The following is a 57,671-nucleotide window of genomic DNA, read 5'->3' as shown; positions in this document are numbered from 1 at the left end:
GGTGTATTGATTATAACAGCAGCGCTGAAAACCAGCCGAAAATTGACATTATTAGCATGTCACTTGGCAGTTCACCCGTAGGCAATATAGAGGATGATTTAATGGTAAAGGCGGTCGAGACAGCTTGGAATTCTGGTATAGTTGTTTGCGCTGCAGCAGGAAATTCAGGTCCGGATGCAGGCACCATCTCCAGTCCAGGGATTAGTGAAAAAGTAATAACAGTCGGTGCAATGGATGACCGAAATACTCCAGCTCGTGAAGATGACACAATCGCCAGCTTTTCTAGCAGGGGACCAACCCCAAATGGGGGAGCTAAACCTGATGTTGTCGCACCTGGTGTGAATATCATTTCATTGCGTTCCCCCAATTCCTATTTAGATAAGCTGCAAAAGTCAGCGCGCTTGGGCGCTGAATATTTCTCATTATCCGGTACATCAATGGCAACGCCAATTTGCGCAGGTGTGGCCGCATTAATCCTTGAAAGCAACAGGGAGCTATCGCCTGATCAGGTAAAATACAGGCTAATGGCAGGGGCAGATGCCTGGGGTGAACAGCCAGGGGGAGAGCCAGATTATACGTACGGAGCCGGATATATTAGTGCCAAGAATTCGATTTTTGAAATAGACGATCAATAATATTTCATGGCGATTCTCCCAAAGGGGAATCGCTTTATTTATCTATTAGTAAGGTACATCATAAATGGAAAGAAATATTCTGAAGGATAAAGGAATGGCAAATCGCGAAAATTAGTGTTATACATTGCTGCCAGTTTGGATAGGTACATCGCAAGGAAGAATCCCTTGATTGGATCTTTAAAGTTGAAGGGGAAGGTGACAATGGTTATTCGGCCTTTTATGAAACAGTTGCAAAACAACCAATTTGCGGAGCTGCGTTACGTGGTCAAAAAATATTGAAAACAGGCTGCTATGGAAGACAGCCTGTTTTTCACATGTTAGGAAGCTTTGGCATTTAGCTCTTCAGCTCTAGAGGGTTCCTGTTTTCCGCCATTGCTTAAGAGCATTCCAATTGCTGTCCCTGCCAGAGCGGGGATCACCCATTCCATACCTGCTGATGAGAAAGGAAGAATCATTCTTACGTTTTGAAGAACACCAAGATTAATGCCGGATGCACTTAAACCTCCCATAGCTGCAAAAATTCCTGTGAATAGCATCGCACTTCCATAAACTTTGCGAGGACTTTTAAAGCAGCGGTTAAAGAAGCACAACGTCATAAGCACAATGGTTAGCGGGTAAGCAGTTACAAGGAATGGGACTGATACTTTCAGAATTTGGTTTAAACCCAGATTTGAAAGTGTAAATCCAATGAGTGTTACAGCTATGACTACTGTTTTATAGCTTGCTTTTGGCATTAGATTAGAGAAATACTGCCCGCATGCTGCAGTTAACCCAACAACCGTAGTGAAGCAGGCAAGAGTAAAAATGAAGCCAATAAAGGCAGTGCCGGCTTTTCCGAATAACAGGGTAGAGGCAGAGGAAAGAATAGCTGTTCCGTTTTCATATATGCCGTGGGAAGCCATGTTTCCACCCAACAAACCAAGGGAAACATATACTAATGCCAATAAGCTACCTGCCACAAGGGCAGCTTTTAAAGTATGGCGGGATAATTGTTTTTCATCGTGTACACCCTTTTTCTGAATGGCTGTAAGAATGACAATTCCAAATGCAAGTGCAGCTAGAGCATCCATCGTGTTATAGCCTTCAAGGAAGCCTTTGAAAAATGCGCCGCTTTCATAGCCGGCTGATGGAGCAAGCTTAGCTGTGTCTAAGTTTAATAGTCCAGATGTACAAAGGGCAACGACTGATAGAAGCAAAACAGGAGTGATCCAGCGTCCCATAAATTTCTCCATTTTGGCAGGGTTTAAGCTGACGGCGTATACCAGCAAAAAGAAAACCGCCGTATACAAAAACAGAACCAGGGTGGAATTCCAGGAATCTTTTGCGAAGGGCATTACGCCCATTTCAAAAGCAACACCTGCATTTCGCGGAATGGCAAGGAATGGCCCGATTGATAGATAGATAACAACCATAAATACTTTGCTGAAAAGAGGATGGACACGACTGGCAATCGTATCAACACCGCCTTTAGCTAATGAAATAGCCAGTAGAACAGCAAATGGCAACCCTACTGCTGTAAGGATAAAACCGGCCATGGCCAGCCAATGGGAGGTACCTGATAGCGCTCCAAGAAACGGTGGGAAAATCAGATTTCCAGCACCGAAAAACATTGAAAATAACATAAGTCCGATAAATAAGCTGTCAAATTTTTTCATAGTTCGTATACTCTCCTTTGTAAATAAAAATAAAAAAGACCCGTCCCTATGAAAGGGACGAGTCTGTACTCGCGATACCACCCTAATTCTGCAGTTTTAAAAAATACTGCAGCACTCAGTCACGTACAATCATACGCGTTCCATTGTAACGGCGGAAAACCCGTCAAAGCTTACTTGATTTCAGCTTTGCATCTCGGAGATGATCTTCGGATAGGAACTGAACGCCAGCTTTCACCAAATGCCAGCTCTCTTGGGAACAGTTTTCCTGTCTTACTCTTCTCGTCAGCGATTTATTATTTGAAAATAATTTATCAGACAAATTTATTGTAGTCAATATTTTTTGGCAATTTAAATTAGTTTTTAAGAAAATACAATAAAGCATCCCAGCAGTAAAGGGTGTTTACAACTATTTAATACCATCCCATACGCCATCCTCTATCTGATTGATAAGGAGAAATTTCTGTTTGTTCAGGATATAGTAATCAATAATGTTTAAAATATCTTTAACTAACGATTATTAGGGGAGTAACATGATCAGAATACAAGCAGTCAATAAGAAAAATGAATTCATAAAAGACATTGCCCTCGAGAATCTGCATACAGATTCAGCAAACATCAAATGGTATTGGGTAGACTTTGACCAGCCCTCAGATGAAGAAACAGCTGAGCTTGAGAAGACATTTCAATTCCATCCCCTGGCTATTGAAGATTGCGTAGTCAAACTGCAGCGGCCCAAATTGGATTACTATGAAGACTATAGCTTTTTTGTGACCCATAGTCTAAATCAGATAAATGAAGAAAAACAGGAAATTAACTTTTTTATAGGACCGAATTACATTGTTTCTTATCATCATGAAAGTTCTGAAGAGATAGACGAGGTATGGGATTGTTTTGCCCTAAGCAAAAAAATCAATAAATGGGATCCTTTTTTAGCAATGTACCATATTATGGATAAGATTGTTGATAATTATTTTCCCATCGTTTATCAGCTTGAAGATCGATTAAACCTGATTGAAGATAATCCAAACGATGAGTCCATGGAAGAGTTATTGGAGAAATTATTTGATATCAGGCATCATTTACTGCAGATTAGGTATACCGTGATTCCAATGAGGGATCTTATATACCGTGTTATTAACTCTCATCGGCTTATGGGTGTAAAAGATAGGTATGAGTACTTCGCAGATATTCATGATCATTTGTTAAAGCTTACAGAGATGATTGATGGAAACCGGGAATTGACAAATGATATACGTGATAGCTATTTGTCCATCAACTCCCACCAAACAAACCGTGTAATGAAGGTGCTGACAGTTATTACAACCATTTTTATGCCGCTGACGTTTATTGCCGGCATTTATGGGATGAACTTCGAAAACATGCCGGAGCTGTCTTGGAAATATGGCTACTATGAAACACTGTTCTTAATGTTTATCATTGCTGCAGGCATGTTTTGGTGGTTCAAAAAGAAAGGCTGGTTTCGTTAAGTATGGGGTCCTGAAATTGAAAAGCTGTGTCGAATTGATCGACACAGCTTTTTGTTTAGAAGAATTTTTTCTTCCAAAAAATGAGTGCGGTAAAACTGGATAATAGGAAAACTAATACGAGTATCATAATGAAAGCATAAGGATGGTTCTGATAAGGCAAGTTTACATTCATTCCGTAAAAGCTGGCAACCATAGTAGGCAAAGCCAGGATAATGGTTACGGACGTGAGAAATTTCATTACCATGTTTAAATTGTTAGAAATGACTGAGGCGAAGGCATCCATCATTCCGCTTAAAATTGAACTATAAGTTTCGGCCATTTCGATTGCCTGCTGATTTTCGATCATAACATCTTCCAGCAGATCCTTATCCTCTTCATACATTTTCACGTAATTCATGCGCAGTATTTTTTGAAGTACAACTTTGTTCGACTTCAATGAAGTCGTAAAATAAACAAGGCTCTTTTCCAATGCAAGAAAAGCATATAATTCCTTATTTTTTAAGGACTGGTGGAGTTCGCGCTCAATTTCATTCGTTTTTCTATTAATTTGCTTAAGATAGCGAAGGTAGTAAGTAGAAATAATGTATAAAATCTGGAGAGCAAACCGGGTCTTCTTATTTGTAAAAAACCCCTTAACCTTGTTTTTCTTGAAGACTTCCAAAATCGGTGTTTCCTTTGAGGACACCGTTACAAAGCAATGATCTGTCATAATTATGCCAATCGGAATTGTTTCATAAATGGGAAATCCTGCATCATCATGCGTCATATAAGGAAAGTCGATGATAATAAAAACATTCTCATCTTCTTTTTCAATTCGTGACCATTCATCGTCATCCAATGCATTCTTAATAAAGTCAACCGGAACGTTCAGCTTGCCGGAAACGAGCTCAACCTCTTCATGGGAAGGCTTGACCATGTTTATCCAGCATCCTTTTGATATTTCATCAGCTGCTATTACTTTGCAGTCCTGATCTGTTTTAAAAATTTCAATCATAAAAAAACCTCCTCGTTATAAAGAGGAAGCAAAAATACCTCTAGCATTGTTGATATTTAAGCAATAGTACTTCCCGCTCAACAAACAGATATGTCCCGCTTCCTCCTGCAAATTCTCAGGGTCGGGTTCTAAGGAACCGTAGCTACTCAAAAATATCAACTCCTTTACGTGGTATACCTTTATCATATATTTAGAGGGCAGGGGTTTCAACCTATTTTTTCTGCCTCTTGCTAATGCAGAAAATTCCTAATTGACAGTCGGAAAAGGAAATTAATATGTAAAAATCGAATATAAGTAGAGAAATAAAGAAGGGAGAATCAAGATAATGGGGTGGTTGGCGATTATGATTATTGCGTATCTGCCAATTTGTTATAAAATCCATAAACACATGGTTTATTGGTTAAAGAAGTTAAAAACTAAAGGGAGAAAAGAGAGGACAATTTTGAAAACATGGAGATACTTGAGGTTAAGTCAATTGAAAGATATCTAACTGGTTTAACAGAACTTTTAGTAAAGGTAGTAGACGAAGGGGCCTCAATCGGGTTCTTGCCGCCGCTGGGAAAGTCGGGGGCTGCTGCCTATTGGTCAGGGGTAAAACAATCGGATGAAGCAATCTTATTTGCAGCCCTTATTGATGATAAAGTTGTGGGAACAGTACAGCTGCATTTATGTACAAAACCGAATGGAAGCCATCGTGCAGAGATTGCAAAACTGATGACAGATCGTACCATCCGCCGAAAGGGCCTTGGGCGATTGCTGATGAAGACGGCTGAGGAAAGAGCACAGAAGGAGAACAGAAGGCTGCTTGTACTTGATACAAGAGAAGGTGACCCATCAAACCACCTATATCAATCGATGGGCTATACTGCTGCCGGCAAAATTCCTAATTTTGCCCAATCTTCAAATGGCCAATTGGATGCAACGATTTTTTACTATAAAAATATTTAAGGAGGGGTATCTTGTCAGAAAAAAATCTAATAATGATGCAATGGATCATCTAAATAAGGTAGAGGGGTACCCAACGGATATGGAGTTAAAGAAGCTGCCGAAGCCTCTAAGGTATTTTGGATATTGTTTTATCAGCTTCTTTGCTGCAGCAATCCTATTTATTATGATTATGAACCTTTTGGATTAAGGACTAGGAGGAAAACAGTGACCAACGAGATGATTGATCTGCAAATACTTCGCCCTGAACATATTCAGGCGCTATTGTCATTTGAACTTCCGGAGGAGCAGGAACAGTTCACGGCTTTGCCAAAAGATGTTATGGAATCGGGAGAGGGACAATTTCCCGTTGTTATAGTAAAGAACAATGATCCTGTCGGTTTTTTCATTCTGCATGCTACTAAGAGAGTAAAGGAATATAGTGACAATCCTCATGCTATGCTGCTGACTGCATTGTCCATCAATTATTCACAGCAGGGAAAAGGATATGCCGGGAAAGGCATGGCACAGCTGCACTCTTTTTTAAAAAGGCAATTTCCAAGCTGCTGCGAGGTTGTTTTGGCCGTAAACAGGCGGAATCTTGCAGCCCAGAAGCTATATGAAAAAGCCGGCTTTCAGGATACAGGCAGAAGGAAAATGGGGAAAATCGGTGAACAATACATATACAGTCTTTCTATTAATTCATAAAAAAACAGCGTCCCTCAGAAAGCGAGGGTTGCTGCTTTTATTTAAACCACCTGTGTATGATATACAAAAAGAAGATAGTCGTACTTGTTAAGATGATAACCATAAGATGTGCATCTGCCATTCGGTTTGCCTGTACGGCATCATAAATCGCGATAGAGAGTGTCTGTGTTTTCCCAGGAATATTGCCTGCTACCATTAAGGTTGCGCCGAACTCTCCCATCGCCCTTGCAAATCCGAGGACCAGACCGGCAAGAACGCCTTTATATGAAAGCGGAATAATGATATGAAGCAGCAGCTTTAACTGGCTGGCTCCATCCAGTTCTGCAGCGCCAATAATATCTTTATTGATTGATTCAAAAGCTGCCTGTATGGGACTAATCAGCAGGGGAAGAGAAGCAATCATTGCTGCAATCACAGCTGCTTTCCACGTGAAAATGATTGGCCCTCCGGCAACTGCTTCCATCCACTTTCCGAGGAAGGAATTTCTGCCAAGCAGCAAAATTAAATAATAGCCCAAAACAGTTGGCGGTATGACAAGTGGAATTGTCACAATGATAGATAAAAATTTCGTCAGTTTATTTTTCTTAAAAGCAAACCACCATGAAAAGAAAATCCCGATTATAAAGGCTATTATGGTGGCAAATATGGCAACTCTTAACGACAAGGTTAAAGGTGCAATTATCGATTCCATTATGGCAAATCAAATCCATACTTTGTTAGGATTTCCTGGCCCTGTTTGCTTAAGATAAACTCGGAGAATCTATTGCTTTCTTCTTTTTTGTCCGATTGGACAGGGATTCCCAGTGTTTGCCTAATTGGCGAATGAGCTTTTGGGTTAATGAGCTCAAATGGCAAATCGGTTTTCTGAAGCAGAGCATATGCGATAATTCCTGCATCCGCATTGCCTGATTCAACATATTGAAAAGCTTGCCTGATATTTTCCGCATAGACGATTTTTGGCTCTATTTCTTCCCAGATTCCTGCAGATTCTAATGCCTCTTTAGCGGCTTTTCCGTATGGGGCATGCTCAGGGTTGGCAATTGTGATGGACGTTACGTCAGGATTTAAGAGGTCGTCCATATTCATTTTTGAACCAGAACCAAGAATGGCAATTCTTCCTGATGCGTAATATTTTTTTGAATCTGTTACCACTGCATTGTTATCAATGAGCTTATCAATATAGGATTCCTGGGCAGCTGCAAACAAATCGAATGGGGCCCCCTCCTGGATTTGCTGTGTTAGGAGGCCAGTGGAGCCAAAAGTAAATTCAACTTCAATACCTGTTTCCTTCGTAAATTCATCGCCTATTTCTGTTAAGGCATGATATAAATCAGAAGCAGCCGCTACATATATCATTTCCTTTTCACTTTTTTCTTGGCTGCAGCCGCTAAGCATTATTAGTAGTGCTAATAACAAAAATATTAAATGTCTATTCATCCAACCCGAACCTTCCATATGTATGTAAAACATCAATAATAAGGACATTATAACACCAATAATCATCATTTCGGGAATGATGTTGTTGAAAAACGGTGACATCCCAGGACCGTAATAAGGGATTCAGACACGGACGGGACTGGTCTGAATTTAGATGGATGATGGGTTAATCTGCCCTTTTATTTTCCTCAAGCAATTCGATTATTCTGTCCAGTTTCTTTTCTATTGACTTAGTTTCACTTTTGTTCCGGAGAGCGATGGACCGGATAAAAAAGTATACCGAGAAGATCAGGCCCAATAAAACGAGGAGCATCATCAGCTGAAAAAACAGATCCCCAATATTCATAAAATCACCTTTTTTGGTTCATTATAGCATAATTTCTTTTCTTTCCCGGAATCTTTAATCTATCACTTGTTATCCTTGATATGTTAAAAATTTCTATATTAATGATTGCAGGGTCTTTAAAATTTTAGAAGGAATACGACAAGTTATCTCGAATTTCAGTTTTAATACTTACAAAAATTGGAGGTATACAGTGGGGCATTCATTTGATCTCTTTCTGGACAAGTATTTGAATGTTTGGAGAAATTGTTCTTTGGCGGAAATGAAGCAAGTAATAGCAAGAGACTACATGGCTAGGGAAGTTTCGAACGGTGTGGTTTCCGATTTTGGTTATCAGGAATCGATTACAGGCTGGGAAAAGGGTTTTGAATTTATTAAAGACAATCAGGCCCAATGGGATATTAGCAAGATTTCCACCGTGCAGCTGAGAGAAGGAGAAATGCTGGCCATCATTTCAGCAACCATTATTACTAATGGGATAAGCCTGGATACAGCCAATTTGTTTTTTCAAACTTTCAAGGAAGATACCCTCGGGGAATGGAAGCTGGCCAGGAGCTATATTGAAGCTGGCATACCTTTAGAAAATATAAGTACCTTGACACTAAAATAACGAAAAAAACCCTGGCATAAACCAAGGCTTTACGATTGATAAGGGTCATTATTATAATCAGCATATGATTCTATTGCATGTTCAAGGGCATTATAGGCTTGTCCAAAAGCGGCAGAAGAGGAAATGTCACCTGCGATTTGAAGAGCAGGGCGTGCATTCTTCGCCTGTTCCAGGGCTCGAATGGCATTTTCAATCATTGTGCCTTTATCTCCCTATGTTTCTCTGGCTTCCTGAAGCATCCTGATGCTGCTCTCCAGATCATGGGAGCCAGGGTTACTATAAGCTTTTTCAAGTTCCTGCTTTACTTGCTGCAAAATTTCATTCATTTGTAATCCTCTTTTCTATAAAAATTTCAATCAAATGATATTTTCACCAGGGATATTGAAAACATACAAAAAAAATATAGGCTACATATCAGCTTCGTCAGGATAATAAGGAAGCAGACTTTAAGGGGTATATGCTAGAGACACAGGTATATTCTCCAGAATAAATAACGTGGGAATATGCTTTTTTGTTGAGGAGTACCGGAAGAAACAAAGAAGGCTCTCTAAAAAGCAAGTAATACGTAAGGCAGCAGCCAAAATCTGCTGCCTTTTTTTATGATCCTTTTATAATCGCATCCCGATCCAAAAATCCAGGCGGCTGTTCCAACCAGCCGCGTTCTATCAGCAGGTTTGCACCGTCTTCTGCATACGCGGTTGCCCGATAAATGAAGGAGCTATAGAGTCCGCCCAGGTCGTGGCGAATGCTCATGGAGAGCGCAATCCCATACGCTGATATGCCCAGCAAGGACAAAGAGCTTACAAGAAACAGCATAAGCTGTTCCGAGTAGGGAGCTTCTGTCGAGTCTGATACATTTGAATCCCATGTCATTGAAGCAGGGACATTGCTATCCTGAAATACATCATGTGTCTGGTTTAAAATTTTCGAGCATAAATCGGCACCACGCATAAAGTAGCTTTTCAATTCCTTATCTTTGGCCACCTGAGCAAAACCGAGCAGTGTTGACTTGCCAATTTCATTATGGAGGGATGTTATATATAAGTGGCTGACTTCCATCCCCAATAGAGGCCTTCTTTTACCAAACCATCCTGTAAGAAAGTTTTGTTTCTCAACAAAGTCCACTTGTTTTGGGTAATTCATGTAAGGCGGCCGGATATAGACCCCTTTTGATTTCATGAGATCTGTTACTTTCTTATTCAGGCCGATGCCGTCACCAATAAAAGACTCAAACATCTGCCTGATATCATTGCGTGATGAAATAGCAATGGCAGAAGCATGAGAAGACAAGCCGAATTTACTCATATGATGGATATATTCCAAATAAAAAATATCAGAGAAGAGGCGGGGAGCATTTAAATTTACATGTTCGTCGACAGGAAACGCTTTAGGCACTGAGATCCCCTCCTGCTGATAAAGCTCCTCCAGGACCCGCAGATGGCTGGATGCAACCTTAATGGTTTCCTGAAGAAGGGGACGTACTTCTTCGTCTTCTGCCGTTTCAAGAAAATGGCTTAACACACATACAACCAGGCTATCATTAATGTAAGTGCTCCAAAGATTGGAGATTTCTGCGGAGGTTAAACGGGTTTGCTTATCTTCATTAGACAAAGTCCTTCTCTCCTTACCGTCTGTAAATTGCTTATATACTATTATGGGAGAAGAGGGACATATCTATGTAAAAAAACGGTGCCGATAAAAAAACGTCATGCTTCTTTTATAAGCCCGTAGATCTTTAGCATGTCATCTTTGTTAAAAATTTTTGGCACTGGATATAGAGGGTTGGCTTCTTTAAGTGCATGATCAGCCATGATCGGAATATCACTGTCTTTGATTCCGCTTACCTTTGTGGGTATATCCATTTTACTGTTAAGTGTTTTAATGCTGTTAATAAATTTTACAGCTTTTTGATCTATTGTCTCTGAACCTTCAGCAATTCCGGCTGCATCAGCCAATTCGGCTAAAGGCTTATGAACCGTTTTTTCATAGTGTTCGAGTACATGGGGAAGAATAATGGCATTTGCTAAACCATGCGGCACTAAATAGAATCCTCCAAGCGTATGGGCGATAGCGTGGACATTCCCTACGTATGCGCGCGTAAAAGCTGCACCGGCAAGAAAAGCAGCTTTTTGCATATTTTCCCGAGCTGCCAGATTGGATCCATTGCTATAGGCCTCATAAAGATTTCCGTAAATAAGCCGAACTGCCTCTATGCTGTATTTCCTTGTTTCTATCGTATTGCTTTTTCCAATATAGGCTTCTACTGCATGTGTTAATGCATCCAAGCCTGTAGCCGCCGTAATGGTAGCCGGCAATTTGATTGTCAGGAGAGGGTCCAGTACGGCATAATGCGGCATTAAGTTCAGATCAATGATCGCATATTTTTCGTGGGACTGACTATCAGTGATAACTGCAGCTATAGTCGCCTCACTTCCAGTGCCTGATGTAGTTGGCACCGCAAAGAGAGGCGGGATTTCTTTTCTTATTTTAAATTGTCCTTTCATTTGTGTGATGCTCTTTTCCGGCCTTGCCACACGGGCGCCAACCCCTTTTGCACAATCCATTGGCGATCCGCCCCCAAAAGCAATAATCCCCTGACATTCACTATTTTGATATAATTCAAGTGCTTCCTCGATATTCTCAATAGTCGGATTTGGTACCGTTTTATCATAAATGAAAAATTCAATTTGAGATGTCTTCAGCGCTTCAAGAAGGCCATTTATCAGACCCAGGGATCGGATATCACTGTCAGTGACAATCAAGATCTTATTAATTCCTATAGATTTAATAACCTCTGGAAGTTTCTCCACGCTATTTGCGCCCTCTATTAGTTCCGGTTCACGCCAGGTCAAAATAGGGGATAAAAATTTTAAGGTTCTTTGATATGCCCTGCAATAGGCTTTGTACATTTCCTCACCCCCAAAAATTTTTAGAATATTAAATTTCTGCAATTTATATATACCTTTATGTTTAGAGGGGTGTCAATATGTGGAATGGGATAAATAAGTTTATAAAAGAGATAAAGTTTGACAAGGCATTTAAACTATTTTATATTTATCTCGAAATAGAGATAAACAATTTCAAGGTATTGAGGAAGGTGATAAAATGGAAAGGCTTTGTCCCAACCAAACATTCCTGATCCTAATGCAAACTTCCAAGTCCATTCAGGAACGTGTCAGGGAATATATCACCAGCTACAGCCTAAGCATGACAGAGTTTTCTGTATTAGAGGCTCTTTATCAGAAAGATATGCAAACAATCCATGAGATTAGCAAAAGAATTTTAATTACCAGTGGTTCTATGACTTATATAATTGATAAACTCGTTGAGAAAGGACTTGCAAAAAGAACATCATGTCCAAAAGACCGACGGGCAATCCATATTGCCTTAACAGATAAAGGCGATAAATTACTGGAAGAAATCATGCCGAAGCATCAGAAATGGGTGGATTCTTTTTTTAAAGAATTAAATCCAGTTGAGATGGAAAACCTTAAGAACCTGTTGGAAAAAATCAAAAATAAAACTGAGAAATAGATTTTGATTTTATCTCTCGAAATGAACATATTTGAATCAGAATGAGTTTTAATGAATTTAGTTAGGAGAAATTAAAGGGAATGAGGTGGCTCAATTGGGCCGAAAACAAAAGGGACCTATCATATATCTGCAGCTGCAGGTGTTTTGGGGCTGAATAGAATCATGCAAAGCATCCCATCTAGAATTGGAAAGTAGGTACATCATTGCATTTTTTCCTTTGGAGGGTGCTTTTAAGCGATTAATAGGAGGTCCTATACCATTCCTTAAAGAAAAGAATGGATGCTGCCGAAAAGCATGAGAAAATGCGCGACCGCTCGTACGGGAGATACTCCCTTTTGAACCATGAGAACCCGATTGATAAAGGAGACGACATGATGAAACATATTATTCAAAAAGGGAAGGACCCATCTAAACCAACATTATTATTGCTGCACGGAACAGGAGGCACTGAAAATGATTTGCTTCCGCTTGCAAGCCATATTGATCCAGATGCCTCTGTACTAAGTGTGCGAGGAAATGTTCTGGAAAATGGCATGCCGCGATTTTTCAGAAGGCTGGCTGAAGGTGTTTTCGATGAAGAGGACCTGGTTTTCCGCACGAAGGAATTAAATGAGTTTTTAGATGAAGCAGCAGATAAATATGAGTTTGACCGTAAAAATATTGTGGCCATTGGCTACTCCAATGGGGCCAATATCGCAGGCAGCTTGTTATTCCACTATCAAAACTCGTTAAGAGCAGCTATTCTGCATCATCCGATGGTTCCAAGACGCGGCGTTAACCTGCCTGATTTAAAAGGAAAATCAGTGTTTATCGCAGCTGGAACCAATGATCCAATCTGCCCGGCAGAGGAGTCCAATGAGCTTAAGTCATTATTGGAGAATGCAGGTGCTAAGGTAGAACTGCACTGGGAAAATTTCGGTCACCAATTAACCATGGGCGAGGTCCAAGCGGCAGCCCGCTGGTATAAACAAGTTCAATAGGTACTTCTTCAAAAAGACAGGTCCTTGAACTAGGCAGTGGCGGGAAATAGTAGCAGGCACAATCGTATCGCAAGAGAAAAGCCATTGGGCTTGTTGCTTTACGCAGGCAAGCTTGAAAAGCCAGTTTTTGTTTGCGGCCATTTTGCAATGAACACAGAGGAAAAAATCCGTATTGGGTTTCATAGGGAATACTTTTGAAATAAGACGTTTGGGGAAGCGCAATCTTTATGGTTGCTCTTTTTTTTTGCGGCCGTATAAAATTTCATGGAATTTGGAAAAATTTATGCAGGAATGGTGGATTTTTATCTGATTGAGAGACAAAATAACGCATTACTGTAAAAAGATTTTTATAAGCTGTGTTTATCCTGCGGGAAAAAGCGTACCTGCAGGCGGAAAGCTGGTGCCTGCATCGGCTTTAATAAGCTTTTATAATCTGCCAATGCGTTTATCTACGTTATAGAAGGATTTATTCCTCTTATAATAATTTTTATCTGTGTTATAAAAAATTTTATCCATCATATAAAAATTTTTATCCCCTTTTTGGCATTTTTCAGTTTGCTTCCCCTTAGAAGAGCAGCTTAAAAGCGGAAAGCGGCATCCAAGGTACATTTTAAAAAAAGAAAGGCTCTGTTAAATTTGCCTGTTGATTTCAGCTCGAGGCACTCAAGCGTTCAGCAGGTGTTCCGACGCTCCTCGGTGCATTCGCACCTGCGGGGTCTCCCGCTGACATGCTTTTCCCGCAGGTCATTGAATAAGCTTCCCCGAATTAACACCTCTTCGTAAGGAAATGCGTTAGCATTTTCGAGGAGCTCGTACCTTCCGCTCCAATCAACAGGGTGCTAAAATCAACAATAAGCTTTAACACAGCCAAAAGAAAAATAAAGGATTCCAAACAATTTTAGAGAAGTATTAATCATCTTTATAACGGAGGGCTTTTCATGTACGAATTAAAAACAAAAGAGAATGATAGCAGTGTTATTGAATTTATAGAAAGAGTTGAAAGTCCGAAAAAGCGCAAGGATGCATATAAACTGCTGGATATTTTTACAGAAACTACTGGGTATCAGGCGAAAATGTGGGGGCCAAGCATTATAGGGTTTGGATCTTATCATTACAAATATGCGACGGGGCATGAAGGCGATGCTCCGCTTGTTGGCTTCTCTCCGAGAAAAGCGAAAATCAGCTTATATTTCGCGACAGGTGATCCGAAAAGAGATAAGCTGCTTGAGAAATTCGGAAAACATACGTCCGGGAAAGCTTGTGTGTACATAAACAAAGTCGCAGATATTGATGTGGATGTTTTAAAGGAATTAATTCTTCAATCAATTGCATTTCTAAGGGAGACGTATCCGGAGAAATAGTGCTGGAGGGCAAAAATAAGTGTACATTGATAATTTAGAGGAGTACCAAGACCCTGATTTATACGATTGGGAAAATGAAACAGTTTATGAGCTTCCCTTTTTAGCTAAATGGGCTGCCAGGAGTAAAGGACCGATTATTGATTTGGCGTGCGGTACAGGAAGAACAGCCATTCCGCTAGTCGAAAAAGGCTTTGAAATAATTGGTGTCGACATACATTCTGGGATGCTGGAACAAGCAAAAAAGAAAGCTTCTAAAAAAGGTTATCTTATTAAATGGGTCTTTCAGGATTGCAGGAATTTGTACCTGGACGTGCAAAGTTCAATGATTTATATGGTTGGCAACTCTTTTCAGCATTTTTTAACGAATGAAGATCAGAATAAGCTAATGAAATCCGTACATAGGCATCTGCGGGATGATGGTGTTTTTATTTTTAATTCGAGGTTTCCAAATGCAGAAGAACTATTGCAGCCGCCAGCAGAAGAATACTGGAGGTCATATATTAACTACAATACAAAACAAGAGGTTGATGTTTATACGGTAAGCAGCTTTGATCTCCTTAGCCAGATACAGCATTACGAAACGATTAGAAGATATAAAAATTCAGCCGGTAAATATCTTAATGAAAATAGGACAAACATCAGATTAAGATATAGTTTTCCAAAAGAGATGGAAAGGTTGTTAACTGAACAAGGGTTAAAAATCATAGAACTATACGGAGATTGGAATGAGACACCAATTTCGCAGGGCAGTTCAGAAATGATTTACGTATGCCAAAAATACTAATAGCTAAAGAAATTTGCAAATCAAAAATTCTTGGAGAAAAATGAAAAAACATGAAACCGCAGCTAAAGTAACAAGGTGAATAACAATCGACATCCTACAAAAACAATATAAGGCTCCTGGAACTTCTTATAAAACCCAAACCGGGTGTTTCCCGGATTGGGTTTTTTGCTTAAACCTCCAATTTTTATCTAAAGATAACTTGAAATCATTCTTTGAAATGAAAATAGAATGCACACTTTTTTCAGGAAATTCTTATAATATCTAATGGAAAATAAGAGAAGATTTAAAGATTTTTATAAACAGAATATCTTTTCATTGCATTTAGTTTGCCTTGAAGATAAAATGTTTACCAAATGAAACTTCTTGAGTTAGGCGCATATACTTTATAAATAAAGGATATATATTTTTTTAACATGAAAGTTGCCCTGGAGAAACTTTTTGGCAACAGTGAAAAAGGAGAGAAGAAGATGTCGCAGGAAGTACTTTTTGCGTTTAGTTTAACGTTGTTTGCAGGTTTAGCGACAGGTATTGGCAGTTTAATGGCTTTTTTCACTTCGAGAACAAATACCAAGTTCTTGTCCTTGGCACTTGGCTTTTCTGCAGGGGTCATGATATATGTATCTATGATTGAAATATTTGTTAAAGCAAAGGATGCACTTGTTGGAGCAATGGGTGAAGTGAGCGGGAACTGGGCAACAGTCGGAGGCTTCTTTGGGGGAATGATTCTCATTGCATTAATTGATAGATTTATTCCAAAGCAAGAAAATCCCCATGAAGTAAGAACGGTCGAAGAAATGAATGACCATGGCAAAGTGATTGAACACCAAGGCCTATTAAAAATGGGGACTTTTGCAGCCCTTGCCATTGGTATTCACAACTTCCCGGAAGGAATTGCAACTTTTACATCTGCACTGCAGGATCCAGCTCTGGGAATTGCCATCGCAGCAGCAATAGCCATCCATAATATTCCTGAGGGAATAGCGGTATCAGTCCCGATTTATTACGCAACAGGAAGCAAGAAAAAGGCTTTTAAGCTATCGTTTTTATCGGGCCTCTCCGAACCAATCGGGGCATTGGTTGCCTATCTGATCTTAATGCCTTATTTAAATGATATTATGTTCGGGGTTATATTTGCGGCAGTTGCCGGGATTATGGTATTCATCTCTCTTGATGAGTTGTTGCCGGCTGCCAAGAAATATGATGAAGCCCATACCTCCATTTACGGTCTTGTCGCCGGGATGGCGGTTATGGCACTTAGCCTGCTGCTTTTTATTTAATATGAAATTCAAAAAAGGCAGTCCCTCCATTATTAGGAGTGACTGCCTTTTTGGATTGTCAGCCCATTTAATGAGCTGGGCCTTTATCGAAATTGCTCCCGCTGACATCTGCAATATTCTCAATAGCCACTAAAGCGTTTGGATCTATGTCTTCTACAATGGATCGAAGTGCAGATAATTCAATCCGTGTCACAATGGTATAGATAATTTTCTTGGGCTCACCAGTAAAAACACCCTGGCCTTGGATATAGGTCATGCCGCGACCCAATTGTTTAATAAGTGCATCGGATATTTCCTCTGGCACATCCGAAATAATCGTAACTGATTTTAATTCTTCCATGCCTTCTACAACAATATCGATCATCTTATAAGCGATATAATAGGTAATAATAGAATACATGGCAGTTTCCAGGCTGAAAACAAGCAGAGCTGCCAGAATAAAAATAAATACATTGACGATCATAATAAACTGGCCAACAGATACTGGCCTTTTCTTGCTGACCAGGATGGCGATAATTTCAGTTCCATCCAATGAGCCGCCTGTTCTGATAACAAGTCCAACACCAGTACCCAAAATAACAGCTCCAATAATGGTCGCTAAAAATAGATCATCTGTTACCGGCTCGAAATGATGTAAATAGGCTGTACATACTGATAGAACAATGACCCCATATAAGGTATGTATCGTAAACTTTGTCCCTATTTTTCGATAGCCAATGTAAAGGAACGGCAAATTCAAAATAATTAAAAATATACTCATTGTCATCCCGGTTAACTCGGCAGCAATGATGGAAAGGCCAATCACTTCTTTATTGCCAAAAATATCAAGCCCTTCTTTTTGCAAAATCCTTTCATATTATAGCACTTTTCACGCAAAGTCTTTAAGAAAAAGCCGCTGAGAGAAAAATTGTATTAGACAGAGGGATAAGCAACCACTACGCAGAAGGTTAAAAGAAAAAATATTAAAAGCGGGGAAAGAAAAAATGACAGCTACCTATGTGAACTGGGGAAATTCCAGAATTAGGATGGATTGGCAGGCGGCAAAAGAGCTTCCGGAATATAAATTAATTACCAGTGTTCATGGCCTTTGTTTTTTGGAAGGAAAATTGTTAATAGTAAAGCTAAAACACCGGGGATGGGATTTGCCAGGCGGACATATGGAACCTGATGAATTTCCGGAAGCATGCTTTAAGCGGGAGGCTATGGAAGAAGGCTATGCAGAAGGAGAATGTGAACTTTTAGGGTATGTAATTGTAGGCCATAGCGAAAACCTGGAATGGAGTGAAAGCAGTCCGTATCCAAAACTGGGCTTTCAGGTATTCTATCGGATGGACATTAAGAAAATGCATAATTTTGAAGGGGAATTTGAATCTGAGGAAAGAATGCTGATTGATCCGAATAAGGTGCCGGAGTATTTCGAGGGGTGGCATGCAGTACTTGCGGAGGTGCTTAAGTATGCATTAAGGAATACGTAAGTTGTAGTAAAACAAAAAAAGAGCGTCAAAGCTCTTTTTAAATTTACAGTTAATTAGTTCCCTTAGGAACCATTTTTAGATTGGGCAAGTTTTTTTCGGTTTTTTGTTCCAGGCGGTTTTTCCATCCAGTGGTGCTTGATCATGATATCGGCCCCGGTTTTGGCATACTTGCCAATTTCAATCGATAGGCGTTCATAATTCATGGCCAAATCGCTTCGCTGGCTGGCTGCTGCAGCAGTTGCATAATTTCCAGTTCCAGCGGCGCTAATCAAACTCATATGAAACATCATTAACTTATCAGAAAAAGTCTGCGTCACCGAATTGCTAACACTTACATCAGGCAATCGAGGGGTAGGGATATCATTCTGCAGTAAAATATTCGTAAAAACCTTAATATGCTTATTGGCTATATCGGCTCCCCTTAACATATAATCCGATACTTCTTTCGTAGGGGAGGTCTGAGCAAAACTGAGACTTAAATTGACACCAATCGCATTGGTCATGACATTCATATATAGGTGGGAAATCTCTATAGCATTTAACGGCCTTTTATTTGCCAATGGATTTAAGCCGCTTAAATAACTCTTGTCATCAATATATTCCGCTACTTTGGGCGTCTCTATATATGGATGCCTTGCAAGCAGTCCTTTAGTAAGAGCTATCCGATTGGATTTATTATAAAGAATGGAGGTTTCATTTAGCCCTTTTGTGTAATAATCGCATATGTCTTCTCTTGAGCTCATGGACAAAAATCCGCTGTATGCAAGTAAGCCTGTTTTTGCCATGTGATTAATATATGTTAGACAGAATATATCCGAAAAAAGCCATGGGGCTGCCATATTTACATCCTTTTCAGAAAAACCGTCCGGGACGGGGAGCTGTTCCTGTTTGTAAATCTTTAACAATTTCTTCAGATGGCCGGCTGCCAGATCATGCGCAAATTGGACAGCACCTTTAATTTCCTTGTCACCAAGATGCTTAAGCATAAACCCCAAAATGCACTTTGCCATGCTATCATTCATATACGAAGTCCAGAGGGAAGCTATTTCAGCTGCCGTTAAATGTATCTTGTTCTGGTGCATTCCTAAGCCAGCCTCCTATAAAATGCGTAAGTATGTATGATACATATTTTTTCCTTTTAAAGGCTTATTATTCCTTCAAGAAATATTATTAGTAGTAAAAAGAGATGTTTAAAATATTTCACCCTCAAACCTGTGTAAACGTACATCATTTTTTCTGCCCCAAATAAGTAACCTGCTTTGGGAGCATTAATTATTCCAAATTATTACTTGGAATGATGGAGGACAAAACTATACTATTGCCGTATATTTAAATAATCGCGGCAAAGAGCAATATTCTCAGGGATGAGCTAATTTAAATTGCTGATTCGCTGGAGCCGTATTACTTATCGAAAGCGGGTTGATTGGGCTGAATCGGGTTATGGTTATTGGGATTTCGGCAGGTGCAGGCAAATCAACGTTTGCCCGGCATTTGGGAAAAGCTTTAGGAATAGAGGTTTATCATTTGGACAGTTTGTTTTGGAAACCTGGATGGATCGAGAGCGAACTTGAAGAGTTTTCATCAAAGCAGCTGGAAATTGTTAAAAAGAGGCAGTGGATTATAGAAGGCAATTACAGTAATACATTTGACATCAGAGCAGATCAGTGCGATACGGTAATCTATCTCGAACTCCCATTAGTTATTTGCCTGTACAGGGTTTTGAAAAGGTGGATTACCAACATCGGCAAGACCAGGCCTGATATGGGTGAAGGCTGCAAAGAAAAAATAGACTGGGCCTTTATTAAATTCATCCTTACCACGTACAGACCAAGAAAGAAGAAAATGGAAGACCGATTGCGGAAATTTGAAATAGCGGGGAAAAATGTGATTGTGCTGAATGGTAAAAAAGAAATTGATTTATACATAGAGAAGTTAAACATTGATGCCAATCGGGTTAGCTAATGGGTATCTTGATGACACCAGAATATACGTGATGAAGAAAGTTTCATTCAATCTTTAGCTGATAAAATATAAGTTTTTCAATGAAAGCAGGGATAAAATGAATCCTCCAAAGCATATTGTTTCAGCAGCTGCCATTGTTTTAAATGATAATAATGAAATCCTGCTGATCAAAGGGCCGCGCAGAGGGTGGGAGATGCCTGGCGGACAGGTAGAAGAAGGAGAATCTCTTAAAGATGCAGCAATCAGAGAAACGAAGGAAGAGTCAGGAATTGATATCGAGATAACGAAATTCTGCGGTATTTTTCAAAATGTCAGCAATTGCATATGTAATACTTTATTTCTGGGAAAACCAGTTGGAGGGAAATTAACAACCAGTCCGGAAAGCCTGGAAGCCGGGTTCTTTCCCATTGAAAAGGCATTGGAAATGGTAACGTGGAAGAACTTCCGGCAGAGAATTGAATATTGTTTGAATGATGAGTTTCAGCCTTTTTATGTGGATTTTAATAATTCTCCACATGATAGAGAATAATTCATTATCAATACTGTGAAAAAAGCAGTAAAAAAGCGGCAACTGCCGCTTTTTTACTTAGCGATGTTTTCGTAAAGTTTGTTGCTTTTCAAGGATAACCAACTGAGTTGATTGCAGAGGAGGGCATTTGACTCCTCAAAAATCATTCGCATTTTCTAACGACGAGGTGTTAATTCAAGGATGCTTCTCCAATGTCCTGCTCTGGAGAGAGGGAAGACCCCACAGGCGAAAGCGAGGTGGCTCTCATCCCTCCCCGTGAAAAGAAAATGCTCTTAGCGGAAATCATCGGGCAGAATTTATAAGTAAAAACAACATTTATGATAAAAAAACCATATTTAATTAGCAGACCGGCTGCTTTAGCCAAAAACTGCTTTTGTCATTAAAAATAGAACAGAGGGTGCTAACAGACAGCCCAAACCTGTATAAAATGTTGCAGTAACCGCTCCATATGGCACTAGTTTAGGGTCAGTTGCAGCCAATCCACCTGCTACTCCGCTTGTAGTTCCCATAAGACCTCCATAAACCATTGCAGAGCGAGGATTATTCAATCCGATATACTTCGCTACAAAAGGAGTGCCTATCATGGTCAGAATGGATTTTACCAATCCAGCCGCAATACTGAGAGTGATTACTTCAGAACTTGCCCCAATAGCTGTTCCTGTTACAGGGCCAACTATGTATGTTGCTGTACCCGCTCCAATTGTTGTTAAGCTGACTGCGTCTTTATATCCAAATGCCAAAGCAATACCTACACCTACAATGAATGAAAGCACTACTCCCAAAAAGAGAGACATAATTCCATTTAATCCTGCCTTTTTGATTTCACTGAAGTTGGCTCCAAACGCTGTGGCCACAATGGCAAAATCCCGAAGCATGCCTCCGCCCATCAGACCGATGCCAGCGAACACACCAATGTCTGACAGGCCTTTTTCCCCGCCGGTCGCCAATCCGCCAATATAAGCAAGCACTAAACCAAGGGCTATGGCAATTGCTGAGCCATGAATACGCCCTTTTGTTAGTTTATCGGAGAGGTAATAGGAGATAAACATAGTAATCCCTACAACAGTGAAGGCTACAATTAGACCATTATCCATTAGTGCATTACTTACTATTTCCAGCATGCTGATCCCCTCCAGTTATATTAGTTTCCAGGGTTTTGCTTGCCTTTCCGCCCTTGCTTAAAGCAGGTACTGCTGCCCAGCTGATCAAGACTGCTGCTGCTCCTGCTGTAATGGCAAGGGGTCCTCCGTCCAAAGCAGCTACAACATTTTGCTGTGCCGACATTGCAATAACTATAGGGATATACATGGCACTCCAGAATGATAATCCTTCCTGAGTCTGGGTTTTTAGTTTATCTTTCTTCTTTAGGTATTCAACTAGAAGAATTAACATTAGCATAGCAATGCCGACACCGCCGACATTTGCATCAATCCCAAGGAATTTTCCAAAAAGGTCTCCCAAAAATATACCCGATAGTAAACAGATAGATAGTAAAGCAACCCCATATATAACCATTTCATCTCTCCTTTTAATTTTTTGCTGTGAGCTTAGGGACAGGGATGCAAAGTGAGTCTTAGAAAATCTGTCTGGACTAGGCTGCAGGAAAAATTACACAGGAAAGCGCTTGCATTTTGTAAATCTACAGTCGACTGTATTCCTAGAAACCATAATAAAACGAATGAAAAGCATAAGTCAATTTATTTTTCAAATTTTCTTAAAATATTGAATTATTAAAAATGAAAGAGTATAATAAAATCGACAGTCGACCAAAACATTTTTTAATAGAGGAGACGGTGTCATGAAAACAGATAAAATTAATCAAAATGCTTTGTCAAATCATATAGCCGAACACATCACTGAACAAATTATTAAGGGGGAGCTGGTTCCAGGTGAAAAATTGATTGAACATATTTATGCCGAGGAGTATGGTACAAGCCGTGCACCAGTAAGGGAGGCCATTTACTTACTTTCAATTGAAGGGCTTGTCGAAAGGATTCCCCGAAAAGGAGCGGTAGTTAAAGATTATACAGAAAATGAAATTTATGATCTGCTGGAAATTAGAGTCATGCTGGAGTCCATGGCCATAGATAGAATCAATAGAAATGGGATCGACAAAAATGGGCTGGAAAAAATGTCATTACTCTTAGACACGATGAAGAATGTTACTGATATTCATCAATATACGCAGTTGAATCATTCATTCCATACCGCACTTGTAGAAATGAGCAAAAGCGAAACCATTAAGACAATGTATTCCCGGCTTGGATGGCCTTTATTGAGAATACAGAGCCTTTCATTCGCTAACCAGGGAAATATTGAAAAGTCAGTACGTGAGCATGAAATGTTAATCGGTCTTCTATACGAAGAAAAAATAGCAGAGGCAACAGAGCTGCTAACAAAACATAATCAGGATGTAATAGCCAGCATGAAGAGAAAGCTGGGTAAATAGGAGGAGAGGAGATGAAACTTGCATTCTTATTTCCTGGCCAAGGTTCACAAAAAATTAGGATGCTTCACCACCTGCCTGACCATCCAGCCGTAAGTGACGTTATGCAGGAAGCGAGTGAAGTAATTGGTGAAGGTGTTTATAATCTCGATACTGCTGAAGCATTGATGTCCACTGTATCAGTTCAATTGTGTTTGCTTATTGCGTCAGTTGCTGTATCAAAAGCACTCGTTTCAGAAGGGGTGAGGCCTGACTTTGTGGCAGGCCATTCAGTTGGTGCCTTTGGAGCTGCCGTTACTTGCGGGGCAATGGATTTTACCGATGCTTTGAGGCTTGTAAAGCTAAGGGGGGAACTGATGGAACAGGCTTTTCCTTCTGGTTATGGGATGGGGGTGATTTCAGGGTTAGATCCAAGGTCGGTAAGGAAAGCAGTTGAAACCATATTTACAGAAGTGACCCCAGTATATTCCTCCAATATTAATGCAGCCGACCAAATTACAATCTCCGGCTCCATTCCAGGCATCAATATGGTTCTTGATCAAGCAGCAAAAAGTGGTGCAAGGAGGGCTGAACTTCTTAACGTAAGTGTACCGTCACATTGTCCATTGCTAAATTCTGTAGGTGATATCTTATATGACAAGCTTAAACATATCAAAATCAGTACACCTGCAGTTCCTTATGCCTCAAATAGGAAAGCCCGGTTAATTAGGAATTCGGAACAAATCAAGGAGGATCTCGCGTTAAATGTTTCACATCCGGTCCGTTGGTATGAAATATGCTCTTTACTTTGTGAGTATGGAACAAGGCTCCTAATTGAAATGCCATCTGGAAGTGTTCTAACCAATTTAAATAAAAAAACGCTGCCTGGTGCCCGATCTGTTTCGGTGGAAGAAAATGGTTTCGAAAACTGTGTCTTCCTGGCAAAGAGGCTATGTTCGTAAAATGAAAATTTGAAATCAGAAGGGAGATTCTACAATGCAGGCTACTAAACAACGATCTTGGAATACCCGTCTTGAAGCCAAGCAAAAAAGAATAGAGAAAATGAAGGAAATCACCAGCAGCAGAATTATTCCCACACACCAAATCGTCGAGGCTTTGGAAACACTGATTATGCCAGGAGACCGGGTGGTTCTGGAAGGAAATAATCAAAAGCAGGCATCCTTCCTTTCAGCTGCTCTTGCCAAGGCGGATCCTAAAAAACTATTTGATCTGCACATGATTATGTCAAGCATTTCCCGGCCTGAACACTTGGATTTATTCGAGAATGGAATCGCTAACAAAGTGGATTTTTCTTATGCAGGCCCACAAAGTCTGCGAATGGCTCAAATGCTGGAAGATGGAAAGCTGACAATGGGTGAGATTCATACATATGTCGAGCTATATGGCAGGCTATTCATTGATTTGATTCCTTCGGTCGCTTTAGTGGCTGCAGATAAAGCTGATGCTGCAGGGAACTTATATACAGGACCAAATACTGAAGAAACTCCAACCCTTGTTGAGGCAGCGGGATTTAGCAGCGGCATTGTTATTGCCCAGGTGAATGAATTAGTTGACGACTTGCCTCGTGTTGACATCCCGGGCTCCTGGATTGATTTTGTGGTTGTTGCTGATAAGCCTTACCAACTGGAGCCGTTGTTCACCCGCGATCCGCGCCATATAACAGATATTCAAATTCTCCAGGCAATGATGATCATTCGTGGAATTTATGAAAAACACGGGGTGAAATCTCTGAACCATGGGATTGGCTACAATACTGCCGCAATTGAATTGCTACTCCCGACTTACGGTGAATCCTTGGGCCTGAAGGGGAAAATTTGCAAGCATTGGGCATTGAATCCCCATCCGACTCTTATTCCAGCAATTGAAAGCGGCTGGGTAGAGAGTATCCACTGTTTTGGCGGAGAAGTAGGAATGGAAAAATACGTAGCTGCCAGGCGTGATGTATTTTTTACCGGTCATGATGGAAGCTTGCGTTCAAACAGAACACTTTGCCAGCTTGCAGGTCAATATGCTGTAGATTTATTTGTGGGGTCTAGCCTGCAGATTGACGAAGCAGGCAATTCTTCAACCGTAACAAGAGGAAGGCTGGCAGGCTTTGGGGGAGCACCGAACATGGGGCATGATCCGGGAGGCAGGCGCCATTCCTCTCAAGCCTGGCTGGACATGATGACTGATACGGACCCGCTTGCACGCGGAAGAAAATTAGTAGTTCAGGTAGTCGAAACATTCCAAAACGGAAATAAACCAGTTTTTGTTGAATCGCTGGATGCTGTGGGAGCCAAAAAGGACATAGGGCTTGAGACAGCACCTGTCATGATTTATGGAAATGATGTTACACATATAGTGACCGAAGAAGGCATTGCCTATCTATATAAAACGGACAGCATGGAAGAACGAAGGCAGGCAATCTCAGCTATTGCCGGTGTAACGCCAATAGGCCTGAAGCATGATGTGAAGAAGACGGATAGGCTGAGAAGAGAAGGGATAATTGCTCTTCCGGAAGATCTCGGAATTAGAAGGACGGAAGCAAAAAGATCACTGCTGGCAGCCAAAAATGTTGAAGAACTCGTGGAATGGTCAGAAGGTTTATATGAACCGCCTGCCAAATTTAGAAGCTGGTAAAAGGGACGGAAGTGAATTCAATGATAGACTTGCACTCTTACAGCCTATGCCTTGGAAAGATGGCAGTACAATCACTTATAGAAGAGGCTGAGCTTACACCAAAACCAGGTCTTGTTGATAAGAAAAATTCAGGCTCTCATACAGATATGTCACTAAAAACAATGATTAAATCTGCTAAAGCACTAGAAGGCACATTTATTGAAATAGCGAAAAAAAGCTTTAACCGGTCTCCTTCACAGGAACTGCGGGAAGAGATTGCGGCCATTGGGCGGCAGGGAGAACGGGAAATGTTTATGGCCACTGGTGGGGTAAATACCCATAAAGGAGCTATATGGGCATTAGGGCTGCTGGTTTCAAGTGCTGCGATGTACTTAGGTAATTGCGAAATTGAAGATGTAGCTGTTCAAGCAGGAAGGCTGGCTCTCTTTCCTGATCGAAAACTGCCTCCGATTAAAACAAATGGCAGCAGTGTTAAAGCAAGGTTCGGAGTAGGCGGAGCCAAAGTGGAGGCGGAGCAAGGATTTCCTCATGTAAGGCTTATTGGCCTGCCAGTCCTTTATGATTCCAGAAAAAAATGCAAGAATGAGAATCTTTGCAGGCTTAACGTGTTAATTGCCCTTATGGCAGAGCTTAATGACACCTGTATTTTGCATAGAGGCGGGAAGGAAGCTTTGGAAGGCACAAAGGAGCGTGCAAAAGAAATTTTAAAAGCTGGAGGAGTTTCTACTATCAGAGGCTGGCAGTTATTAGAGCAATTGGACCAATCACTATGCCTTCGAAATGTATCTCCTGGGGGAAGCGCAGATCTGCTTGCTGCCACCATTTTTATGGATTATTTAGATCAACATATGAAAAGCAAATTTAAGAGAAACGAAGCTTTACCAATTTAATAGAAGGGGAGCTGTATGATGGAAAAATTAAACTTTCGTTTCCCTGCAACCAAAATGCTGGATTCAAAAGCTCATGTTGGAGTCGTAGGTTCAGGTGACCTGGAGATTTTAATGGAACCTTCGGACCAGGGATATGCAGATGTAACTGTCCGTACAGGCACCACTGGATTTCATCAGCTCTGGGAAACGGTATTAGAGCGGTTCTTTAGTAAAAATGATATTTCAGCAATTATTAGAATCAATGATTTTGGGGCAACTCCAGGGGTTGTATCATTAAGGCTTTCACAAGCTTTGGAGGTGGGCAGAGATGCTGGATACATTAAAAAGTAGCTTTGTTGAATGCGGCGGCAGGGAGCGTGCTCAAGTACTTCTTGACAAGGGTACCTTCAGGGAGCTTTTGGGGCCATTTGAAGGCCTTGAATCGCCGCACCTGGAAACGCAGGGCATTGTTCCACAAAGTGATGATGGAGTCATAATTGGCAAGGGAATGGTAAATGGACAGTCAACAGTAGTCATCTCCATTGAAGGCAGCTTTCAGGGAGGCGGAATAGGTGAGGTCTCAGGTGCAAAGATTGCCGGGGCTTTAGAGATGGCACTCGAAAATAATAAAATGGGCAATACGATTTACCCCATTTTGATATTAGATACTGGAGGTGTCAGGCTCCAGGAAGCCAACTATGGCCTTTTATCAATTGCCGAAATTGGTGCAGCCATTGTGGCGTTAAGGGAATATGTGCCCGTTATTGGGATAATTCCAGGTAAAATCGGAGCCTTTGGCGGGATGTCAATTAACGCAGGTTTATGCAGTACCTTAATCATAACACGTGAAGGCAGGCTTGGATTAAATGGACCGGAAGTAATTGAGCAGGAAGCCGGCATTCAGGAATTCGATTCAGCCGATCGACAGCGGATTTGGAATACAATTGGAGGAAGACAAAGGGTGGCTGCTGGCTTTGCGGACATAGAGGCTGAGGATAATATCAGCTCATTAAGAGAGGCCATATTTACTGTAATCAAGCAGGGAACAGTGGAAAAACCAAGAAGCTCACAGGTTGACAGATACCTTTCATTTATCGGATCTGTAAATACATCACAAGTCCTCTATCCACAGAAAGTACAGGACCTGTGGGCAGAATCCGATCCAGATAGTTTAAATCAATACAAGAAAGCTGCTGATCATACTGCTGTTAAAATGAAAAGCAGGGGACATAGATGGTTTAACCTTTTGACAGCGGGCAGCAAAAATATTGGGGGTGTTCCTTCGGTTTTATGTTCTGATTCAATAATTGGCAGCAAGCCTATTCGCTTCCTTGCTGTAGTGCCAGATGAATCAAGCCGTTTTCCAAGAGCTCGTTCAGGTGAATTTGGCCTTGAGCAAGGGTGGATGATTGCCAAGCATGTCCGGGATGCAATAGAAGAAGATAAGAATAAAGAAGAAAAACGTGCAATTGTAGCTATTGTTGATGTCCCTAGCCAGGCTTATGGGTATCGGGAGGAACTTTTAGGGATCCATCAGGCCTGTGCTGCGGCAGTTGATGCTTATGCAACAGCAAGGTTAGCAGGTCATCCGGTGATTTCATTTATTCCAGGAAAGGCTATCTCGGGAGCATTTTTAGCACATGGATTGCAAGCCAGCCGATTAATTGCCCTGGATGATGAAGGTGTCAATGTACATGTAATGTCAAAGCAGTCAGCTGCAAGAATTACTCAAAGAACCATTGAAGAACTTGAAGAAGCAGCGAAACAAGTCCCGTCAATGGCCTATGATATACGTTCCTTTGAAAAATTGGGAGCACTTCATGAATTGATTTCCAATGTAAATGCTGAAGAACCTGCTGAAGCAGCCCGTGACTTAATTTATAGAAGCATAAATACAGCTATAGAAGACATTCAAAGCAGCCCGCGTGACTTGAGCAACAGGCTTAACTCGGTTAATGCTATAAAAGGCGGCAGATCAGCTTCAATTTTAGTCAGAAAGAAGCTGGCGGAGCAATGGTGATCGAACCTCATGATTTATTGAAGATTGATCCAAAAAATCTCATAAGTTATTCTCCAATTCCAGCCTGGGCGATTCAATCGTTGAGGATTGCACCATATGTTGTTGTCCGAAGGGCAAATACTCCAAAGGGAAAGATAGCTATTGGAATTAGGGGGAGGGCAAGGAGCGAAAGATTTGGTGCATTTATACCGGAGGATGCCATCATTCATCAAATCAAGCCTGAGAATTTGACGGATACGAAACTCTGGGAAAATAAACAATCACCTGTCTTTTCTTCTCTTAAAATAGCAAGGGAAATACTGGATAAATATAAACTTGTATGGGGACCTGGAGGAAGTGCAGGGTTTGAACTTGCAGCCGAAGTTAGGGCTGTAACAAGTGAGAGCGATCTGGACATTGTTCTTCGGACTCCAAATCCAATAAGTGTTAACCAAGCAGCAAGCATAACAAAGGACTTGCAGGACTGTCCTGCAAGAGTGGATATACAGGCTGAGACGCCATTTGGTGCAATTTCTTTAATGGAGTATGCGAAAGGTTCATCATTATTGTTAAAAACAAAAAATGGTCCGTTACTTTGCGATAATCCCTGGAAGGTACAATTAGTAGAGAGCTGCAAATGATGTTTTGGCTCGGTATAAAGGCAAAAAAGCCCTCTTGAACACAACTTCAAGAGGGTTATTTCAATATTTTTTTACAGTTGGGGGATCAAAAAACTATGATTTCCTTTGCAGGTTGTACTTTTTAGCTTATTTTATATTTTACTAGTGGATTGGCATTTTGCCACGTTAACCCGCCCGGAGAAAAACACTGCTCCACCGCCCATGTCAGAAAGCCGGTCCGGAGTCAGGGAGTTCACAAGCTGATTGGTCCCAGGCATGTCTGCCCATAAGCCTTGCGAAACAACAACACCTTTGAGGACGAGTTCGCCAACAGCTGCTTTCAGCTCGCATTCTCCACGTTCATTCCACACTCGCACCATGTCTCCATCATTTATTCCCGCAGCTTTTGCATCTTTGATATTCATATGAAGGCGGGGTTCCTTTTCGAACAAGACATGCTTGGCATTGTTGGAAAAGGTGGAATTTAAGAAGTTATGGTTCGGTGCAGGGACAAATAGGAATGGCAAGCTGCTTTCATCCTTCAAAGGAATATAAGTTGGCAGAGGAGGGTAGCCTGCATCTTTCATTCTCTGTGAATATAATTCAATTTTTCCGCTTGGGGTCGGAAGTTTGCCAGGGAAAAGCGGCTTGATCTTGGCTTTTATAAATTGGTTTTTCTTTAGAGACTCGAAATTAATTTCATCAATAAATGGATTTGCAGGAAAATCCAGCGCCTTTTCAATCATTACCTCTTCTGTTTCCTGAAAAGCTGGTTCATCAAATCCCATAGCCTTAGCCAGAAGCCGGAATACCTCCACATTCGATTTGGATTCCCCATGCGCTTCCATAACCGGCTGCTGGATTTGCATGTAATGGTGCCAGTAAGAAGAATAGAAATCGATATTTTCATAGGAAGAAGTTGCAGGCAGTACGATATCAGCGTATTTCGCAGTTTCGGTTATAAATAAATCGTGAACAACCAGGAATAGATCATCCCGCTGCAGCCCTTTTTTGACCTTGTTTCCTTCTGGCGCTACTACAGCCGGGTTTGTGCCATACACATACAAGGACTTTACCGGATTTTCCAGCTCAAGCAGGGCATAGCCAAGCTGATTCATATTGATTGTGCGTGTATTCTTTTTCTCCAGAAAGTCGGGACGCTGTAATGCAGATGTGTTAAAAGCAAGGTAACCAGAATTTCCTTTTATGGCACCGCCGCCTTTCACTAGCCATTGTCCAGTCATGGCAGGAAGACAGGAAATGGTACGGATGCACATACCCCCATTATCATGATGCTGAGGGCCATTGCCAATCCTGATAAATGAAGGGGACGTATGGCCATACATACGAGCAAGCTTGTAAATATCCTCAATGGGCACTCCAGTAATGGCTGAAACAGTCGCAGGATCATATTGAACCACATGATCGCGGAGCTCTTCATGGCCCACAGTGTACTTGTGCAGAAAATGGTCATCGACCATGTTTTCCGCAAACAATACATGAATCATGCCCAGGGCCAGTGCGGAATCGGTACCGGGTTTTATCGGAATAAACCAATCGGCCATTTTGCCTGTCTGGTTTTTATGCACATCTATCACAATAATCTTAGCACCATTTTTCCGTGCTTTCTGTGCCAGTACGACTTGATGCATGTTGGTGCTTACCGCATTAATTCCCCAAAAAATTAGAAGCTTCGAATGGATGGTATCTTCTGGATCAATCCCGAAACTTCCTCCCATTGTATACGTATATCCAACTGTTCCAGCCGATTGGCAAATTGTGCGATCAAGACGTGATGCCCCGAGCCTATGAAAGAAGCGGCGGTCCATTCCCTCCGCATTCAGCCGGCCCATATTCCCATAAAAGCTATATGGCAATATGCTTTCAGGCCCTTCCGTTTTAATCAGATCTTGCCAGCGGGCTGTAATCGTTTCAATGGCTTCCTTCCAGCTGATCCGTTCAAACCTGCCATCACCTTTGGCACCCACCCTTTTCAATGGGTATTTCAGCCGCTTCTCATCGTATAGACGTGCGGGCATATTCCTTACTTTGTTGCAGATATTTCCCTTTGTAACCGGGTGATTGGGATCCCCTTCGATTTTCACGATTCTGCCGTTTTCTTTATGAACGAGAAGCCCGCATTGATCAGGGCAATCAAGTGAACAAACCGAAGGAAAAATGCCATTATGTGTATTACTGTAAGAGCTCATTTCAAAACACCTTCTCTGAACTTATTAAACTGATAATATCACAAAAATCAGAATAGTTGGGAAGCCTGAGAAGATTGTTTTTGACTTTAAACCAGTGAATTCAAGAGAAATTCGCTGAAACGCCCCAGATTAAATGCATGAATACCTTTCATAGTTGTAAGGAGGCATTTTTGGCAATACAGTTTTTATTAAGGGTTGATTTTGATAATCATTTTCAATTAAAATAATACTGATAATAATTTTCAATTATGCTACTTTAGCTTATTACATATAACAGTTTGAAGGACTAAGGAGGCAGCTAAATGGTTAAAAACACACAGATATCTGTTCAGACCATAACTGACCAGCATTTAACAGATTTTATCCGATGCCCATACAGGTTTTACTACACACATATAGAAAAGAAAAAGCATCCTTTTGGCTGGCGCCAGGCAATCCAGCATGTTGTAAATAGGGTGGTATATTCTTATTATCAATATCCGTTAGGGCATAGAACACCAGCCAAAGTTCTTGCATTAATTGAGAAATATTGGAGTAAGCTCGAACTTCGCATGTTTGATAATAAGCTGCAATTTTATATGGCTGCTGCAGCCATAACGGACGGATTAATGAAAAATTTATCGAGTGATTCGAACGTTGAACAGCCCTTGTTTCTTTATGAAAAATTTAGCCTGAATGTAAAAGAAGTGGATGCTGACCTTTCTCTAACCTTCGATGTTGCAGAATGGGAGAACTCTTCATTTATTGTGAAAAAATATTTAGTTGATGCAGATGAGCAAATGTTGAAGCTGTATTTCCATTTAATCGTTATTTTTTCTGAAAAAGTCTTTGGAATAAGGCCGGAAAGAATAGAAGTTATTACTTTAATGGATGGACAAAAGCATATTTTCACACCTGATGAATATAGCCTTGAAAACGGAATTAGCTATCTGCAGCTAATGAAAAATTTGATTGAGGATTCACAGCGTATGACTGAATTATATAATACCAATGAATGTCCATCCTGCCCTTTTCTGGAGGTTTGTGAAAAGGATGAACAGACTGATAAAAAGAATAAATACTTATCGTAGGAAAAAGACGCATGAACGAGCGTCTTTTCTATTTAAAGAGCTGAATAGCCTAAGGGCCGCAATGCTTTCACCATTTACAAGAAGTGGTTTTTTTAATGAATTGCTTTAAATTAGATCTTGTAAAGAAACCTTCCGGATATCTCGATGCCGGATACACCAATCTTCCCATCTCCCATGGCAGCATGGAAATCCCCAAGCCCCAAAAGAGCTCCTTCTGCAAAGACAGGCAAATTCAATGTAGAACCTTCTGTAATCAGCTTTGTATCCATATTATCCATATTCCCGCAGTGGGAGCCAGGTGTTCCTGCAGAAACCGCTTCGTCCTCCGGTCCGACTCCAATTACACCAATTATCGGATTAAGCGGGATATCCAAGAATAAAAGGTCCGCCTTACAGATCTTAGGGCAATGAAAGGGATTTCCATTGCTTTTAAAGGATTTTCCCGCTAAAGTTTTTAATAGACTTTATTGATAGGAAAGGTTGCGATTCTTCTTTGAATATACTTATTACTGGAGCAAATGGATTTTTAGGAAAGAAGCTTTCGATAAAGCTATTGGAGCAGGGGCATGAGCTGTATTTATTAGTTAGAAATAGAACCAGGTTGAAGTCTTTCATGGATAAAGAGGGAGAGGTTTACTCAAGGCAGATTCATATATTAGAAGGAGATGTAACGGGAGATCACCTCGGTTTAAATAAAGAGCTTGTGGAATCATTGACGGGAAAGATTGATGCCATCTATCATGGTGCCGCATTGCTGTCATTTGATGAAAAGGATCGGGATAAGACCTATAAAGTAAATGTTGAGGGAACAGAGAATGTTTTGGAGCTCGCCTTGGAAATTGGCTGTCCCAAAGTATTATATATTAGCACTGCCTATACGGTTGGAAAGGAAACTGCAGGGGCAGAAGTGCTTTATTCTGCAGAAAGAAGTTTTGTAAATCCTTATGAAGCTTCAAAATGTGAGGCAGAGCATCTGGTTTACAGATATAGAAATAAGCTGGAGGCAGTCATTCTCCGTCCGGCTATTATAATCGGTGATTCAAAGACTGGTGAGGCCGATACCAATTTTGGCTTGTATGGATTTTTAAAAGGAATTAAGATTTTGAAAAAACGCTCAGAACGGAAAAAGAATTACCAAAACTATAGAATTTTCCTGGAACCAGGTGTGGCCCAGAACTTTGTGCCGGTTGATTTTGTCATAGACGTACTGGAGACAGCTTTGGTTCATGGGAGAAATGGCGATATATTCAATATCACTAATCCTAACCCCCCGCTGCAATCAGAGGTTTTGTCGATTGTTAAAGAGGTCTTGGATTTTCCGCAATTGGAGATGCATCCGCCTTCTTCTATCGGGGATATGACAAATGAGGAGAAGGACTTTCATGATTCAATGAGCATTTTTCACAGCTATTTTCAGCGGACGATTGATTTTCCGGCAGACAATACGGCAAAAATGCTTTCAGCTGCAGGTAAGCCTATGCTCGAAATGGATCAGAAAGTTCTAAAAAGAATTATTGAGGGATATTTAGCAGATAAGATAAGAGTTTCCATGTAATATGCAGAAAAGACCACGGAAAAGAATCCGCGGTCTTTATTTTTTGGTGGTGCTAGTAGGAAAAGATAATCCCGTTTCACTTCGCTTTTATTCGCGCAATTCCTGATCATTCGTTTTTATGCCATTATAGGAGCCTGTCACGTCCGGACTTTTTAGAAGCCTCCGGTGCTTGATTTCCATAGATTGGATATGATTCAGTTCCTCTATTAAATCATGGATAGACAAAATTTCATATAAAATGGCTGTTTCAGGCTGGACGTGATGGTGTATGCGCGGTTTTAAGCCGCCTGCAGGGTTCTGCTGTTTTTGATCGATAAACCATTGTGTAACTTTGCTTATTTTTTGATGATGGCTTTCGGTAATCAGAAAGCCAGGATCATATAAACTGTCCTTCAAATCATCAAGAACAGAGGAAGCAAAATTCATCTTGCTTTCATCAAGCTCCATTTGGCCCGGCGGCAGAAAAATTAAGTTGCCCACATGATAGGTTATTTGCCTTAAAATCGTAAGCTTTTTATATTCATAATGAAAGTCACGCATATCATCACGGCTGAACCGGTGAAATCGATATTCAGCTTTCTGATAATTGCATAATGTCTCCGTTTTATCAATATCTTTTATAAGCTTTTGAAATTCGGCGCGGATATCATGATCTGGAGTCTGGAGATTAAAGATCTCCAATCCTCGTTTGTGTAAAATCTCTCCGGATCTCCGGTATAGGGAATGAATGCTTCGCATAATCGATTTTGAGTAATTTGGAGGCATAACAAAAAAGTTGACGGCAGTTGATACAATGATACCGGTACTGGTTGTCCCCATTCTGATAAAAAAAGAGGATAAATAATGGTCATGAACCGTTGAAATCATTGCTACACCTGTCAAGGTGGCGACCAGCATTCCATCATGAAGCTTCAGTTTATGGCAGGCAATGATCGTAGCCAGTGATACTGAGGCATAGGTATATGGACTATCACCAAACAAAAAAGTAAATAGCACTGCAAATCCGGCTCCAATGGCTGCTGCAGGAAACCTGACGTAAGCTTTTCGAATCGAATCTGCAACGGTTGGTTCGATTGTAACAATTGCTGTTATGACCGCAAACATAGCAGGCCAATCGAGCATATGACAGATAAAAGCTGTTATAAAAACAGCCAATCCCGTTTTGGCAATCCTTCCGCCAATAAACTTGTATCGAATAGGTTTCATAAACAATCCTTCTTTAAAGCAAGTATATTTCAAGTTTCAATTATATATCTATCTTAGTGGACTAATGCAGCAAGAGCAAATATGAATATTCTGATAAAAAAGGGTATCTTCCGTGACAGTTAAGGATAGTATGTTAAAATAAAGTGAACTTCCAATAGTGAGGGTTTTTTCATCTCCGTTGGTTAGTTGAGGCCCGCAACAAGCGGGTCACTCAGGCGCTGCCGCAGTTAGTCTGAGTTTTGATACTCGGGCTTATACGGGCATCTTTTGAGACTCTCTAAGGAGTGAGAAGCAATCATACTGCCCGTTAATGCGGGATATAGAATAGGAATACCAGGTTCCGCAATAAAGAGTCATGGTACATAGGGGAAGGGTGAGTGTGAATGTCGATTGAAAGGGTGAAGGGCCATTTTAAGAAATGGGGCCGGGAAAAAGATGTGATGGAGTTTGAGTCTTTAAGTGCTACAGTAGAACAGGCTGCTGAAACGATCGGTGTTATTCCGGCACAAATAGCCAAGACTCTTTCCTTTAGAGGGGATGGGGATGAAGCTATTCTAGTTGTTGCAGCAGGGGATGCCAAAATAGACAATAAGAAATTCCGGAATACTTTTGGTTTTAAGGCACGCATGCTTTCTGCAGATGAGGTCCTGGAACAAACCGGCCACGCTGTGGGTGGAGTATGCCCATTCGGACTGGCTAATGACCTTGATGTTTTCCTGGATCAATCTATGAAAAGGTTTGACACACTTTTTCCGGCATGCGGCAGCAGCAACTCGGCTATTGAACTAACACCTGCCGAGATTGAGGAATATTCGAATGCAAAAGGCTGGGTGGATGTGTGCAAGGGCTGGGAAGATGAGGTGATCATTGAACGGGCTACGGAGACGATTACAAAATAGTTTTTTACTGACAGCTGCCAATACCAGATTGATTAACTGGTACTGGCAGCTGTCAAATTGCATTTATAAATTTGCTAATTAACTGGTTCAGCTCTTTTGCAGCCTTTGTCGGGATCCTGTGGTCAACATTTTCGATAATATGTAATTCGTTTTGAGGCAATTTTTCATGCAATTGCCGGGCATAGGAATGGAAGGGCTTATCCTTTTGACCATATACCAGCAAAATCGGCAGGCGGATCTTTGAAAGCTGATTGACGCAATTGTATTTTAAACTGTATTGATAATACTGCTCAATATTTCGGTAATCGCCTTTTTTTGCTTCTGTAAACATTTGTTTGAACAGCTTCATATTATTGGAATTCTTCCAGGAAATCGACCAGGCTAAAAGGTTTATGGCACCCTTGCTTGAAAGTTTAATTCCTAAAGAAATCTTCTTTCTCAAATAATCATCATTTACATCTGGCATTGCACCAATCGCGATTCCTCCGAAAGCTCTTTCAGCAAATGTCAGGATGTATTCTAAAACAATAGAGCCTCCTGTAGAATATCCGCATATAAAGGCTTTGTTAATATTTAAATAGTCCAAAAGACGAATAATATCTTTAACAATCAGCGGATAGGTTACAGGTTCAGGGGAATAAGGACTTTTTCCGTGGCCGCGAATATCAAACGTAATAACCTGAAAATTTTTTGAAAGTTCTTCTAATTGATATTTGAAATTCATCGAAGTCAATACAGGCGGGTGGATGAAAACAATCGGAGTACCGCTTCCTTTAACTGTATAATTCAGGGTAGCTCCGCCTAAATCTGCGATTGGCATGGATAAAACACCTCTATTTATAGTTGCATTTGAGTAAATTCCTTTACTAATATGTCTTTTATATTCTGGTTTATACGGTGACGAACTGTTTTTTTTTTACATCTATGAAAATGTTCCTTCTTTTGAAATGATGGCATTAATCAATTGGAAAGAGTTAGTAAGAAAATTGTATAATTTAATAGTATGTATATTAGATAGAATGGGAGATTGCCTTAATGGGGAAAAAAATTATCATCGATCAAATTGACAGTTTAAAACCTGATTTTTATAGCATTAGCCAATATATTGGTGAAAACCCGGAACTTGGGCACGAAGAGTTTAAAGCATGCGAGCTATTGACAGAAGAACTGAAAAAGCATGGCTTTTCGGTAGAAGTGGGAACATGCGGTTTGCCAACAGCATTTACGGCGACCTTTGACAGCGGGAAAGAGGGGCCTGTTGTTGGCTATATGTCAGAATACGATGCGCTGCCTGAAGTCGGACATGCCTGCGGCCATAATTTGATTGGCACAATGGGAATTGCTGCAGGAATTGGATTAAGCAAAGTAATCAATGAAACAGGCGGGAAAGTGATTGTATTTGGTACGCCGGCAGAAGAAACGAAGGGTGGAAAAGTGACTATGGCTGAAGCAGGTGTATTTGATGCACTTGATGCTGCCATTATGGTTCATCCGTTGGATAATTATGTAAAAAGCGGCTCATCACTCGCAATGGATGCCATCCAGTTTGAGTTTTTTGGAAAATCAGCACACGCTGCTGCAAGCCCGCATCTCGGCATCAATGCATTGGATGCTGTTTTGCAGACCTTCAGCAGCATTAATGCTTTGCGCCAGCATATCACCCCAGATGCCAGAATCCATGGAATCATCAAAGAGGGCGGAAAAGCAGCCAATGTGATTCCTGATTATGCTGTGGCGCAATTTTACGTACGAGCTGCAAAACGTGGATATGTAAATGAACTCGTAGAAAAGGTTAAAAAATGTGCAGAAGGTGCTGCTTTGCAAACTGGCGCAGAGATGAAATGGTCATTCTATGAGCTTTCATACGATAACATGGTTACCAACAAGCCTTTATCGGAAGCTTTTAATAGAGAATTAATTTCTTTAGGAGTGAAAGAGGAAGAAATAATGGAACAAAAAGATGGCTCCGGTTCCCTTGACATGGGGAATGTCAGCCATGCAGCGCCTTCGATTCATCCGTATATAAAAATTTGCAATGAGGCATACGCCTGCCATACACATGAATTTCGCGAAGCGGCAATGAGTGAGCAAGGGAGAGAAGCCATGATCCTGGGTGCAAAAACAATGGCGCTGACAGGATATGAAATATTAACCAACAAGGATCTTTTACAACAGATTAAAGCGGAATTTAAAGCTCAAAAAACGTTGGGATAGAATAAAAGCATGATTCTTCCGTTTAGCGGGGAGGATCATGCTTTTTTATAATTGAACTTCGATAAAAGTAAGTTTTGACGTCTTAGATTTTTTTAAGAAAGACTGCTCCATTCTGAATACAGTCCGGTTCCATTGCATCCTGGGCAGTCAAACTGGTTTGCATGATAAGCGAACTCATTCCCAGGATAAAGAGAAAAGCCTCTTCCGTAGCAGTCCGGACACTTATTTTCTTCCTTCATGCGGTTGACATGATTTTGATATCTCATCTCACGCCATTCATTAAAGGCATTCAATAATCCCATCTTTTTCACCTCAGCCATTTTTTCCTTATTTTGAATAAAATGGGCAGATTTTATACATTTCATCACTATATAGTATGAAAAAGAGGGGACAAGTGTGAAAAAATGTTTGTCCAAATTTTTTTAATCACATATAAACGAGCAAACAAGTTTCAGTAGATTTCTTTATATATAGTATAAATTTCACTCATTGCATCATCATATTTTATTTTGATTTCAATATTGTCAAAAAACCACTTGTCATTGGATTCAACATAGAAAGGATTCCCATTGCGTTCTTTTCTCTTTAGAGTGAAGGTTTGTGCAGTCTGTGCCGGATGTACAAAGCAGGGTACTATTTTGCCTGAGTTTTGTCTGGCCATTTTTTACGAAGCGCGTCAACGAAGATGCTGACATTCTTTTTTTCTTCCATGATAGGGGAAACCACATATGAAAGTGTCCGTTTAAATTCCTGGTTTTTAATCCGGATGATTGATAGGTTTTTTTGTTTAACGTCCCTTTCTACGACACTGCCTGAAAGGATGCTGATGCCCATTCCATTGATTAGCGTTTCTTTTATTCCCTGATTGCTGCTGATCGTAAGGAGAGATTTTACTTTCAGCCCATTTGATCGGATAAAATGGTTAAAGTATTCCCGGGTGCCTGAACCTGTTTCTCTAATGATCCATGCCTGGTTTTGAAGGTCCGAAATGGTTACCTCATCCTTATAGACCAGCTCGTGGCGGGTAGAAGAAACAATAAACAACTCATCCTGCATAAAAGGAGTAACAGCAAGTTCCTTCTCATTTGTCTGGCCTTCAATTAATCCAATATCTGCATGATGTGAACGAGTGGATTGAATAACCTCCTCAGTGTTGGCGATTGTAACCTGAAGGTTTAATTCAGGATACTCCTTTTGCAGTTCAAGCAGCAAGGGAGGCAATATATACTCGCCGATTGTAAAGCTGGCAGCTATTTTCAGCTCGCCTTTGATGGTGTTCTGCCGTTCTAAAATATCCTGCCGGGTCTGTTCATAGATCGTAATCATCTGCTTGGCCCGGTCATATAATATTTCACCGCTTGGCGTTATTTTTAAATATTTGGGAGAGCGGTGGAATAGCTTGGTCTGGAATTCCTTCTCAAGATTTTTAATGTGAAGGCTGACGCTTGGCTGCGACATGAGAAGGAGCTCGGCTGTCTTCGTAAAATTTTTCACTTCTGCCAGAGTGACAAATGTTTTTAAAGCATCATAATACAAAGGATCACCACTTTATAATTAGTAATGTTAATAGTTATGATAATTAATATTTATTTTACTAATTTTAAATCATTCGGTAAAGTTATAGATATATATTTTTTAAGGTTAAAACCGACTTTTTTTATAGGAAAAGAGGAAATTTAAAGAAATACGATAAGGCCAGCGATCTTTAGCTGGTTTGTGAGGTGGATAACGTTGCAACTTCAGGTAATGAACAGTCCGTTTAATCAGGAGCAGGCAGAGCTCCTTAACCGCTTGCTGCCAACATTGACAGAAAGCCAAACTCTCTGGCTGAGCGGTTATCTTGCAGCACTGCAGTCATCATCATTACAGGCTGCACCGGCAGTGGCAGTGGAGGAAGTGCCTGCAGCAGCTTCCGGCCAGGCTATCTCTAAAGAGGTGACCATTCTATTCGGTTCACAGACAGGGAATGCCCAAAGCCTTGCCAAAAAGGCTGGAAAAACATTAGAGGAACGTGGCTTTCAAGTCACCGTATCTTCAATGAGTGATTTTAAGCCCAATAATTTAAAAAAGCTAAAAAACCTTTTGATTGTTGTAAGTACACATGGTGAGGGAGACCCGCCTGATAATGCATTGACTTTCCATGAGTTTGTTCATGGTAGAAGAGCGCCAAAGCTTGAGGAATTGCGATTCTCTGTTTTGGCGCTAGGCGACAGTTCATATGAATTCTTTTGCCAGACTGGGAAGGATTTCGATAAGCGGCTTGAGGAGCTTGGCGGAACACGCATCACTTCGCGTGTAGACTGCGATCTTGATTTTGAAGAGCCTGCTGCAGAATGGGTGGAAGCTGTGTTTGCCGGATTGAATGAAGGGCAGGGTACTGCGGCTTCAGCTTCTGGAATTGCACCATCCGCACAAGCTCCGGCGGAAACAGTATATTCCAGGTCCAATCCGTTTAGGGCCGAAGTGCTAGAAAATATTAATCTGAACGGGCGCGGTTCCAATAAGGAAACACGTCATCTTGAATTGTCTCTCGAAGGATCGGGATTGACGTATCAGCCTGGTGATAGTTTAGGTGTTTACCCGGAAAATGATCCTGAACTGGTAGATTTGCTGTTGGCTGAAATGAACTGGGATCCTGAGGAAGCGGTGAAGGTCAAGGATGAAGTAATGACTTTGAAAGATGCCCTCCGTTCCCGTCTTGAGATTACGGTACTTACCAAACCGATAGTGGAAAAAGCAGCAAAGCTTTCTGGTAACGAAGAATTGCAATCGCTTGTTTCAGAAAGCGAGCAATTAAAAGTATATATGGATGGACGGGATCTGCTTGATCTGATTCGCGATTTTAAACCTTGGAATGGTTCGGCACAGGATTTTGTTTCTATTTTACGGAAAATGCCTGCTCGTCTTTATTCGATTTCAAGCAGCTATGAGGCAAATCCTGAAGAAGTCCATTTAACAATCGGAGCGGTCCGTTATGATGCACATGGCCGTGAGCGCAAGGGCGTTTGCTCGATTCTATGTGCGGAGCGTCTTCAGCCTGGGGACACATTGCCGGTATTTGTACAGCATAATGAAAACTTTAAATTGCCGGAGAATCCTGAAACGCCAATTATAATGGTCGGGCCAGGAACCGGGGTTGCACCGTTCCGCGCATTTATGCAGGAACGTGAGGAAACCGGAGCAGAAGGAAAGTCCTGGATGTTCTTTGGTGACCAGCATTTTGTAACAGACTTCCTTTATCAGACAGAATGGCAGCAGTGGCTTAAGGATGGCGTACTAACAAAGATGGATGTGGCATTCTCCCGCGATGGCGAGGAAAAAGTTTATGTGCAGCACCGTATGCTGGAAAACAGCCAGGAACTATTTGAGTGGCTGCAGGAAGGAGCTGCTGTATACATCTGCGGCGATGAGAAAAACATGGCACATGATGTCCATAACACGCTCATAGATATTATTGAAAAAGAAGGCGGCATGAGCCGTGAACAGGCTTCTGCCTATCTTGCTGACATGCAGAAAAATAAACGCTACCAGCGTGATGTATATTGATTTGGATCGAAAGGAGTTTTTCAGCATGGTGAACCCGAAATTAAAAGCGCCCGATGGCCCTCCGAGTGATGTTGAAGGAATTAAGGAACGAAGCAATTATTTGCGCGGTACACTGGCGGAAGTGATGCAGGACAGGATCAGTGCCGGAATTCCGGACGATGATAACCGGTTAATGAAGCATCACGGCAGTTATTTGCAGGACGACCGCGATCTGCGGAATGAACGCCAAAGGCAGAAGCTTGAGCCTGCCTACCAGTTTATGCTGCGGTTAAGATTGCCAGGAGGAGTAGCAACGCCTGAACAATGGCTAGTTGTCGATGATTTGGCCGAGAAATATGGAAACGGCACATTAAAGCTGACAACACGGCAAACCTTCCAAATGCATGGGATTTTAAAGTGGAATATGAAAAAGACGATCCAGGCCATACATGACACAATGCTTGATACCATTGCTGCATGTGGGGATGTAAACCGTAATGTGATGTGTATTTCAAATCCTGATCAGTCTGAAATTCATTCGGAAGTGTATGAGCTTTCAAAAATGCTAAGCGACGAATTGCTTCCTCGTACCCGGGCATATCATGAAATCTGGCTGGACGAGGAAAAAGTAGCCGGTTCCCCTGAAGTGGATGAAGTGGAGCCAATGTACGGCCCGCTTTATTTACCACGTAAATTCAAGATCGGAATTGCTGTTCCGCCTTCAAATGATATAGATGTATTTTCACAGGATCTCGGTTTTATTGCGATTGTTGAAAACGGCAAGCTTGCTGGCTTTAATGTGGCGATTGGCGGAGGCATGGGCTTCTCGCACGGTGACAAGGAAACATATCCGCAGCTTTCAAAAGTAATCGGTTTTGTTACGCCAGACAAGATTTATGATGTGGCTGAAAAGGTCATTACGATCCAGCGCGATTATGGCAATCGCTCTGTTCGGAAAAATGCCCGCTTTAAATATACGGTTGACCGTCTTGGCTTGGAGACAGTTAAAGAAGAGCTGGAGAATCGCCTGGGGTGGAGCTTGGATGAGGCTCGTCCGTTCCAATTCGATTCTAACGGAGACCGCTATGGCTGGGTAAAAGGTGTCCGCGGAAAATGGCATTTTACAATGTTCATTGAAGGCGGTCGCGTAGCTGACTTTGCAGGATATAAGCTGAAAACAGCCTTGCGTGAGATTGCGAAGGTTCATAAAGGTGAATTTAGGCTGACTGCGAATCAGAATTTGATTATTGGGAATGTGGCTACGAAAGATAAGGCCAAGATTGAAGCGCTGATTGAGCAGTATGGCTTAACAGACGGCAGCCGCTACAGCGCACTTCGCCGTGGATCAATGGCATGTGTTGCGCTTCCGACATGCGGATTGGCAATGGCGGAAGCAGAGCGCTATCTTCCTGTTTTGATCGATAAAATAGAGGAAATTGTGGATGAAGCGGGTTTGCGGAACGAAGAAATCACGATACGCATGACCGGCTGCCCGAACGGCTGTGCCCGCCATGCGCTGGGCGAAATCGGATTCATCGGAAAAGCAGTAGGCAAGTACAACATGTTTCTTGGCGCAGCCTTTGACGGCAGCCGATTAAGCAAAATGTACCGTGAAAACATAGGGGAAGAAGAAATTCTCAACGAGCTGCGCGTCATATTGCCGCGCTACGCCCAAGAGCGATTGGAAGGCGAGCGCTTCGGCGACTTCGTGATCCGGGCTGGGATTATTGAAGCGACAACTGATGGGACAAATTTTCATGATTAATGGTTAAGGACAGGGCGTAGGCCCTGTCTTATTTTTGTTAGGGGGATTTTTTAAAGGGGATAAGAATTTTTATAAGGGAGATAAATTATTTTATAAGATAGATAAACTTTTTTATAAGAGGGATAAATCCTTTTATAAAGCAGATAAACAAAAAAGGAGTCTGTAAAAGCCTAGTATTTTACAGTGCTTCACACTTATATTGTGATGAAACTCTACTGTTTTTCGGGATTTTTTACGCAGATAAATTCTTTAATATCGCAGCAAAATTCACGATCCTAACAATGATTTTGGAACTCTATTACAGAATTATTTATTAAAAAAGAATAAAATGGAGTGAAAATATGATCAAAACGACCGGCATATTCCTCTTGCGATTCTGAAGTTAGAAGCGCTGCTTCGGAGATTGCCCTCAAACCATTCAAAAATCCCCCAAATAAAAGATGAATTGGGTAAAAGGATGGCCGGTTTCAAAGGCGAGGTTTCATTGGATTTTCCCCTCGAAGTTATCCAGAATAAATACTTTATTCTGGATGATTTACCGGCTCCCCAGTGGGAATCACCATTTTCAAATTGATACCCTTTTACTTTCTAATAAGTTTATCCTCATCCTGGAGGTTAAGAATATAAGTGGCATTTTGTATTTTGACACGATTTACAAACAGCTTTTCCGAATTAAGGATGGGGAAGAGACTGTTTTTCCGTGTCCGCTGATGCAGATTGAAAGGCATGAAATTCTGTTGAAGAAGTGGCTTTCTGAAAATGGAATGCCTGAAGTGCCTGTGCTTTCAATGGTTATGATCAGCAATCCCTATACTGGCATTAAAACAATGCCTCCACATGTTCGCCTCAATCACAAAATTCTTCATAAAAATTCTCTCCCTTCCAAAATTGACTCAATCGAAAAAAGTCATGATAAAAATATCCTTTCTGATAAACTCCTTAAAAAAATGATCCGTTTGTTCAAAAAGCAAAATAGTGAGGAGGAAATCGCCATTATGGACCGGCTTCAGATCGGGGAAAATGAAATTTTAAAAGGAGTTTACTGCCCCAATTGCAATTATTTGCCCCTTGAAAGATTAAAAAGAACGTGGCACTGCACTAAGTGTAAACAGAACGCACAGGACGCTCATATTCATGCACTTATCGATTTTTATCTGCTTATTGGCGGTACAATCACCAATAAGGCTTTCCGGGATTTTCTTCAGATTGCTTCACCTATTACAGCCAGCAGGTTCATTAAATCACTTAACCTTCCTCATACTGGAGCGTATAAAAATAGAATCTATACATTAGATATACTAAATGAAAAACCTCCCGGCTGGGGAGGCGATAATATTAGTAGCTATAATGCTGTTCAGGCAGGTTTTCATAAACAGCTGGGTCAGCATTGTTAATAGATCTGTCAGCAATGGCTTTGGCGGTTACATCCATTGCGTTAAAGGCCTGTTTGATCAAGTAGCCATTGGATTTTTGGCCAAGCACGTAAGGCTCATAGGCGTGATCTGCCATTCCGCGCATTTCGAATAGCATGACAGCAATATCATATTGAAGTGCCATAGCATTTGATGCTACAGCAGGGTTTGTTGTAGGTTCATCAAATTTTAAAATAAAAGACCACCCTGATGTATCTACCCCTTCATAAAGAACAGTTGCGAGTTTTTTAGAATTTAAGAGGACTTCTGGATCGACTTCCGGGCTTTGTGGCGTTAGGACTGCTCCAGTTGTTAGTTTGCCATAGTAATCCTCCTGCGTGCCCTGGTGATGGAGGTCAATCATGTAATCGATTTTGTACTTTTGCAGGACATTTTTATGAAGAGCCTGTGTTTCAGGTGCTGCTAAATTTACATGATCTCTGTTTAAATCAATTCTGTCTGCATTATAGCGAGTAAGATGGCGCCCGCTTGCCATGTAGTCATCCAGTGGGAAGTTCACATCTCCCATGGCTCCGTCAACATTCAGCATCGGGACAATTAAAATATTTACATTTTGGAGCATTTCCTGGACATTTTTACTGTTAGATCCAAGGTGGCGGATATAATCTAAAGCGCCTTCCGTTGTCATTGCTTCATTTCCGTGCTGTTGTGTTAAATAAAGAATGGTTGGGTTTTCAGGGTTTGATATGTATTTAGCCAGAAATAGGTCACGTCCTTTTACAGATTGACCAATCACTTCAAGTTCCAAATGGCTTTGCTTTGCCTCTTCTTTTTTAAGGAAGGCAGCCATTTCATCATATGTAGTTAACATGGCTGTTTGGACAGTTTCATTTCCATTTACATCCGGGCCATTACCTGCAGCAAAAACTGGCAAAGAGAAACCAGAAGCTGCTAATCCAGCAGAAAGGGATAGTGCAAGGATTTTCTTCTTCATTAAATTACCTCCTGTAAGTTTAGTAGAGTTAAATTATAAAACTGAATAAAACGAAAATTCCATTAAATTGGTTGATTACTAAAAAAATGAATCTAATTTACCGTAACATAGGTAATTTGATGGTCACTGTTCAACTTCCGGTCATCAGACAATCTGCCCTGAAAGAATAAAAGGACTTCTTACTGGAAGTGTCGAAACATTTAGAAAGCTATAAACCTACTAAGGGAAACGGGGGATGAAACATGCGGAATGAAGAGATGCTGCTGATTCCAGGACCGACACCGGTTGTGGATTCTATTTATGATGCGATGGCGCAGGAGACCAGGGGACATACGGATCCAAGGTTTGCAGCCATTTATAAGGGGGCGATTGAGAAGACCAGGGAAATGCTGAAGACGGATGGAGAGGTATTTGTAATCTCCGGCTCCAGAACGATTGCTATGGAGATGGCTCTTGTCAATACGGTTGCTGCAGGGGAGAAGCTTTTAATTATCAGCCACGGATTTTTCGGGGATCGCTTCATTCACTTAGCTAAGGCATTCGGTATTGAAGCGGACGTCATTCAATCTGAATGGGGGAAGCAGGTTGATCCTGTATTGGTCGAAAATAAGCTGGAAAGCGGATCTTATAAGGCAGTGACGATTACACATGCGGATACGTCTACTGGAGTTGCCGCCGATTTGGATGCGCTTGTTCCTATAATTAAAAAGCATGGCGCCCTTGTTATTTTGGACGGGGTCTGTGCGACTGCCGCGATGGAAGAGGATATGAGCAAGACTTATGGAGACGGAAAAATCGATGTCGTTCTGACCGGTTCTCAGAAAGCCATTGGCGTTCCGCCAGGGTTAGCGATTGTTGCATGTAACCAGACTGCACTCGCATCACGTGAAAAAATAGAAAGAGTCCCGGCCTATTATTGTGATATTTATAATTGGATCCCTATTATGCATGATCCGCAAAAATACTTTGCCACTCCGCCTGTTAATCTTATTTATGCCTATGATGAAGGAATGAGATTGGTTTTGGAGGAAGGGATGGAGAGCCGCTATAAGCGCCATGCTGCATATGGAAAAGCAGTTCGTGCAGCACTTGCAGTATATGGCATGAAGGCCCTTGCGGATGAAAATGCTGCCGCCGCCACTCTTAGCTGCATTCTCTATCCAGAAGGTATGAATGACGCTGAATTCCGTGCAGCTTTGGCGAAGAAAGGCATAATCGTTGCCGGGGCGCTGGCACATCTTACAGGGAAAGCATTCCGGATTGGCCATATGGGGAATACAACCGAAGAGATGCTTGAAGATGCAATTGTAAAAATCGGTGAAACGGTTAAAGAACTCGGTTTTGCCGCTGATATTAAAGAAGCAGTAAAATTGTTCAGAGAATCTGCCTTGCCTGTTGCTTAATAAGAAGGAATTAATGTGATGGCCTCATAGAGCTCTCGATACAATTGAATAGAAGGCATATAAAGTCTTCTGAATCAAAAAAGCTGCTTTTATCAACAAAGCAGCTTTTTCGGTCGATTATACCCTTTTTATCCAAAGGCGTTTCTTTCAACAATTATTGGTTTTGGTTTCACGTTATGGAAGATGAGGTTAGCCATCGCGGGCAAATAAGAGCCATTAAAAGGCAGATGGCACAGAAGATGAAAGGTTAAGACATTGTGGAACAAAACCTAACCTCTGACATTTTACCAAAAATATGAAACTTCCTTTTCTTATAAACGTATGAAAGGTATGAAAAACGGGTGAGGAGGTTAACAGTTTGGATAAGGAAAAAAAGACTGAACGTTTTATGGGAAGCGGGATGGCCATAGGGCTGGCATTGGGCGTTTCTTTTTGGCTAGTTTTTGATAACCTGGCACTCGGACTTGGGATTGGAATAGCCATAGGAGCTGCGTTGGGATCCTCCAAAAAGAAATGAAAAACAGCAAGTTATTTTAGCGGCCGTTTTATTTATTGCGCCAATCATTTTAAACTTTCAAATGGGTTACCTCCATTAAAGCTTGGCAGAAATGCGGGTTCAATCCTGTTGGCGATGTGGAGATTGATAGATAAGAGATCATCATTACCTCCTGCAAAAAGCGGGTGGTCAGCGAATATTTATCGATAAAACACCCTCCAGCCAAGAGGGTGTCCATCCATTCCATTATAAATCCGATTTCGGGTTGGTGTTAAATGTGCCGTTTTTGTTTTCTTTTTCATGTCCCTGCACCTGGTCGCCGCCGTTTCCTTTTTCACGGGCCTTTTTTCCGCCGAGCTTAACGTTTGGATATTCTTGTTCTGCCATGGTTTTCACCTCCATGTTATTTAAATTATCCATAATAAAAAAATATATAAATTTTGGAGGATTTGCATGGAAATTACGCTTATCAGACATGGCCGCTCATCGCACAATGATGAACGCCGAATGGCTATCTCAGATTTTAAAGACTGGGTTAAAAAGTATAACAGAAACGGGATCATAATGAATGAAATGTGTCCCCCTGAAACAGCTGATCTGGCAAATTCAGCAGCGTTTCTGTACACAAGCGATTTACAAAGGTCCATTGAGTCGGCAAGAAAGATAAATCCGGCAGCAAATATAAAAGCAGACCCGCTTTTTAGGGAAACAGAATTGCCATCAGCTGCAAACAGGCTTATGGCCTTGAAATTGAAACCAAATAGCTGGGCTGTATTGTTAAGAATCCTGTGGTTTCTTGGTTATTCCAGCGGCTGTGAATCATACCGGGAGGCACAGATTAGGGCAAAGCATGCTGCATTAAAATTAATTACTTATGCAAACGAGCATCATGCAGCAATTCTGGTAGGACACGGTATTTTCAATATGATGATCGCAAAGGAGCTGCAAAAAATGGGATGGAAAGGAAAGCGAAAAACCGGCTCCAGCCATTGGAATGCAGCAACCTATAAACCTTGATTGGAGGGATGAGGGTTGGATAACAGCATTATATCGAATAAATTTAAATCCTTTGCATTAAAAGAGTGCCAAGGCTCCAGTGATTTATATGAATTTTTGTCATTGAGAATTGCTGATGATGAGGAACTGCTAAACTTGGCATCAGAGGCTGGAGAAGGCCAGCCGGTTCCAAATCTGCTTTTTGGTGCAATTCATTATTTGCTTTTAAAGGGGATGGATCATGGCCTTAAGGAATTTTATCCAACTATAGTCGAGTATCCGCGAGGAGAGGAGGAATCATTTTTTTATTTTAAGGAATTTTGCCGGCTGTATTCGCAGCAGATTAAAGAGCTTTTGAAAACAAAGCTTGTTCAGACAAATGAAGTTAGGCGCTGTTCCTATTTATTTCCTGTATTTCATTTTATTCATGAACAGTCAAAAAAGCCATTAGCATTGATTGAGATTGGAACAAGTGCGGGTCTGCAGCTATTGTGGGATAAATACTGCTATTCATATGGGACAAGAGAAGTATATGGAGATCAAGAGTCAAAAGTCCATTTATCCTCAGAAATAAAAGGCAGCCGAAAGCCGATTTTTCCTGAAAGTATTCCGCCAGTAGCATCGAGATTAGGGATAGACCTTCATACCAATGACTTAAATGATAAGGAAGATTACCTTTGGCTGAATTCACTTATTTGGCCGGAGCACCAGGAAAGAAGAGCGTTATTTGAAAAAGCGGCAGAATGCGTAAAAGAGAATCCCATTACCTTAATACAGGGCGATGGAGTCCAGCTGCTTCCCGAGCTGATAAAGGATATGCCAGATGGACATGCCATCTGCGTCTTCCATACCCATGTTGCCAATCAGATGCCGGCAAAGACAAAAGAAAAACTTCTTCAGGAGATAAAAAGAATAGGCCAGAACAGAGACATTTTCCATATTTATAACAATATTCAGGATCGGGATTTGCATCTGGATTACTATCTGGAATCCCATGAACATAAAAGGGTGGCTGGAAAAACGGAAGGCCATGGGAAATGGTTTACATGGGAGCTATAATTTGTGCTTTCCGATTTGCCGCCTCCTATTAGTTTATAATGGACTGTCACCCAATAGGCAAACAGCCAATATAATACGTGTACGAAAGCATTATTTATTAAAAGGTGACTGTAATGGAAAAGGTCTTGCTTTTTGCCGATCCTGGGATTGATGATGCGGTAGCTATTATATACGCACTGTTAAATCCGAGGATTGATTTGGTTGGAGTCGTAACGGGATATGGAAATGTGGATGAAAGGCAGGCAACAGATAATGCATCCTATCTGCTGCAATTGGGAGGGAGGCCGGATATCCCAGTAATAAGAGGCGCAAAAGGTCCTTTCTCAGGGGAGCTTGTAGGTTATTATCCGGAAATACATGGTCCAGAGGGTTTAGGTCCAATCCGCCCGCCTGAAAATCTAGTGACAAACGTGCAGGATTACAGTGCCGTTTTTGATCTGATCAACAAGTATAAAAATGAATTAACGCTTGTCGATGTAGGCAGGTCGACGTCCCTGGCTATCTCTTTTATATTGAAAGGCGCAAAAGAGGTAAACTTAGTTAAAGGGATTTACATTATGGGAGGGGCTATTTTCTATCCCGGGAATGTAACCCCTGTGGCAGAAGCTAATTTTTACGGTGATCCAATTGCAAGTGATCTTGTCCTAGAAAAGGGAAGAAATGTAACGGTTATCCCGCTAAACGTGACTAATCATGCTTTGGTGACTCCCCAGATAGTCAATTTGATTGCATCGCATCAATATAATCCCTACTCTGGACTGATTAAACCAATTATTGATTACTATATTGATGCTTACAAAAAATTGGTGCCAGGATTGAATGCTGCCCCAATGCATGATGTAATTACCTTATTTGCACTAACAAGCCCTGGTTCTTTTCAATTTTTATCACGCAGGCTGAGAGTGGAATCTTTGGGCTTATCAAGAGGAAGAACAGTTGCGGACTTTCGGGCAAATCCAAAAGAGGAACCAAAAGAAACCCTGGATCGAATCGCAATGGCATTTGATTATAATGCCTTTATTCAGGATTTTATCAGTGTCATGACTGCTAAAACACAACCCATAAAGTGACAGGATAAACGTCTTTTAGGAAGAAAGCTTTACCCAATGCTGTTTATGAGACCCCACAGGCGAAGCCAAGGAGGATCCCATCCCTCCCTGCGGAAAGCAAATGCCCCGTGCTGAAATCAACGGGCAGAATTTATAAGTAAAAACAACATATGATAAAAGATTCTTTCTCTAAAACGATGTCCATTTAATGACACGTTTTTTTTAACCCCAAAATAGATTTTTGGAAACTTGACAGCATTTGTTATACTTATCTAGGTAAGTATATATTGTTTAAACCTATTAACAGATATATCTTGCAAATATAAAGTGATAGGTGGAAATAAAAATGAGTCAAAAACCATACAGAGTATTGCTGTATTATATGTATGTTCCGATTGAGGACCCCGAGGAGTTCGCGAAAGAGCATAAAGCGTTTTGCAGCGAGCTTGGCCTAAAAGGGCGCATTCTCGTAGCGAATGAGGGGATTAACGGGACTGTTTCCGGAACTGTGGAACAGACTGATCGCTATATGGAACTGATGAAGCAGGATCCGCGTTTTGCGGAGATGGTTTTCAAAATAGATGAAGCGGATGGCCATGCCTTTCCGAAAATGAAGGTGCGCGCACGTCCAGAGCTAGTTACATTGCGTTTGGAAGATGATGTCAATCCGAACCAGCTGACAGGTGAATATCTTGAGCCTAAGGAATTCTATAAGAGGCTGCAGGATGAAGACACGATCGTATTAGATGCACGCAATGATTATGAGTATGATCTTGGACATTTCAGAGGGGCTATCAGACCGGATATTAAAAATTTCCGTGACCTGCCAAAATGGGTCCGTGAAAATAAAGAGCTGCTTGGCGATAAAAAGATTATTACGTATTGCACTGGCGGAATCCGCTGTGAAAAATTCTCCGGCTGGCTTCTAAAAGAAGGTTTTAAAGACGTTGCCCAGCTTCACGGGGGCATAGTAACATATGGAAAAGATCCTGAAGTGCAAGGTGAGCTATGGGTTGGCCAGCTGTATGTATTCGATGACCGCATAGGTATTCCGGTCAATCAGAAGGAACATGTAATCGTAGGGAAAGATTATTTCACAGGCGAGCCTTGTGAACGCTATGTAAACTGTGCCAACCCTGAATGCAACAAAAAGATTCTATGCTCTGAAGAAAACGAGCACAAATATATGCGCAGCTGTTCACACGAATGCCGAACACACCCAAGAAACCGTTATATCGAGGAGCATGGGCTAACAGAATCAGAAGTTAAAGAGCGTCTTGAAAAAGTAAATGCGTAATATAGAATGAGCAGATTTCTTTTTTGGAAATCTGCTCTTTTTTCATGTAAACCTGCTATAATTATCTTAATATTTTTAAAACAAGCGGGTGTGAAGCATGGAAAATTTTCTATTGTTCTTGTTTATGTCGTTTCTGCTGGTGATTTTGCCAGGACCTGATACAGGCATCTTAATTCAGAATACCATTAAGAGCGGCAAAAAAAGCGGTTTAAAGACAATGTCCGGCTCAGTGGCAGGTCTCCTTGTCCATACTATGGCTGTCGTGTTTGGATTGTCAGCTATCATCGTAAAATCTGCATACGTTTTTTCAATAATCAAATATGCCGGTGCCGTTTATCTCATTTATTTAGGGATTGTTTCATTGAAATCCCTGACATCCAAGGATGCCCAAGCTGCAGGGGTTGAAAAGAAGCGGAAAAACAAATCCCATTTTTTGCAGGGATTTTTCACATGTGTCTCCAACCCAAAGGTTGCTGTGTTCTTTTTAACGTTTTTCCCTCAATTTTTAAGTCCTGGCGAGAACCACTTTGCTCAATTTCTGACGATGGGATTCACCTATAGTGTTATTACAATCATTTGGTTCTTTTTCTATGTTTATTTGATCGACTTTTTTAAAAATTGGCTGAAAAAGCCGGCTGTAAATAATGTTCTGCAAGGTATTTCCGGAGTGGTATTAATGGGATTCGGCATTAAATTAGCTCTGGAAAAACAGCCATAAGGAGAAGGGGCTGCTTAGCTGAATCATAAAAAAGCAGTCCTTTTTTGTTTAGTACCCATAGTTTCAGAAGTCTGTATAGTCCGTAAGAAATCCTGCAGCAATGAATACGCCTTTTAACAATAGCCCCTTCCAGAAAATTATTTCCATATTTTTACCAAATGATGAATAATAAAAGCTGTGTAAGGGACATTAACAAATAAAAAGGATTATACATATGATAGGAATGCTTATAGCTATTGTTCTTTTTAATGTTGTTGCTTTTAAAACAAATAAACGGCTGACCAAAAATCAGATTGTACATATTTGGACATTTACGATAGCTGCTCAGCTGGCATTTGACTGCATGATTGAATTTAAATACTTGGGGTACTGGTATTTTACAAGAGAACCGAATTGGGGAGGACTGACGGCGCATCTATTTATAGTGCCGCCAGTCAATATGATGTACCTGAACTGGTATCCTTTAAGCTCCGACCTGATTAAACGAGTATCCTATATAATCTTCTGGGTCGTTGCTATACTTTTGTATGAAGTGGTAGCCTTGCTTCCTGAACCTTGGGGCTACTTCCGTTATGGATGGTGGAAATTGTGGCATGCTGCCATTTTGGATCCAATTCTTTTACTCATTATTCTGAAGTATTATAAATGGATTTTCAGGCTTGAAAAAGAGGCATGCAAATGAAATTTGCTTCTTACCTTAGAGAGACGGTCGGTCTCTCTTTTTGCGTATATTCATGTAATGAATTTTTGTTCTTCCTTATGGTACAATTTTTATATCATTCCCCGGAAGGAGATCGTATATGGATATCAGATTGACTCATAAAAGCATAAAAGAATTGTGCGGAACAGTCTCCTTCAAAAAAGGGGACGCTTTTTTTCGTAATCATAAAGTACGTTTTTCTGAGTATACTGCTGATCGCTGTGAGGCAGCTGTGGCTGGGGCTGAAGATTTTCACGTGACTATTGTAAAGGATTCGGAAACCAGTTTTAAAACTTCATGCAGCTGTCCCAAGCTTGCTTCCTTTGCTAAAGAATGCCAGCATGTTGCGGCTGTTTTGCTCGCCATATATGAACAGCAGCGGCAAGGAACAGCGCCTCCTGAAAAAAAGAATGCTGCTGCAATAGAAAATTCCCTTACAGATAGCTTGCTGACGCTTTTCAGCGATTTTCCTGTCCGGTCAAGCGGCCATCAGCTGCATTTTGAAAACAGGCAGGTGCTTGGCACGGAATTTACATGCAAGCCTGTGCATTTAGGACAAGGACAGTATATGTTTACCATTAAAGTAAAAATCAATTCTGTCCAGGTGCTGGATATCCGGAATTTCTTACAATCGGTAAATGAGGGAAAACGGTGTTTGCTGTCGTTAACTATTACATATGATCCCGGTCTGCATTGCTTTTCATCAGAATCGGATGCTGTCATCCAGCAGCTGATCCAGATTATTCATGACGAGTCTGTATACGTGAATGCTTTAATGGACGAGTTTAAATATACTGCAAGCAAGCATATGCTTTTGATTCCTCCTTCATCATGGGAGCGGCTAAAGCCATATCTGGCACATGCGGAAAACGTAAAGCTTGAGTTAGCTGGAAAAGCTTTTGACAAGCTTCATTTTTCAGACAAAGGTTTGCCTTTGCGATTTGAATTAGCAGAAGTGGATAGGAAATGCTATTTAAAAATTAAAGGGCTTGACCGTTTGCTTGTCCTGAATTCATATCATGCCGTATTAAACGGCGGCAAATTTGTTACGCTTAAAAAAGAGGATTGCCAGCGGCTGTACGATCTCATGCAAATGATTGAGGCGACAGGGAAGAATATGATCCCAATCGCAGCAGAGCAGATGGATCTTTTCTTGGAGAAAGTCGTTCCAGGCTTGAGGAAATTAGGAGAAGTACAAATTTCCGAAGAAATGGCCAAACAGTTTATGAAGACACCACTGGCTGCCAGGCTCTACCTGGACCGGGTAAAAAATCGCCTCCTTGCAGGTCTGGAATTTCACTATGAAAATATTGTGATTAATCCTTTGGAAAGAAGAGAACCAGGGGGCGGAGCACGGATTATCAGGGATGTTGAAAAGGAAGAGGAAATCCTGCAGCTGATGGAGGAGAGCTCGTTTGCCAGAACGGATGGCGGCTATTTTTTGCAAAATGAAGAGCTGGAGTATGAATTTCTTTACCATGTCGTTCCGAAGCTTCAAAAACTTGTTCAAATCTATGCAACGACATCGGTTAGAAACCGTATTTTTAGAGAAAATGCCAAGCCGCAAATCCGGATCAGAATGAAAAAGGAACGGACAAACTGGCTGGAATTCAAGTTTGAAATGACAGGTATTGCCGATCAGGAAATCCGGGATATTCTATTTGCTCTTGAGGAAAAACGGAAATACTACAGGCTTCGCAATGGCTCACTTCTCTCCCTCGAAGCAAGGGAGTATGAGGAAATCCAGCGGTTTCTAAACGCAGTCCCTGTGCAGGCAGAAGATCTTGAAAGCGGATTGAATATGCCGATTGTCCAGGGCCTTAGAATGCTCGATACGATTGACGAACAGGAGATTTTCCGCATGGAGGAATCCTTCAGGTCGTTTTTGGAATCTCTTGAAGACCCTGACAGCCTGCAAATCGAAGTGCCGGAAAGCCTGGATACCGTTCTCAGGGATTATCAAAGGCATGGCTTTAGATGGATGAAAACAATGGCGCATTATGGCTTTGGCGGTATTCTGGCAGATGATATGGGTCTCGGGAAGACGCTGCAAAGCATTACGTATATTCTGTCTGAGCTTTCTGATATCCGTGAAAAGAAGCAGCCGGCATTTATTGTATGTCCTTCCTCGTTAACGTACAACTGGTTAAGCGAACTGATGAAATTTGCTTCAGAAATACAAGCTGTTGTCATCGATGGCAATCAAAAAGAGCGAGCGGAGCTGCAGAAGGATTTAACAGGCATTGATGTTATCATTACTTCTTATCCGCTATTGCTTAAAGATATTAAATGGTATGAGGTTCAGGAATTTCACACAGTATTCTTTGATGAAGCCCAGGCATTTAAGAATCCGGTAACACAAACCGCTAAGGCAGTTAAGAAGATCAAGGCTGGTTACCGATTTGCACTGACTGGCACACCGGTTGAAAATTCACCGGAAGAGCTGTGGTCTATTTTTCATGTGGTATTTCCTGAGTTATTTCAGGGGTTGAAGGACTACAGTAATTTGACTCGGAAAGCAATTGCCCGAAGAATTAAGCCATTCCTGCTGAGAAGACTAAAGGAAGATGTGCTTTCCGAGCTTCCTGAAAAAATGGAATCGGTCGAGTCCGCTGAGCTGCTGCCTGAACAGAAAAAACTGTATGCCGCCTATTTGGCAAAACTAAGAGAAGACACATTGAAGCATTTAAATAAGGATACGATCCGGAAAAATCGGATCAAAATCCTTGCCGGCTTGACCCGTCTCCGGCAAATTTGCTGCCATCCTGCATTATTTGTGGACGGATATAAAGGCAGTTCGGCCAAATTTGAACAGCTCAAGAGAATTTTAGAAGAATCAAGGCTATCAGGCAGAAGGGTGCTTATTTTTTCACAGTTTACCAAAATGCTTGACCTGATAGGCAGGGAGATGGCGCTTGAGGGAATGCCCTTTTTCTATCTGGATGGACAAACACCTTCAGAGGAGCGGGTTGAGGTATGCCGCCGCTTTAATGAAGGAGAACGGGACTTTTTCCTGATATCACTGAAGGCAGGCGGTACAGGACTCAATCTGACTGGGGCGGATACAGTCATCTTATATGATTTGTGGTGGAATCCTGCGGTTGAGGAACAAGCTGCCGACCGGGCACACCGCATGGGCCAAAAAAATACGGTTCAAGTCATCAAGCTTTTGGCACGCGGTACAATTGAAGAAAAAATGAATGAGCTGCAGGAAAAAAAGAAAAACTTAATTGAAGAAATCATCGACTCGGATGACAGAGCAGCAAAGAGCCTGACGGAAGAAGAGATCCGTGAAATTTTAATGATTTAACAGGAGGACCCAGATGGAGGAAAATCAAATCAAAGAGAACGACCTGCCGGAAAAGCTTGCAAAACCAGCTCGCCGGGCGCTTGAAGGTGCAGGTTATTTTCGGTTGGAGCAGCTGACTGCTGCCGCTGAAGCAGAAATTTGTAAGCTGCATGGTATGGGGCCGAATGCCATGGACAAACTCCGTAAGGCAATGGCGGAGAAAGGATTATCATTTGCGGAAAAATAAGAAAGGACGCGTCTTTTTGAAGTGACCCCTGTAAAGTAGACAGTAATAAAAAAGCACAATTATGCAGCCTGAGTCCTGAATTGATAAGGGCTCAGGTTCTTTAATTTCTTTTGAAAACGTCCATGATTATAGAATCTCATATATTTTTTTAAGGCGTCTTTAACCTCTTGAGCTGTTTTGAATGAATATAGATAAAAACATTCAGTCTTAAAATGACTAAAGAAGTTTTCCATACAAGCATTGTCCCAGCAGTTGCCCTTTCTAGACATGCTCGCTTTCATTTGATATTTTTTAATTAGGTTGTTGTATTGACGGGATGTATATTGAAACCCTTGGTCGCTATGCAGGAGGATTC

Annotated in this window: 57 protein-coding genes, 2 pseudogenes and 1 other annotated feature (1 of these 60 running past the window's edge); of the genes and pseudogenes, 38 read left to right on the top strand and 21 right to left on the bottom strand. The window is 41.2% G+C overall.

Annotated elements, in window-relative coordinates; translation table 11 throughout:
• Together L634_RS0108590 and L634_RS34255 are read left to right on the top strand one after the other, a co-directional pair.
• On the top strand, positions 1-635 hold the 3' portion of the coding sequence (locus L634_RS0108590; RefSeq protein WP_026582104.1) for a S8 family peptidase. Its footprint begins 715 nt before the window's first position; the window shows 635 of its 1,350 coding nt (coding positions 716-1,350); the start codon falls outside the window, past its left edge; it ends in the stop codon at positions 633-635.
• Positions 636-749: 114 nt separating this feature from the next.
• Positions 750-865, top strand: a pseudogene (locus tag L634_RS34255) (dihydrofolate reductase); the annotation flags it as partial.
• An 87-nt stretch (positions 866-952) separates the two neighbouring features.
• On the opposite strand, the gene brnQ reads toward L634_RS34255, so the two are convergent.
• Positions 953-2,290 (bottom strand): branched-chain amino acid transport system II carrier protein, encoded by a 1,338-nt coding sequence (gene brnQ / locus L634_RS0108580; RefSeq protein WP_026582103.1) that lies wholly within the window; start codon positions 2,288-2,290, stop codon positions 953-955.
• Between the two features lie 50 nt (positions 2,291-2,340).
• Positions 2,341-2,585: a binding site (T-box leader), on the bottom strand.
• Positions 2,586-2,820: 235 nt separating this feature from the next.
• On the opposite strand from brnQ, the gene corA reads away from it, so the two are divergent.
• Positions 2,821-3,777, top strand: a complete 957-nt coding sequence (gene corA, locus L634_RS0108575) for a magnesium/cobalt transporter CorA (RefSeq protein ID WP_026582102.1) — start codon at positions 2,821-2,823, stop codon at positions 3,775-3,777.
• Between the two features lie 55 nt (positions 3,778-3,832).
• Here corA and L634_RS0108570 read toward each other — a convergent pair whose 3' ends face one another.
• Positions 3,833-4,771 carry a magnesium transporter CorA family protein gene (locus L634_RS0108570; RefSeq protein ID WP_026582101.1) on the bottom strand — a complete coding sequence of 313 codons (939 nt, stop codon included), beginning with the start codon at positions 4,769-4,771 and terminating at the stop codon, positions 3,833-3,835.
• Between the two features lie 450 nt (positions 4,772-5,221).
• Between L634_RS0108570 and L634_RS0108565 the strand changes: the two genes are divergently transcribed.
• Positions 5,222-5,719: a GNAT family N-acetyltransferase gene (locus L634_RS0108565; protein WP_026582100.1), complete on the top strand. Its 498-nt coding sequence runs from the start codon at positions 5,222-5,224 to the stop codon at positions 5,717-5,719.
• Positions 5,720-5,923: 204 nt separating this feature from the next.
• Entirely contained in the window at positions 5,924-6,403 is a 480-nt protein-coding gene (locus tag L634_RS0108555) for a GNAT family N-acetyltransferase (RefSeq protein ID WP_442852693.1), read from the top strand.
• A gap of 37 nt (positions 6,404-6,440) precedes the next feature.
• On the opposite strand, the gene modB is transcribed toward L634_RS0108555, so the two are convergent.
• The 3 genes from modB to L634_RS0108540 all read right to left on the bottom strand — a co-directional run bounded on the left by modB (position 6,441) and on the right by L634_RS0108540 (position 8,186).
• On the bottom strand, positions 6,441-7,094 hold the full coding sequence (gene modB, locus L634_RS0108550) for a molybdate ABC transporter permease subunit (RefSeq protein ID WP_026582097.1): 654 nt from the start codon (positions 7,092-7,094) through the stop codon (positions 6,441-6,443).
• Complete coding sequence (modA, locus tag L634_RS0108545) at positions 7,094-7,759, bottom strand: molybdate ABC transporter substrate-binding protein (RefSeq protein ID WP_232233736.1); 666 nt, start codon at positions 7,757-7,759, stop codon at positions 7,094-7,096. The genes modB and modA overlap by 1 nt, the downstream gene beginning before the upstream one ends.
• A 247-nt stretch (positions 7,760-8,006) precedes the next feature.
• The gene (locus L634_RS0108540; protein WP_026582095.1) at positions 8,007-8,186 is read right to left on the bottom strand and encodes a DUF4083 family protein; all 180 of its coding nucleotides are present in this window, start codon (positions 8,184-8,186) and stop codon (positions 8,007-8,009) included.
• A gap of 190 nt (positions 8,187-8,376) precedes the next feature.
• Here L634_RS0108540 and L634_RS0108535 point away from each other — a divergent pair, with 190 nt between their 5' ends.
• Positions 8,377-8,793 (top strand): hypothetical protein, encoded by a 417-nt coding sequence (locus L634_RS0108535; RefSeq protein ID WP_026582094.1) that lies wholly within the window; start codon positions 8,377-8,379, stop codon positions 8,791-8,793.
• Between the two features lie 29 nt (positions 8,794-8,822).
• Here L634_RS0108535 and L634_RS34250 read toward each other — a convergent pair whose 3' ends face one another.
• From L634_RS34250 to L634_RS0108520, 3 genes are all read right to left on the bottom strand, one after another.
• Positions 8,823-8,990: a hypothetical protein gene (locus L634_RS34250; RefSeq protein WP_232233735.1), complete on the bottom strand. Its 168-nt coding sequence runs from the start codon at positions 8,988-8,990 to the stop codon at positions 8,823-8,825.
• Positions 8,991-9,390: 400 nt separating this feature from the next.
• Positions 9,391-10,404 carry a DUF3231 family protein gene (locus L634_RS0108525; RefSeq protein WP_026582093.1) on the bottom strand — a complete coding sequence of 338 codons (1,014 nt, stop codon included), beginning with the start codon at positions 10,402-10,404 and terminating at the stop codon, positions 9,391-9,393.
• A gap of 95 nt (positions 10,405-10,499) precedes the next feature.
• Positions 10,500-11,702: an iron-containing alcohol dehydrogenase gene (locus L634_RS0108520; RefSeq protein ID WP_026582092.1), complete on the bottom strand. Its 1,203-nt coding sequence runs from the start codon at positions 11,700-11,702 to the stop codon at positions 10,500-10,502.
• Between the two features lie 196 nt (positions 11,703-11,898).
• Between L634_RS0108520 and L634_RS0108510 the strand changes: the two genes are divergently transcribed.
• From L634_RS0108510 to zupT, 5 genes are all read left to right on the top strand, one after another.
• Complete coding sequence (locus L634_RS0108510; protein WP_026582091.1) at positions 11,899-12,327, top strand: MarR family winged helix-turn-helix transcriptional regulator; 429 nt, start codon at positions 11,899-11,901, stop codon at positions 12,325-12,327.
• Positions 12,328-12,698: 371 nt separating this feature from the next.
• The gene (locus tag L634_RS0108505) at positions 12,699-13,307 is read left to right on the top strand and encodes an alpha/beta hydrolase (RefSeq protein ID WP_026582090.1); all 609 of its coding nucleotides are present in this window, start codon (positions 12,699-12,701) and stop codon (positions 13,305-13,307) included.
• Between the two features lie 938 nt (positions 13,308-14,245).
• Positions 14,246-14,668 carry a DUF1801 domain-containing protein gene (locus L634_RS0108490; RefSeq protein ID WP_026582088.1) on the top strand — a complete coding sequence of 141 codons (423 nt, stop codon included), beginning with the start codon at positions 14,246-14,248 and terminating at the stop codon, positions 14,666-14,668.
• Between the two features lie 19 nt (positions 14,669-14,687).
• Entirely contained in the window at positions 14,688-15,452 is a 765-nt protein-coding gene (locus L634_RS0108485; protein WP_026582087.1) for a class I SAM-dependent methyltransferase, read from the top strand.
• A gap of 467 nt (positions 15,453-15,919) precedes the next feature.
• On the top strand, positions 15,920-16,729 hold the full coding sequence (gene zupT / locus L634_RS0108480) for a zinc transporter ZupT (protein WP_026582086.1): 810 nt from the start codon (positions 15,920-15,922) through the stop codon (positions 16,727-16,729).
• 67 nt (positions 16,730-16,796) lie between these two features.
• On the opposite strand, the gene L634_RS30820 is transcribed toward zupT, so the two are convergent.
• A complete protein-coding gene (locus tag L634_RS30820) occupies positions 16,797-17,573 on the bottom strand; it encodes a YitT family protein (protein WP_232233734.1) in 777 nt (258 codons plus the stop codon).
• 139 nt (positions 17,574-17,712) lie between these two features.
• Between L634_RS30820 and L634_RS0108470 the strand changes: the two genes are divergently transcribed.
• A complete protein-coding gene (locus L634_RS0108470) occupies positions 17,713-18,204 on the top strand; it encodes an NUDIX hydrolase (RefSeq protein WP_026582085.1) in 492 nt (163 codons plus the stop codon).
• Between the two features lie 62 nt (positions 18,205-18,266).
• On the opposite strand, the gene L634_RS0108465 is transcribed toward L634_RS0108470, so the two are convergent.
• Positions 18,267-19,286 (bottom strand): DUF3231 family protein, encoded by a 1,020-nt coding sequence (locus L634_RS0108465; RefSeq protein ID WP_026582084.1) that lies wholly within the window; start codon positions 19,284-19,286, stop codon positions 18,267-18,269.
• Positions 19,287-19,632: 346 nt separating this feature from the next.
• Between L634_RS0108465 and L634_RS0108460 the strand changes: the two genes are divergently transcribed.
• Both L634_RS0108460 and L634_RS0108455 read left to right on the top strand, forming a co-directional pair.
• On the top strand, positions 19,633-20,166 hold the full coding sequence (locus L634_RS0108460; RefSeq protein WP_026582083.1) for a topology modulation protein: 534 nt from the start codon (positions 19,633-19,635) through the stop codon (positions 20,164-20,166).
• A gap of 97 nt (positions 20,167-20,263) precedes the next feature.
• Positions 20,264-20,695, top strand: coding sequence for an NUDIX hydrolase (locus L634_RS0108455; RefSeq protein WP_026582082.1), 432 nt, complete (start codon positions 20,264-20,266; stop codon positions 20,693-20,695).
• Positions 20,696-21,051: 356 nt separating this feature from the next.
• Here L634_RS0108455 and madM read toward each other — a convergent pair whose 3' ends face one another.
• Together madM and madL are read right to left on the bottom strand one after the other, a co-directional pair.
• The gene (gene madM, locus L634_RS0108445) at positions 21,052-21,816 is read right to left on the bottom strand and encodes a malonate transporter subunit MadM (RefSeq protein WP_026582081.1); all 765 of its coding nucleotides are present in this window, start codon (positions 21,814-21,816) and stop codon (positions 21,052-21,054) included.
• Positions 21,797-22,210 (bottom strand): malonate transporter subunit MadL, encoded by a 414-nt coding sequence (gene madL, locus L634_RS0108440; RefSeq protein WP_026582080.1) that lies wholly within the window; start codon positions 22,208-22,210, stop codon positions 21,797-21,799. The genes madM and madL overlap by 20 nt, the downstream gene beginning before the upstream one ends.
• 283 nt (positions 22,211-22,493) lie before the next feature.
• On the opposite strand from madL, the gene L634_RS0108435 reads away from it, so the two are divergent.
• From L634_RS0108435 to L634_RS0108405, 7 genes are read left to right on the top strand one after another with little or no spacing between them, the layout of a single operon-like run.
• A complete protein-coding gene (locus tag L634_RS0108435) occupies positions 22,494-23,144 on the top strand; it encodes a GntR family transcriptional regulator (RefSeq protein ID WP_026582079.1) in 651 nt (216 codons plus the stop codon).
• Positions 23,145-23,155: 11 nt separating this feature from the next.
• Positions 23,156-24,082: a malonate decarboxylase subunit epsilon gene (gene mdcH, locus L634_RS0108430; protein ID WP_026582078.1), complete on the top strand. Its 927-nt coding sequence runs from the start codon at positions 23,156-23,158 to the stop codon at positions 24,080-24,082.
• Between the two features lie 34 nt (positions 24,083-24,116).
• Entirely contained in the window at positions 24,117-25,763 is a 1,647-nt protein-coding gene (gene mdcA / locus L634_RS0108425) for a malonate decarboxylase subunit alpha (RefSeq protein WP_026582077.1), read from the top strand.
• 20 nt (positions 25,764-25,783) lie between these two features.
• Positions 25,784-26,653, top strand: a complete 870-nt coding sequence (locus L634_RS0108420; RefSeq protein WP_026582076.1) for a triphosphoribosyl-dephospho-CoA synthase — start codon at positions 25,784-25,786, stop codon at positions 26,651-26,653.
• 18 nt (positions 26,654-26,671) lie between these two features.
• Entirely contained in the window at positions 26,672-26,983 is a 312-nt protein-coding gene (locus L634_RS0108415; RefSeq protein WP_026582075.1) for a malonate decarboxylase subunit delta, read from the top strand.
• Positions 26,961-28,652: a biotin-independent malonate decarboxylase subunit beta gene (locus tag L634_RS0108410; protein WP_026582074.1), complete on the top strand. Its 1,692-nt coding sequence runs from the start codon at positions 26,961-26,963 to the stop codon at positions 28,650-28,652. The genes L634_RS0108415 and L634_RS0108410 overlap by 23 nt, the downstream gene beginning before the upstream one ends.
• On the top strand, positions 28,646-29,272 hold the full coding sequence (locus L634_RS0108405) for a malonate decarboxylase holo-ACP synthase (protein ID WP_026582073.1): 627 nt from the start codon (positions 28,646-28,648) through the stop codon (positions 29,270-29,272). Before L634_RS0108410 ends, L634_RS0108405 begins: the two co-directional genes overlap by 7 nt.
• A gap of 131 nt (positions 29,273-29,403) precedes the next feature.
• Here L634_RS0108405 and L634_RS0108400 read toward each other — a convergent pair whose 3' ends face one another.
• Positions 29,404-31,461, bottom strand: coding sequence for a molybdopterin oxidoreductase family protein (locus tag L634_RS0108400; protein WP_026582072.1), 2,058 nt, complete (start codon positions 31,459-31,461; stop codon positions 29,404-29,406).
• 302 nt (positions 31,462-31,763) lie between these two features.
• On the opposite strand from L634_RS0108400, the gene L634_RS0108395 reads away from it, so the two are divergent.
• Positions 31,764-32,531, top strand: a complete 768-nt coding sequence (locus L634_RS0108395) for a hypothetical protein (RefSeq protein ID WP_034262289.1) — start codon at positions 31,764-31,766, stop codon at positions 32,529-32,531.
• A 131-nt stretch (positions 32,532-32,662) separates the two neighbouring features.
• Here the strand turns inward: L634_RS0108395 and L634_RS0108390 are convergent.
• Positions 32,663-32,905: pseudogene (locus L634_RS0108390) on the bottom strand (acetamidase/formamidase family protein); the annotation flags it as partial.
• Positions 32,906-33,024: 119 nt separating this feature from the next.
• Here L634_RS0108390 and L634_RS0108385 point away from each other — a divergent pair.
• Positions 33,025-34,086 carry an SDR family NAD(P)-dependent oxidoreductase gene (locus L634_RS0108385; RefSeq protein ID WP_026582069.1) on the top strand — a complete coding sequence of 354 codons (1,062 nt, stop codon included), beginning with the start codon at positions 33,025-33,027 and terminating at the stop codon, positions 34,084-34,086.
• Between the two features lie 87 nt (positions 34,087-34,173).
• On the opposite strand, the gene L634_RS30815 is transcribed toward L634_RS0108385, so the two are convergent.
• Entirely contained in the window at positions 34,174-35,292 is a 1,119-nt protein-coding gene (locus L634_RS30815) for an aromatic acid exporter family protein (protein ID WP_034262286.1), read from the bottom strand.
• Between the two features lie 383 nt (positions 35,293-35,675).
• Between L634_RS30815 and L634_RS0108375 the strand changes: the two genes are divergently transcribed.
• Positions 35,676-36,191 (top strand): YbaK/EbsC family protein, encoded by a 516-nt coding sequence (locus tag L634_RS0108375; RefSeq protein WP_026582068.1) that lies wholly within the window; start codon positions 35,676-35,678, stop codon positions 36,189-36,191.
• 52 nt (positions 36,192-36,243) lie between these two features.
• Here L634_RS0108375 and L634_RS0108370 read toward each other — a convergent pair whose 3' ends face one another.
• Positions 36,244-37,011 carry an alpha/beta fold hydrolase gene (locus tag L634_RS0108370; RefSeq protein ID WP_026582067.1) on the bottom strand — a complete coding sequence of 256 codons (768 nt, stop codon included), beginning with the start codon at positions 37,009-37,011 and terminating at the stop codon, positions 36,244-36,246.
• A 215-nt stretch (positions 37,012-37,226) separates the two neighbouring features.
• Here L634_RS0108370 and L634_RS0108365 point away from each other — a divergent pair, with 215 nt between their 5' ends.
• Entirely contained in the window at positions 37,227-38,405 is a 1,179-nt protein-coding gene (locus L634_RS0108365) for a M20 family metallopeptidase (protein WP_026582066.1), read from the top strand.
• A 92-nt stretch (positions 38,406-38,497) separates the two neighbouring features.
• Here L634_RS0108365 and L634_RS0108360 read toward each other — a convergent pair whose 3' ends face one another.
• Positions 38,498-38,707, bottom strand: coding sequence for a methionine aminopeptidase (locus L634_RS0108360; RefSeq protein WP_026582065.1), 210 nt, complete (start codon positions 38,705-38,707; stop codon positions 38,498-38,500).
• Between the two features lie 331 nt (positions 38,708-39,038).
• A complete protein-coding gene (locus tag L634_RS0108355) occupies positions 39,039-39,941 on the bottom strand; it encodes a LysR family transcriptional regulator (protein WP_026582064.1) in 903 nt (300 codons plus the stop codon).
• A gap of 195 nt (positions 39,942-40,136) precedes the next feature.
• On the opposite strand from L634_RS0108355, the gene L634_RS0108350 reads away from it, so the two are divergent.
• The 3 genes from L634_RS0108350 to L634_RS30810 all read left to right on the top strand — a co-directional run bounded on the left by L634_RS0108350 (position 40,137) and on the right by L634_RS30810 (position 45,089).
• Positions 40,137-41,951, top strand: a complete 1,815-nt coding sequence (locus tag L634_RS0108350) for an assimilatory sulfite reductase (NADPH) flavoprotein subunit (protein WP_026582063.1) — start codon at positions 40,137-40,139, stop codon at positions 41,949-41,951.
• Positions 41,952-41,976: 25 nt separating this feature from the next.
• On the top strand, positions 41,977-43,695 hold the full coding sequence (gene cysI / locus L634_RS0108345) for an assimilatory sulfite reductase (NADPH) hemoprotein subunit (protein WP_026582062.1): 1,719 nt from the start codon (positions 41,977-41,979) through the stop codon (positions 43,693-43,695).
• A gap of 440 nt (positions 43,696-44,135) precedes the next feature.
• Positions 44,136-45,089, top strand: coding sequence for a nuclease-related domain-containing protein (locus L634_RS30810; protein ID WP_332249039.1), 954 nt, complete (start codon positions 44,136-44,138; stop codon positions 45,087-45,089).
• On the opposite strand, the gene L634_RS0108335 is transcribed toward L634_RS30810, so the two are convergent.
• Positions 45,031-46,062, bottom strand: coding sequence for a M14 family zinc carboxypeptidase (locus L634_RS0108335; RefSeq protein WP_026582061.1), 1,032 nt, complete (start codon positions 46,060-46,062; stop codon positions 45,031-45,033). The two genes, L634_RS30810 and L634_RS0108335, sit on opposite strands and share 59 nt — an antisense overlap.
• 242 nt (positions 46,063-46,304) lie before the next feature.
• Here L634_RS0108335 and L634_RS0108330 point away from each other — a divergent pair, with 242 nt between their 5' ends.
• Positions 46,305-47,465, top strand: coding sequence for a pyridoxal-phosphate-dependent aminotransferase family protein (locus L634_RS0108330; protein ID WP_026582060.1), 1,161 nt, complete (start codon positions 46,305-46,307; stop codon positions 47,463-47,465).
• 358 nt (positions 47,466-47,823) lie between these two features.
• A complete protein-coding gene (locus tag L634_RS33335) occupies positions 47,824-47,982 on the top strand; it encodes a hypothetical protein (protein ID WP_157452375.1) in 159 nt (52 codons plus the stop codon).
• A 225-nt stretch (positions 47,983-48,207) separates the two neighbouring features.
• Here the strand turns inward: L634_RS33335 and L634_RS33795 are convergent, their stop codons facing one another.
• Positions 48,208-48,348, bottom strand: a complete 141-nt coding sequence (locus L634_RS33795; protein ID WP_198029726.1) for a hypothetical protein — start codon at positions 48,346-48,348, stop codon at positions 48,208-48,210.
• 66 nt (positions 48,349-48,414) lie between these two features.
• Between L634_RS33795 and L634_RS0108315 the strand changes: the two genes are divergently transcribed.
• The 8 genes from L634_RS0108315 to L634_RS0108280 all read left to right on the top strand — a co-directional run bounded on the left by L634_RS0108315 (position 48,415) and on the right by L634_RS0108280 (position 57,316).
• Complete coding sequence (locus L634_RS0108315; protein WP_026582059.1) at positions 48,415-48,978, top strand: histidine phosphatase family protein; 564 nt, start codon at positions 48,415-48,417, stop codon at positions 48,976-48,978.
• A gap of 15 nt (positions 48,979-48,993) precedes the next feature.
• Positions 48,994-50,016, top strand: a complete 1,023-nt coding sequence (locus L634_RS0108310; protein WP_026582058.1) for a DUF2332 domain-containing protein — start codon at positions 48,994-48,996, stop codon at positions 50,014-50,016.
• 113 nt (positions 50,017-50,129) lie between these two features.
• A complete protein-coding gene (locus L634_RS0108305) occupies positions 50,130-51,086 on the top strand; it encodes a nucleoside hydrolase (protein ID WP_026582057.1) in 957 nt (318 codons plus the stop codon).
• 325 nt (positions 51,087-51,411) lie between these two features.
• Entirely contained in the window at positions 51,412-52,362 is a 951-nt protein-coding gene (trhO, locus tag L634_RS0108300; RefSeq protein ID WP_026582056.1) for an oxygen-dependent tRNA uridine(34) hydroxylase TrhO, read from the top strand.
• 97 nt (positions 52,363-52,459) lie between these two features.
• On the top strand, positions 52,460-53,080 hold the full coding sequence (locus tag L634_RS0108295; protein ID WP_026582055.1) for a LysE family translocator: 621 nt from the start codon (positions 52,460-52,462) through the stop codon (positions 53,078-53,080).
• A 214-nt stretch (positions 53,081-53,294) separates the two neighbouring features.
• A complete protein-coding gene (locus L634_RS0108290) occupies positions 53,295-53,762 on the top strand; it encodes a hypothetical protein (protein WP_026582054.1) in 468 nt (155 codons plus the stop codon).
• 118 nt (positions 53,763-53,880) lie between these two features.
• On the top strand, positions 53,881-57,090 hold the full coding sequence (locus L634_RS0108285; protein ID WP_026582053.1) for a DEAD/DEAH box helicase: 3,210 nt from the start codon (positions 53,881-53,883) through the stop codon (positions 57,088-57,090).
• A 13-nt stretch (positions 57,091-57,103) separates the two neighbouring features.
• Complete coding sequence (locus L634_RS0108280; RefSeq protein ID WP_026582052.1) at positions 57,104-57,316, top strand: DNA-binding protein; 213 nt, start codon at positions 57,104-57,106, stop codon at positions 57,314-57,316.
• Between the two features lie 59 nt (positions 57,317-57,375).
• On the opposite strand, the gene L634_RS0108275 is transcribed toward L634_RS0108280, so the two are convergent.
• Positions 57,376-57,671, bottom strand: a 296-nt coding sequence (locus tag L634_RS0108275; RefSeq protein WP_026582051.1) for an IS3 family transposase, incomplete at its 5' end; no start/stop codon positions are given.

The sequence above is a fragment of the Bacillus sp. J33 genome, from assembly GCF_000518885.1.
GTDB lineage: Bacteria > Bacillota > Bacilli > Bacillales > Cytobacillaceae > Cytobacillus.
The sequence above is the reverse complement of the archived record's forward strand: the minus strand, read 5'-3'. Positions and strand labels throughout refer to the sequence as shown.

What these genes read in the sequence shown, in the direction of transcription:
- L634_RS34250 (WP_232233735.1), bottom strand. Translation starts at nt 8,990, where the DNA reads ATGATTGAAAATGCCATTCGAGCCCTGGAACAGGCGAAGAATGCACGC.
- L634_RS0108415 (WP_026582075.1), top strand. Translation starts at nt 26,672, where the DNA reads ATGGAAAAATTAAACTTTCGTTTCCCTGCAACCAAAATGCTGGATTCA.
- L634_RS0108405 (WP_026582073.1), top strand. Translation starts at nt 28,646, where the DNA reads ATGGTGATCGAACCTCATGATTTATTGAAGATTGATCCAAAAAATCTC.
- L634_RS0108290 (WP_026582054.1), top strand. Translation starts at nt 53,295, where the DNA reads ATGATAGGAATGCTTATAGCTATTGTTCTTTTTAATGTTGTTGCTTTT.
- L634_RS0108505 (WP_026582090.1), top strand. Translation starts at nt 12,699, where the DNA reads ATGATGAAACATATTATTCAAAAAGGGAAGGACCCATCTAAACCAACA.
- L634_RS0108360 (WP_026582065.1), bottom strand. Translation starts at nt 38,707, where the DNA reads ATGGGATTATTGAATGCCTTTAATGAATGGCGTGAGATGAGATATCAA.
- mdcA (WP_026582077.1), top strand. Translation starts at nt 24,117, where the DNA reads ATGCAGGCTACTAAACAACGATCTTGGAATACCCGTCTTGAAGCCAAG.
- L634_RS33795 (WP_198029726.1), bottom strand. Translation starts at nt 48,348, where the DNA reads ATGGCAGAACAAGAATATCCAAACGTTAAGCTCGGCGGAAAAAAGGCC.
- L634_RS0108400 (WP_026582072.1), bottom strand. Translation starts at nt 31,461, where the DNA reads ATGAGCTCTTACAGTAATACACATAATGGCATTTTTCCTTCGGTTTGT.
- mdcH (WP_026582078.1), top strand. Translation starts at nt 23,156, where the DNA reads ATGAAACTTGCATTCTTATTTCCTGGCCAAGGTTCACAAAAAATTAGG.
- brnQ (WP_026582103.1), bottom strand. Translation starts at nt 2,290, where the DNA reads ATGAAAAAATTTGACAGCTTATTTATCGGACTTATGTTATTTTCAATG.
- L634_RS0108335 (WP_026582061.1), bottom strand. Translation starts at nt 46,062, where the DNA reads ATGAAGAAGAAAATCCTTGCACTATCCCTTTCTGCTGGATTAGCAGCT.
- modB (WP_026582097.1), bottom strand. Translation starts at nt 7,094, where the DNA reads ATGGAATCGATAATTGCACCTTTAACCTTGTCGTTAAGAGTTGCCATA.
- L634_RS30810 (WP_332249039.1), top strand. Translation starts at nt 44,136, where the DNA reads ATGAATTGGGTAAAAGGATGGCCGGTTTCAAAGGCGAGGTTTCATTGG.
- L634_RS0108570 (WP_026582101.1), bottom strand. Translation starts at nt 4,771, where the DNA reads ATGATTGAAATTTTTAAAACAGATCAGGACTGCAAAGTAATAGCAGCT.
- corA (WP_026582102.1), top strand. Translation starts at nt 2,821, where the DNA reads ATGATCAGAATACAAGCAGTCAATAAGAAAAATGAATTCATAAAAGAC.
- L634_RS0108410 (WP_026582074.1), top strand. Translation starts at nt 26,961, where the DNA reads ATGCTGGATACATTAAAAAGTAGCTTTGTTGAATGCGGCGGCAGGGAG.
- L634_RS0108510 (WP_026582091.1), top strand. Translation starts at nt 11,899, where the DNA reads ATGGAAAGGCTTTGTCCCAACCAAACATTCCTGATCCTAATGCAAACT.
- L634_RS0108420 (WP_026582076.1), top strand. Translation starts at nt 25,784, where the DNA reads ATGATAGACTTGCACTCTTACAGCCTATGCCTTGGAAAGATGGCAGTA.
- L634_RS0108490 (WP_026582088.1), top strand. Translation starts at nt 14,246, where the DNA reads ATGTACGAATTAAAAACAAAAGAGAATGATAGCAGTGTTATTGAATTT.
- L634_RS0108295 (WP_026582055.1), top strand. Translation starts at nt 52,460, where the DNA reads ATGGAAAATTTTCTATTGTTCTTGTTTATGTCGTTTCTGCTGGTGATT.
- L634_RS0108470 (WP_026582085.1), top strand. Translation starts at nt 17,713, where the DNA reads ATGACAGCTACCTATGTGAACTGGGGAAATTCCAGAATTAGGATGGAT.
- cysI (WP_026582062.1), top strand. Translation starts at nt 41,977, where the DNA reads ATGGTGAACCCGAAATTAAAAGCGCCCGATGGCCCTCCGAGTGATGTT.
- modA (WP_232233736.1), bottom strand. Translation starts at nt 7,759, where the DNA reads ATGATATATGTAGCGGCTGCTTCTGATTTATATCATGCCTTAACAGAA.
- L634_RS0108315 (WP_026582059.1), top strand. Translation starts at nt 48,415, where the DNA reads ATGGAAATTACGCTTATCAGACATGGCCGCTCATCGCACAATGATGAA.
- L634_RS0108285 (WP_026582053.1), top strand. Translation starts at nt 53,881, where the DNA reads ATGGATATCAGATTGACTCATAAAAGCATAAAAGAATTGTGCGGAACA.
- zupT (WP_026582086.1), top strand. Translation starts at nt 15,920, where the DNA reads ATGTCGCAGGAAGTACTTTTTGCGTTTAGTTTAACGTTGTTTGCAGGT.
- madM (WP_026582081.1), bottom strand. Translation starts at nt 21,816, where the DNA reads ATGCTGGAAATAGTAAGTAATGCACTAATGGATAATGGTCTAATTGTA.
- L634_RS0108435 (WP_026582079.1), top strand. Translation starts at nt 22,494, where the DNA reads ATGAAAACAGATAAAATTAATCAAAATGCTTTGTCAAATCATATAGCC.
- L634_RS0108280 (WP_026582052.1), top strand. Translation starts at nt 57,104, where the DNA reads ATGGAGGAAAATCAAATCAAAGAGAACGACCTGCCGGAAAAGCTTGCA.
- L634_RS0108365 (WP_026582066.1), top strand. Translation starts at nt 37,227, where the DNA reads ATGGGGAAAAAAATTATCATCGATCAAATTGACAGTTTAAAACCTGAT.
- L634_RS0108370 (WP_026582067.1), bottom strand. Translation starts at nt 37,011, where the DNA reads ATGCCAATCGCAGATTTAGGCGGAGCTACCCTGAATTATACAGTTAAA.
- L634_RS0108520 (WP_026582092.1), bottom strand. Translation starts at nt 11,702, where the DNA reads ATGTACAAAGCCTATTGCAGGGCATATCAAAGAACCTTAAAATTTTTA.
- L634_RS0108395 (WP_034262289.1), top strand. Translation starts at nt 31,764, where the DNA reads ATGGTTAAAAACACACAGATATCTGTTCAGACCATAACTGACCAGCAT.
- L634_RS0108565 (WP_026582100.1), top strand. Translation starts at nt 5,222, where the DNA reads ATGGAGATACTTGAGGTTAAGTCAATTGAAAGATATCTAACTGGTTTA.
- L634_RS30815 (WP_034262286.1), bottom strand. Translation starts at nt 35,292, where the DNA reads ATGAAACCTATTCGATACAAGTTTATTGGCGGAAGGATTGCCAAAACG.
- L634_RS0108455 (WP_026582082.1), top strand. Translation starts at nt 20,264, where the DNA reads ATGAATCCTCCAAAGCATATTGTTTCAGCAGCTGCCATTGTTTTAAAT.
- L634_RS0108375 (WP_026582068.1), top strand. Translation starts at nt 35,676, where the DNA reads ATGTCGATTGAAAGGGTGAAGGGCCATTTTAAGAAATGGGGCCGGGAA.
- L634_RS0108330 (WP_026582060.1), top strand. Translation starts at nt 46,305, where the DNA reads ATGCGGAATGAAGAGATGCTGCTGATTCCAGGACCGACACCGGTTGTG.
- madL (WP_026582080.1), bottom strand. Translation starts at nt 22,210, where the DNA reads ATGGTTATATATGGGGTTGCTTTACTATCTATCTGTTTACTATCGGGT.
- L634_RS0108465 (WP_026582084.1), bottom strand. Translation starts at nt 19,286, where the DNA reads ATGCACCAGAACAAGATACATTTAACGGCAGCTGAAATAGCTTCCCTC.
- L634_RS0108540 (WP_026582095.1), bottom strand. Translation starts at nt 8,186, where the DNA reads ATGAATATTGGGGATCTGTTTTTTCAGCTGATGATGCTCCTCGTTTTA.
- L634_RS0108305 (WP_026582057.1), top strand. Translation starts at nt 50,130, where the DNA reads ATGGAAAAGGTCTTGCTTTTTGCCGATCCTGGGATTGATGATGCGGTA.
- trhO (WP_026582056.1), top strand. Translation starts at nt 51,412, where the DNA reads ATGAGTCAAAAACCATACAGAGTATTGCTGTATTATATGTATGTTCCG.